The sequence below is a fragment of the Algoriphagus algorifonticola genome, assembly GCF_007655305.1.
Classification (GTDB): Bacteria; Bacteroidota; Bacteroidia; order Cytophagales; family Cyclobacteriaceae; genus Algoriphagus; species Algoriphagus algorifonticola.
Map to the genome: position 1 here is coordinate 1 of NZ_VLOG01000008.1, position 57,671 is coordinate 57,671.

Genomic DNA, 57,671 nt, shown 5'->3' on the forward strand with positions numbered 1-57,671 from the left:
CTTGATTTTATTGCGGTTTGACCTCTCACTACAGATTCTAATGCATAATCCGGGTTTAATTTTAAAATAACATGCCTGCGATTGTGGCAGTCATCAAACAGGCAAGTGAAGCTGCCATTAGAGATTTCAACCCTAACCGGCTTAAATTTCCTTGCTGGTTTGGAGCAATGATAGAAATACCTCCCAATTGAATGGCTATTGAACTAAAGTTGGAAAAGCCACAAAGGGCATAAGTAGCAATGACAATTGATTTAGAGGAAAGAGAACCCATTTCCTTCATTTCTGAGAGAGAAAGATAAGCCACGAATTCATTGATCACTGTTTTTTGTCCAAGCAAACTTCCCACCTGCAAGGTATCAGACCATTCCACACCTATCACCCAAGCAAATACCCGGAAGATCTGGCCAAAGATATATTCCAGAGAAAACCCTTGAAACTGTCCACCAGTTGAACTTGCCACGAAGGAATTCAGACCTGTATACTCTCCAAGTAATCCAGTCAGTAAATAGTTGACTGCTGCAATCACGGCAATAAAAGCCAATAGCATGGCACCTACATTCAGAGCGAGTTTTAATCCCTCTGATGCTCCAATAGACATGGCATCTATCAAATTGACTCCCATACTTTCCTCATTCACTTCCAATTTATCTTGAACCAACTCCTTTTCTGTTTCAGGAATAAAGATCTTGGATAACACTATGGCTGCAGGCGCATTCATGATACTTGCTCCTAAAAGATAAGCAGCAAACTTACTTTGCTCTTCTAAGCTATCTCCTCCTAAGAAGGCTACATAACCTGCCAAAACCCCTCCGGCAATAGTTGCCATACCTCCTGTCATCAAGCACATTAGCTCAGATTTACTCATATGAGGAATAAAAGGTCTGACCAGTAATGGAGCCTCTGTTTGTCCTAGGAAAATATTTCCGGCAGCTGACAGACTCTCGGGACCAGAAAGCCTCATAGTGCGGGCCATCACCCAAGCAATGCCGAATACAATTTTTTGAAGAATTCCTAAATAATAAAGCCCTGCTGATACAGTAGAAAAGAATATGATGGTAGGAAGTACTTTGAATGCAAAAATGAACCCGAAGCTATCTCCTGCCAGATCACCGAAAATGAATCTTGCCCCATCTTCCGAGAAACTAAGAAACTTTACGAAACCTTCCGAAAGCAAGGCAAAGCCACTAGCAACGATTGGTACTTTGGTAATCAAAAAACCAAAAATCAACTGAAGGATGATACCTATACCGACTAACCTCCAGTCTATTTTCTTCTTATTATTTGAAAAAATAAAGGCCACCAATACAATGACCAATAGTCCGAAGACTCCTCTGATGTAATCCATGCGATCTAATTATCAAATCAAGGGCTAAAAATAGGTAAGTCAGAGGCAAGAAAAAAGTCCTGATTTCTCAGGACTTTCAATTTGCTTAATTTCTTTTATTTATTTCATCCCTGATTCTGGCTGCTTTTTCATAATCTTCATTATTAATAGCTTTTTCCAGCATCTGATTCAACTTATCCAAACTAAAATCCTTCAACGAAGGCTCTTTTTTGGAGGTGAATTTTTGGGTTGGTTTTTTTTGCGGAGAACTGCTTTCCTTTTCCTCAACTTCAAAATGCTCCACTGCTCCTTCAGACATGGCCTTTTCACTACAGTAAATAGGGCTTCCAAATCGAATAGCAATAGCAATGGCATCTGATGGTCGGGCATCAATTTCGGCGTCTATCAAGTCACTTTTACACTGAATTTTGGCATAAAATACGCCTTCCTTCATGTCTGTTATGACTATTCTATCAATGTCAAAATTAAAACCATGAGCAAAAGACTTGAAAAGATCATGAGTCATTGGCCTGTTGGGAATGATTTTTTCAATTTCCAAGGCTATGGCCTGAGCTTCAAACATACCAATCACGATAGGAAGCCTTCTTATACCACCTACCTCTCCCAAGACCAGGGTAAAGGAGCCTGATTGGGAATGATTGGACGAAAGGCCCAAAATCTCAAGTTCTATGAGTTTCTCCACAAAAATTTAAAGTTCTGCTTTAAGTGCTTCGTTTAATTTAGGAACGACCTCAAATGCATCTCCAACTATCCCATAATCCGCAGCTTTAAAGAAAGGAGCTTCTGGATCTTTATTGATAACTACAATACACTTGGAGGAATTTACTCCTGCAAGATGTTGAATCGCTCCTGAAATTCCTATTGCAACGTATAAAGAAGGTGCAACTTTTACTCCTGTCTGTCCTACGTGCTCATGGTGAGGTCTCCAACCAATATCAGAAACTGGCTTAGAACATCCTGTAGCAGCACCAAGCGTTTTTGCCAAATCTTCAATCATACCCCAGTTTTCAGGCCCCTTCATTCCTCTTCCACCGGAAACCACGATGTCAGCTTCAGGAAGTAGTACCTCACCCGTAGCTCTTTCAGTAGCTGTAATTTTGGAACCAAAATCAGAATCAGGAACATTCACTTCCAAAGATTCAACAGCCGCATCTGCTCCATCAATTTTAAGGTCAATGGCATTTTTCTTAATAGCTAAAATTTTGTTTGCAGTGGTTAAGCTAGTTTCAGCAAATGCCTTACCTGTATAAATACTTCTTTTAACTATATAACCGGAATCTGTATTTGGCAATTCTACTACATTAGAAACTAATCCTGCATTGACCTTAATGGCCAACCTGGCAGCAACAGCGTCTCCTAATGATGATTTCGCCAAAACCACGGTTTTAGACCCTGTTTTCTCAAATGCCTGGGCTACAGCGGTAGCATGAGCCTGAATCACCCCTGCATCCAATCTGCTATCCGATGCATGAAGTACTTTGGTTGCACCTGCTTTCCCCACTGAAGCCAATTCAACCTGATCGACTGAACCTAATGCCACAGCGATTACTTCCCCTTCTCCTGTTTTAGCAGCTAAGGCACTTGCAAATGAAACAGCCTCAAGACTGGTTTTTTTGATTTTACCTTCTGCCTGCTCTATATATACTAATACTGACATAATTTACTGATTTAATGTAAGTTAAAAATAATTACTTAAAGTACCTTGGCATCGTTTTTCAACAATTTCACCAACTCGGCTACATTATCTTTGTCAACCAATTTTACAGCACCTTTAGCAGGTGGTAATTGATACTTTTGAGTTTCGGCCTGAGTTTCTTCAGTCACTGGATCCACCACATTCAATGGTTTTGTTCTCGCTGACATGATTCCTCTCATATTAGGGATTTTCCATTCTGCAATTGGCTCCTGACATCCTGCAATAAGTGGCAATTGAGCTTCAAGCATTTCTTTTCCACCCTCAATTTCTCTAGCCATTTTTACAGTGGTTCCTTCCACATCTAATTTCATAACAGGAGAGAAAGAAGGCATTCCCAAAAGCTCTCCTACCATACCATGGACCATTCCACCATTAAAATCGATTGATTCTCTACCCATCAAAATCAGGTCATATCCACCTTCTTTTGCATAATGAGCGATTTGTTTGGCTACAAAAAAGGAGTCTTTTGGATTTGAATTGACACGAATGGCATCATCGGCACCAATTGCCAAAGCCTTTCTCAAAGTTGGCTCAGTTTCAGCCTCCCCTACATTCAATACTGTTAACTTACCTCCGGTTTGATCTCTTAATTCAACCGCTCGCGCTAAAGCATAGTCATCATAGGGTCCGATGATGAACTGAACTCCTGTGGTGTCAAACTTGGTATTATCGGCAGTAAACTGAATCTTTGAAGTCGTATCCGGCACATGAGTGATACAAACAAGAATCTTCATTGGTTTAGGATTAGATTATTTTAGATTTATTTGCCGTGAAAATAACAGTCAGACCTTAATTAAAAAAACAATTCATGCCCTATTTAGACAGGAAAAGCCTATTAAAACAATATATTTCCGAAGAACCTAAAAATCCCTTCAATTGGTATGCATTGGCCTTGGAGATTCAGGAAAATGAGCCAGAAGAAGCAAAATTGATTTTTGAAAAATTATTGCAAGAATTTCCAGACTATTTACCTACCTATTACCAGGCAGCTTTTCTTTTCGATTCGCTTGGTATGCTAGATCAGGCTAAAAAAACTTTTGAAGGAGGTATAAATTTGGCAACAAGCCTCCAGGATCAAAAGGCAATCAAAGAGCTGAAAAATGCTTACCAAAATTTCTTGTTCGAAAATGATTTGGATGAAGAGATTTAAAAAATTGAAGAAGGGTAAACTTTTTGAAATTTCAATAAAACAAAACAACACTGACTAAAATCATATTTTCATATTTGTATTAATAACTTATCAATCAGATATTTATACAAAGCAATCTGATGGTGCAATGGCTGTTTCTCATGAAAAAATATACGACTACTTTTTTCCCCTCTTGAAAGAGTCAGGAAAAAAATATCGAAAGACTAGTCTGGTCAAAGCCAAATTAGCAAAACCAGGTCAAGAAGTAATTACAAAGACTTCAGATGGAGTTGAAATAAAATGCAAGGCAACCAAAGGAGATTTATTGATTGAAAATCAAACAAGCACCGGAGAAATTTACTTGATGAAAGGGGATAAATTTGAGAAGCGTTATCAAATGAAACAAGCCCTAGATAAGGGCTGGGCTGTATACCAGTCCAATTTTCCAATACAGGCTATCCAACTTGAAACCAGGCATTTAACTGATTTAGGAATAGATTCTGAATTTGAATTTGAAACTCCATGGCGAGACACTATGAAAGCCCTCCTAGGTGATTTCATAGTTCTCTCCAGTGATGATTCTGGCTTTTATAGAATTGCTCAAAAGGAATTCTTGGAGACCTACAAGGAGGTTTAAGGCTTTAACACAATTTTCCCTATTTGCTTACCGGCCTTCATTCGATCAAAAGCTTCGGCAGCTTTTTCAAAAGAGAAAACTTGATCTACAATTGGCTCGATGGATTTTTCATTTACAAATGCCAACATTTGCTCAAAATCCTGATCTGAACCCATGGTACTCCCCATGATTTTCAGTTGATTCCAAAAAATCCTTCTGGCTTCCAGTTTTCCGGGATTTCCCAAAGTCGCACCATAAAAAACTATTCTCCCGCCAGGATTAGCCACTTTAATCAGATCATTCAAACTATCACCAGCGGCACCATCAATGATTAAATCAAATCCACCAGCCTGTTCTAAGGCCTGCTCAGTCCAGTTTTCATTTTTGTATTTGAAACCTGCCTTTACGCCTAAACCCAAAGCTTTTTGAATCTTATCCTCACTGCTACTACTCACATACACCTCTGCTTGAAGACCTATCGCAAACTGTGCCGCAAACTGTGCTACCCCTCCTCCAAATCCGGTAATCAACACTTTTTCACCGGCTTGGCAGTTTCCTTGATAAGTCAATGCCCTAAAGGCTGTTAATCCTGCCAAAGGCAAGGCCGCAGCTGACTCAAAAGTCAAATGAGAAGGCTTTGGATGTACTCTATCTGCCGGTACGAGTAACTCTTCGGCAAGTGTTCCATTTTCGGGCATTCCCAAGATTTGAAAGTCTTTGGATTGAACTTTTTGATTTTGACCCCAGTTCAAAGCTGGATTAATGATCACCTCCTGCCCCACTTCAAGACCCGAAACTCCAGTTCCCAGTTCCGAAATAACTCCGGCTCCATCAGAGCCTAAGACTACTCCGTTTTTTAAATTAGGATAAAGTCCTTGTCTGCACCATTCATCCCGATGATTCAAAGCAGCTGCCTTAATCTGGATTTTTACTTCCCCTGGTCCAGGACTAAAGGAGTTCAGACTTTTTAATTCAATTTTATCCTCTACTTCTCTATTGAGTACAATTCCTTTCATCTGTTTATCATTTGTTTACTAGAGGTCAGATGGAATGCCCAGGAAAATCATCCCCCTCCCGAAGCAAGTTGTGTGAGATTTTTCCTCATGGGCATTTCATTATTAAAAATCAGTGGGTTTGGAGTCTTTATTCAGCAAATCATCAATATCATCATTTGCTTTGCTTTGAAGTTTGATAGTTCTGCCTGAATCAAATTCTCCAGCTCCTGTGGATTGAGAAGAGAATTTATTTCCATACATCGGTTCTGCCGGCATTTGCCCAGGATCAAAATTTCCAAAATTCTCTAAGTCCGTAAACTTGGTGTATTTACCGATGAATCTGAGTTTCACTGTATCCAAAGAACCATTTCTGTGCTTGGCAATAATTACCTCGCCTACCCCTTGGGTAGACATGCCTTCATCTTCAGTGATGCCATAATATTCCGGTCGGTAAAGGAACATTACCATATCCGCATCCTGCTCGATAGCTCCAGACTCCCTCAAATCTGATAGTTGAGGGCGTTTATCCCCTCCTCGTGTTTCTACGGCTCTGGACAACTGGGAAAGAGCAATTACAGGAATAGCGAGCTCTTTAGCGATCTTCTTCAAGGCTCGGGAAATACTCGCAATCTCCTGTTCACGGTTTCCGCCATTTCCGCCTCCTTTAGAGTCACCTGACATCAATTGCAAGTAATCAATTACAATCATTTGAATGTCATGTTGCGCTTTCAGCTTTCTGCATTTTGCTCTTAATTCCAAGATGGAAAGAGCCGGAGTGTCGTCTACAAATAAAGGAGCTTTCGAGAGCTTGGCCGTTTTATGGACCAACTGAGCCCACTCATGCTCGGCCAATGATCCTTTTTTGATTTTTTCGGAGTCCAATTCAGCTTCTGAAGCTATCAAACGATTCACCAATTGAACAGATGACATTTCCAATGAGAAAATAGCTACAGGACGACTATGGTCTACTGCAGCATTTCTTAGAACAGATAGAACGAAGGCTGTTTTACCCATTGCTGGACGGGCTGCAATAATTACCAAATCCGATTTTTGCCATCCTGAAGTAACTCTGTCTAATGCAGTAAATCCTGAAGGAACCCCAGTCAAACCATCTTTTTGCTGTTTCTTTGACTCCATTTCCGCAATCGCTTCCCGCATAATGGACTTCATATCCGAATAGTTTTTTCGGATATTTTTCTCTGAAATTTCGAAAAGAGATTGCTCCATTTTATCCAGCAATTCAAAGACGTCAGTGGTATCTTCGAAAGCATCTTTTTGAATTTCTGAAGCTATACTGATCAGTTCACGCTTGATAGCCTGCTCAGTAATAATCCTCGCATGGTATTCAATATTGGCTGCTGAGGCTACTTTTGAGGTTAATTCTGTTACATAAAAAGCTCCACCTGCTATTTCCAGGGCACCATTTTTTCTCAGTTGAGACGTGACAGTCAATAAGTCGATTGGCTGAGAATCGGTGAATAAGTCCAAAATCGCCTGAAAAATAACCTTATGAGCATCCTTGTAAAAAGATTCAACTTTCAAGATGTCAATCACATTGGTTAAGGCATCCTTTTCCAACATCAAGGCTCCCAAAACAGCTTCTTCTAAATCCACAGCTTGAGGAGGTACCTTTCCGAGGTTATTTGGATTATCGAAACTTGGCTTTTTTCGGGTGATTCTAGGGTTATTCAGCTTTTCGGTCATATAACAAATGTATTCGCTTTAGTTCAAGAGTTTTGAACAAGTTTTCCAATACTTATCAACAAAAATCAATCCGATTGAATATCAGCGCTCTTTAAAATGAACACCATTTCTATATCCCCGGAACATACTGCAGAGCAAGGCCCAGGAAAAATGCCAAAGCATTTCGGAAAGTGGGATATTAAAGATTCGGAAACCTAAAATAGGTTCATTCAGCATCCCATAAGTATCCCAGAAATGAGGAAATAATAATTTGAAATTGATCAAATAAATCAAAAAAGAAATCCCCAAAGTGGCAAAAGCAGAAATGATGGATATCCTTATCAAATCTGGTCTTTGTGTCCAAATATAGACAGACAGACAAAAGAAGGTCAAAAAGGTCACATAGCCTGAATGAATTCCAAGTCCAATGCTGAAAAAGGTTAAACTGGAGCAACCGAGAATAAAAAGGATAAACAAGTCCCTGTTTTTAGGTGGGCTAAATTTTTCCGTATCTACTTCTCTCTTAGTAAAGGCTGAATGGATATAACCTCCTACTCCAAATAGGGCAAAACCAATGATGAAGTCTTCTATACTTGCCACCCCTTCTCCCATGAGTGTAGGAGGTCTCCAGTAATCCCTGAAATACCAAACTTCAGCGATCACACCCATGATTCCGCCGATAAACCCAACTTGAACCATCCCTCTTTTCCAGGGACTTTTCCAATAAACGAAAGCCCATGCAAGCATATACAGCAATGACATTGACAAATAGGCAAATCGGTCCTCGAGCATTTTCACAATCTTATTGAGGCGCGAAATTAACCAAAAACTTAATAGCTCAAAAAAATCAAGGATGCATTAACTTTATAAAGCTTTTCCTTTCAAAATCCTTTAAGTTTGAATTTTTAACACTAAACCAACAGCATGAAGAACTATCATTTTATAGCCATTGGAGGAGCTGTAATGCACAACTTGGCTTTAGCTCTAGTAAAGAAGGGTTACCAAGTAACAGGCTCGGATGATGAAATTTATGAACCTTCCAAAAGCAGATTGGCGAAGGCTGGGATTTTACCACAAGAATATGGTTGGTTCCCTGAAAAAATTCATTCTGGCCTGGATGGAATCATTCTAGGAATGCATGCCAGAATAGATAACCCTGAATTGGTTAAGGCGAAAGAATTGGGCATTCCAGTTTTTTCTTTCCCTGAGTTTATATACAATCAAAGCAAAGATAAAAAACGGGTAGTGATTGCAGGGTCTCACGGCAAAACCTCTATCACTTCCATCATCCTGCATGTACTCAAAGATCAGGGAGTAGAATTTGATTACTTGGTCGGAGCACAAATTGAGGGTTTCGACCTGATGGTTCAACTCTCTGATGCTCCAATCATCATCATTGAAGGCGATGAATATCTTACCTCACCTTTGGATAGAAGACCAAAGTTTTTCCATTACAGGCATGACATCGCCTTGCTTTCTGGTATTGCTTGGGATCATTTCAATGTCTTCCCAGATTTTGAAGAATATAAAGACCAATTTAAACAGCTCATTAATCTCACTCCGGCAGATGGTGAATTGATCTATTGCATTGCTGATCCATTGGTCAATGAAGCAGTAGAAAGCAGTTCAATTCTGGGAAAGAAAACTCCATACGCTGCGCATCCAGCTAAAATTGAGCAGGGAAAAACCTATTTAGAGACCTTGGGAGGACCTGTTCCTGTTCAGATTTTCGGTGAGCACAATCTTCAAAATCTCCATGGTGCAAAAAAGGTATGCGAGTCATTAGGAATCAGTGAGCTGCAGTTTTATCAATCCATTCCTCTCTTCAAAGGAGCGGCCAAAAGAATGGAATTGGTCAAAGCGAAAGAAGACAGGGCCATGTACAGAGATTTTGCTCATGCTCCATCCAAATTAAAAGCAACTGCAAGCGCAGTAAAGAATCAATTCCCTGATAGAAGATTAATTGCTGTTCAGGAATTACACACCTATTCTTCTTTAAATCAGGACTTTTTACCGAATTATGCTCATACAATGGACACAGCTGATGAGGCAATTATCTATTTAAATCCACATGCGGTGGCGCTCAAAAAGCTGAAGTTGATGGATGAAGAAACCCTGAGAAATGGATTTAAAAGGCAGGATTTACGATTATTTACCAATAGTCAGGAGTTAAAATCGTACCTTTTGGGTCTTGATTATAAGAATACCAACCTGCTTTTGATGAGTTCGGGAAATTATGACGACATGGACTTAGAAGGAATCAAAGCAAAATTTGATTAAAATGAATTTAAACTTAAAAAACTCAATTGCTTTTTTTGATCTGGAAGCTACGGGAACCAATGTAGGAACCGATCGCATCGTTGAAATCTCAATTGTAAAAGTACACCCTAACGGTGGTCAGGATATTTACACTAAAATTGTCAATCCAGGAATTCCAATTCCTTTGGAGTCATCCCTCATTCATGGGATTTATGACAAAGATGTCAAAGGAGAACCTTCTTTTAAGGAATTAGCCAAAGACATACATCAGTTTATAGGGCATTCAGACTTAGCTGGCTTCAATGTTCTGAAGTATGACATTCCCTTGTTAGTGGAAGAGTTTCTGAGAGCAGGTATAGATTTCGATTTGGAGAAAAGAAATCTTTTGGATGCGCAGAAGATTTTTCACCTGATGGAAAAACGTAACCTGACTGCTGCTTATAAATTCTATTGTGGAAGAAAGCTGGAAAACGCGCATAGTGCGGAGGCAGATACACTTGCTACCCTAGACGTATTCCGAGCTCAAGTAGAGAGATATGCCGGTGAAGAAGTAGAAGATTTACAGGGAAATAAACTGGGAGTCTTTGAAAATGACATGAAAAAAATTCACGACCTAGTGAATGAAAAAATGGTAGATCTTGCCGGTAGGTTTATTTTTAATTCCGAAGGAGTTGAAATATTCAATTTCGGAAAGCACAAAGGCAAAACAATTGAGCAAGTGCTGAAAGAAGAGCCTGGCTATTATGATTGGATGATACGGGGAGATTTTCCATTAGATACCAAGCGAAAACTCACCCAGGTGAAATTAAGGGGATTTGGCACAAAATAAGTAGCAAAAAAGGTAGTGAGTTTCCTTAGGGAAGGCTCACTACCAGAATAATCTATTTTTTGTAGTACTCCAAAGCCTTGGGCATTTTAGCGTTTAATCGCTCTATTCTTCTATCTGGCCCAGGGTGAGTAGACAGAAATTCAGGTGGTGCTTCTCCCCCAGCAGCTGCCATTCTTTCCCAGAATACCGGTGCCTCTCTTGGATCATATCCCGCCATTGCCATGAATATCAAGCCTAATTCATCTGCTTCCAATTCATGTTTTCTAGAGAATTTCAACATTCCCAATTGACTTCCTATACCTACAGATTGTAGAAAAATCTGTTGCATCAAAGTAGGATTCTGTCCCATGGCAGCAGAAAACACACTTAATCCCAAATTGGCAACCATTGCATTGGACATACGCTCTCTCGCATGAGAAGCAACAGCATGTGCCACTTCATGACCCATTACCACGGCAATCCCTAATTCGTCTTGAGTGATTGGTAAAATTCCTGTGTAGTAAGCTACTTTTCCTCCAGGCATACACCAAGCATTCACTTGATCGGATTCGATCAGATTGAATTCCCATTCAAAATCATCAACCAAATCTTGATACCCCTCCTGAATTAAAAAGGTTTCTACTGCGTTAGCGACTCTATTTCCAACCTTCACTATCAACTGACCATCCTTGGTATTTGTAAGGAGCTTACTCTCTTTTTTAACTTGATCGTATTGTTCATTGACCAAAGGCATAATTTCTTCATGAGAAACCGCAGCCAATTGCCTTCTGCCTGTGATTGGAACTTTGGCACAGGAGTACACTAATAACCCTGCAAGAAAAATGACTAGTAGTTTTTTCATAAGTTTTTGTTTAAGCTATAGATTAAAATTCAAAAAGGATACCAAGGTTTAATTCAATAGTAAAAATTAGTATTTTAAGTGAAAATTTACATCATGGGAACTGTGAGTACTACTACTAATTTACACAAAGAGGCTTTGGAATACCAAAGAAAAATGACGAACCCTATCATCTTTTGGTTTGCAATGCTGGTTAAACTGCCTTCAGCTGTTTTTTGGAGATTAAAAATCAAGACATTAACAGTCGAAAAATGTGAAGTCAGCATTCCTTTTTTCTGGAGAAGTCAGAATCCTTTTCGGTCCATTTATTTTGCAGCATTGGCTGGAGCAGCAGAGCTAAGCACAGGGGCATTGTGTCAATTAGCTTTGGCAGGAAAAGGTAAATTCAGCATGCTGGTAGTAGATTTTCGCGCAGAGTACAGTAAAAAAGCAGATACAAAGATCACTTTTTCCTGTGATCAGGGATTGGAGTTGTTTGATTTGATTGAAAAAATGGGCGTAGGTGAAACCGATCAATTGACCATGATATCCACTGGTAAAAACCGAAATGGAGATGAAGTTGCCAGATTTTATGTCACTTGGTCTTTCAAGCGGAAAGCCTAATAAGAAAGCATAGACTCCACCTCAAAAAATTCAAAAAGGCTTTTTTGCACCCGATCTTTGGACCAGTCTAAAAATTCATGTGCTTGGTGAAATTGATTGAATTTAATAATCATTTGATCCCATGAAGCCGAATCCAAATCATATTTGATTTTCAATTCCTGCTTGATTGAATCAGATTCAATAATCTCATAATACCCGACCCTTCTTGAATGCCATATTTTTTTTCGCTCATATTCCCTTGCCAAACGCGCCTTTTTGGTAAAATATGAAATTGGTCCACTGATGGTAATTCCACCATTTGGATCATCGCTTTTTGTTCCCACGAGAACCTCACCCTTTCTAGAAGGCAATTCTTTTTCATTTTCATCTCTTAATACCAATCTTCCATCTTTGAAGCGATAAGAATAAGGTTTCTCCTTTACTTCAAAAGTCGGCAAAAAACGAGCTTTATCCTGTAACTCAATCAAGAAATAGCGCTCAGCAGAAAGCACTCTTTTTTGACTGATAAATCCGGGAAAACTTATCAATATGGAATCACCCGGAAATGCCTTTACTGAAAAGTAACCTCTTGAATTTGAAACTGAGTTATGATCTTTACCGATGACCTCTACTTTCACGCCCTCTAAATAGGCCTTATCATTGCTGTCCAGGATATTTCCTGAATAGGTGATTTGAGCGCTTACCGAAAAGGTTAGCAACAGAAAGAAAAGAAAGGATGAAATTCTCACCTCGAAAAGTAAATAGGAGCTATCGATTTCTGAAAAATTGAGGGTTAAAAGACCTTAATCTCTATTTAATTTCCAATAGCATGTCTGTTCCCAAAAATTCCGGGGTTTCCGTTCTGTACCATGATCTGTTTGTTGGGATTTTCAAACCATCGTATTCAGTAAGTCCTTCCAAATAAATGATTTCTCCTTTTTTTGTTGCCTCATTCTGATAGAACTTATAAGCTTCCATGGCATAAGTTTGAGGGTCTAAGTAGAAATACCAAACGTCCTTTTCATAAGGAGCCCTCACGACCAGGTAAGATTTACCATTCAATTCTTCCTGGAAAACCTTATCATCGATTAGTGTTCCAGGGTCCTTCAATTTCATAGGTAATCCCCACAAATAAGTATAGTAGTTTCTCATACGGAAAGCACTTTCAGCTTCAATCACTCCTTCAAATACCTGAATTGAATCATTCCAAACCAAATAATGAAGCCCCTCTATTCGGTAAACCATTTTGGATAAGTTATTCTCGAAGGATACCTCATAAAACCTGGAGTCTCTCCCTTCAGGAAGGCTATCCTGAATCACTAAAGTGCTCTTAAAATTTTTCCATTGATTCTTCGGATCATGAAACTCAATACTTTTCTTAATCAATTCATTTCCAGTTAATTCCATATCACTCTTTGTATTACAAGAAAAAATAGAAATGATAAATATGAAGGAGAATAAAAACCGCATGACCTTTTTTTTACTAATCTACTTATTTTGGTGAGATGAATCAGCTTTTGACCAGAATAGCACCAACTCCAAGTGGGTATTTGCATTTAGGAAATGCCTATTCTTTTTTAGTAACGAAGGCAATCGCTGAGAAATTTGGAGCAAAAATCCTCTTGAGAATTGATGACTTGGATAGAGATCGGTTCAGAGAAGAATACGTTCAGGATATTTTTGATTGCTTGGAGTTTCTGGAAATCAATATTGATCAAGGGCCTAGGAACTTGCAGGATTTTCATCAAGAATGGTCACAAATCCACCGATTTGGGCTTTATGAGCAAGCATTGGATAAATTGAGGGTGGACAAAAAGGTCTTTGCCTGCACTTGTTCCAGAAAGAAAATCAGCCAATTAGATTCCTCCGGTTATTATTTGGGACATTGTCTAGATCGAAAGATACCTTTACAAAGACCTGAAGTAGCCTGGCGACTGGATACCTTAGACGCTGATCTGATCAAATTAAAAGACATTCACGAGCGCATGCATTTCGAGGTGATTCCAGAAGATGTAGCCTTTTTTGTTGTTAGAAAAAAAGACAGACTTCCCTCCTACCAATTAACTTCTTTAATTGATGACATCCATTTTGGAGTTAATCTGATTGTTAGGGGAAAAGACTTGTATTCGTCCAGTATCGCTCAAACTTATCTAGCAGAGCAATTGAATCTAGCTGATTTTCAAGAGAGTCGATTTTTTCATCATGAGTTAATGAAAGGACCCAAAAAGAAAAAGCTTTCTAAAACCGATGGGGCTACATCTATTAAGCAGCTTAAAGAGGATGGAAAGTCACTCAATCAGGTAATTGAATTAATTGGGGACTATCTGGGTAAACCTTTTCAAAATTACGATGACATCAAAAAAACAATCTCCTGAACTTCATCAACATCCAGGAGATTGAATTCTTAGAAGCCAAAATAAAGACTTTAGGATATTCCGATTAGATCAATCATGTAAGTAATATTCCTTTGATGAAGCGAGGGCAATGCACCTGAACTTATGGATGGAAACTTACACTTTTTCGATTTTCACTTATCCTTCAGCCTTTTTTCAATTATTTATATTTGGCAGGCATATTTGGGGCTACCATAGATTTTTGAATGAATTGGCGGATATCTTCATTGGAAGTAGCCAAATCCTCAGCTCTCAAGTACATCATATGTCCAGATCTGTAGCCTTTAAAAGAGAGTCTATCTGACATCTTGCCATTAGGGTCTATATGCCAAAGGCTATATTTTGCGTTGAAGAAATCAGTTCCCCCATCAAAATACCCGGATTGAACCATCACGTGTAAATAAGGATTTTGACGCATTGCCTGGCCTAGATCATATCCTGTATTTTCATTAGATCTGTCCCAAGGATGAACAGGCCCGAAAAGATTATAAGTAAGGTCTGACTTGAAACCCAATACGTTTCTTGCATAAATGTTAAATGCAGGTGCAAAAGCATGATTCCAGCTAGTCAAGGCAGGATCAAAATCGTAGCGATCACCCGCTTCCATTCTGTCAAAACCTTTGTATCTACTATCTAATCTACCAACAGTCATTCCTTCTTCTCTCAATAGTTCTTTCCAAAAGAAGCTGGTTGGAACCATCAGGTTATGGTCAAGAATTACTTCTTTGCTCAAACCTGAATAACGAGACATTTGTGTGGCAATTGCATCTCTTTCTAGTGCAGATAGACTTCCTCCTTTCACCATAGCAGGAAGTACTTTTTCGATGGTATACTTTTCTACTTCCGGCAAAATCTCATCTAAATCTTTGCTCTGAAGATCAGCGGGAAGTTGACCATGATACCAAGCTGTCGCCGCATAATAAGGCAGATAGTTAGCCATTTTCACCGGCCCCCCTCTGTCTATCCCCATATCAGTTGGTGAAACTAAGATGACCCCATTAAAATACATCCAATGAGCATTTTGTAATTGCGAAACCAATCCAGCCACACGCGTGGTACCATAGCTCTCTCCTATTAAATACTTTGGAGAAGCCCATCTATTTTGTCTGGTCACAAATGTATTTACCCAATCAGCTAAATACTTGATGTCAGAGTTGATTCCAAAAAAGGTAGATCTTAGAGTCTCAGAGTTCAAAATTCGGGAATATCCTGTATTAACCGGGTCAACATAGACTATGTCGGCTACATCCAAGATCGAATGAGGATTGGATCTTGTACCATAAGGTTGCACTGGATAACCCTCATCATCAATATTCAATAATACAGGCCCTGTATAAGCCAAATGCATCCAGATAGAAGCTGATCCTGGACCACCGTTGAAAGAGATCACCAAAGGGCGGGTTGCTTTGTTGGTGATATCAGTTCGCTCGTAATAGGTGTAAAATAAGGAAGCTATAGGCTCTCCATTATCGTCCCAAACAGGTTGAGTACCCGCAGTGGATTTATAGGGCACCCTTTTTCCTTTGATGGTGACTTCATGTGTTTTTTCTACAGAGGTTTCAACAGGCAGTTTGCGGGTCTCCTGAGCAATCGTCAATGAATAGCAAAGGATTAATGCCAATGAAAGGTAAATTTTTCTCATGAGTTTAGTGATTTAGAAAGAAAGCTAAGGGGAATGATAAAATAATGCAGGGCCTTTTACACCAGTGGACTCATCTTTTACTTTCACTCACCAATTTCGCGATGACCACTGCTGGATATAAAATCCCTACTGTGCTCAAAAACACAGAAAGCATTTTAGACATGATGTTTACTGGGTAAAGGTCTCCGAAGCCAACCGTAGTGAGAGATACTAAACTGAAATAAATATACTGAGCATAATCATCATCTAATCCTTTCAAGTCCAGCTCTCCCGAAATACTGTTTCCAAGCGTCAAATGGATAATTTCAAAAACAAAAGCCCCTAATAAGGCCACACACAAATACACATTAATTGCACCAATGACTCTATAAACATTAATCTCCCTATCCCTAAATAAGAGCCTGAGGTTCAGAAATATAAATATGGACATATTCAGTATACCTACAATTCTTTCTGTCAGGTAAAATTGAACTGGTAGGTCCGAAAATCTGAGAATCCTGAGTGTTAATTGAGTGAAGAATAATAAGGCTGTAAAAATTATTAAAAAGCGCTGAGTAGAAGACCAAATTCCCGTAAAAAACAAGAAAAGGAAAACCAAGTTCACAAAGATCATCTCCACATGACCATATTCTATTAAAATGGGGAGAATGAAAATGGTAAATAGTAGAATCAGCAAAAGCAGGCCAAAACTACCGTCAGTTAACCAATATTCGGTAAAATTGGTGAATACTCTCTTTAGAGTTCTTTTTTTAAAATCTTTGACGTCCTGAAAACTTTCCTCCATTACACTTCAATAAATCCCTGAAGAACAGCAACTGCTTTTCCCCGTAATATCACTCGATCATCGTGTTTTTCCAAAAATAATTTCCCGCCTCTTTTACTAGCCTGATATGCTTTCAACTGCATCTTTCCAGTTTTTTGATACCAAAAATCCATCAATGCACAGTGAGCAAAGCCAGTTACAGGATCCTCAGGTACTCCTACGTTGGGCCCAAAAAACCTGGAAACAATGTCAAAGTCTCCATTCCCTGCGGCGGTAATGATAAAGCCTTCCTCGCTGTGAGCTGCAATCTCCATAAAATCAGGCTTGAGTCTTTTTACAGCCTCTGCTGACTCCAGTTCAAAAATCCAGTTCTTTCTCAATTGTGCAGCCGATATGATCTTTTCTCCGAATAGTTCACTTTTAAAATGTGGATGCAGATCTTCAAAAGTGGGGATCAAAGGGAAATTCATTTCCAATCCATCCTCATTTCCTATTACTCTCAATTCACCACTTAAGGTGTCAAAATGAATCGTTTCTCCTGCATGAGCCCAACCTTTTTGAAGCATCCAAAATGAAGATGCCAATGTAGCGTGCCCACAAAGATCAATTTCCAAAGTAGGAGTAAACCAGCGTAGGGAAAAATGATTGGGGTTATCTGTTCGCTGCACGAAGGCAGTTTCACTCAAATTCATCTCCATCGCTATGGACTGCATCAACTCTTTTTCTAATGGTTCATCCAGCAAGCATACACCCGCTGGATTGCCTGAAAAAGCCTTTTCAGTAAATGCGTCTACAACAGCTATCTCTAATTTCATCTGTTTATATTTTGATTTTTAGAGGTCAGATGGAATGCCCAAAATAATCATCCCCTTGTTTGAGATTTTTCCTAATTGGCATTTCATCAGTATCTTTCTTTTAGAATATTCAAATGGTGAATGAAATGCCCAGGAATAATCCAAAATAAGGATCTCGGAGTGATGGTGTTTCCATTAGCTTCACCTTTAAAATCCAAAACATCTTCACGAAGTGTTTGGATTAAGGTCATCAAGGCTTTTCTCTGAGCTTCAAAGTCTTTGATTAGTAAGTCAGACTGAACCGAACCAAAGCGGGCATTCAAAACATACGGATCCTGATCAAAGCCAGGTAAAGCCGATTTTTCACCTCTCGCAAAACACAATGCACGGAAAGTCATAATTCTTTCTGTATCTATAACATGACCCAAGACTTCCTTGGGTGACCATTTTCCACTTTGGTAAGGATGGTCAGACCAATTTTCAGGTTTGGATGCAAATAAGCTTTTCAAGTCCTCAATTTGACTTTCCACCAACTCGCAAAAAGGAGTTTCCGGAACCAAGTCCATATAGGTAGAATAATAAGCAGGGTATTCGCCTTTGTTGGGAAGTAAGAAGGTGTTCATGTAAAATTATGCTGTTATTTTAAAGTCTGAGGGTAAATTTAGGCTTAAGCAATTAATCAACCTTACCATGCGTAAAATTTTATACACCCTACTGTTGGGGATTTTTTCCCAGCAGATCATTGCACAAACATTAATCATCCGAAATCCTGAAATAGACCAAATGGTTCAGGAAATTTCTGCGGATACTTTGGAATCCTATGTGAGAAAACTGGCTTCATTTAACTCTAGACATACATTAAATACTGATGAAGTAAGTGGAATGCCTGCTGCTCAGAACTGGGTACTTTCTAAATTTAATCAATTTGCCAAAAACTCATCCGGTAGAATGAGTGCAGAAATCGAGCGTTTTACCATTCCTGCTGATGGAAGAAGAATAGAAAAAGACTCCCCTGCGGCTAATGTAGTAGCTACAATAAAGGGCACGGATCCAAACGACAACAGAATATTTATTATCTCCGCCCATATGGATTCAAGAAATAAAAATGTAATGGATCCCGATAATCAGGCACCTGGAGCCAATGATGATGGAAGCGGTACTGCGGCTGTGATTGAATTGGCAAGAATCATGGCTTCACATTCTTTTCCTACCACCATCAAATTTGTGGCATTTACAGGGGAAGAGCAAGGTCTTAAGGGCGCCACCTACATGTCGGATAAAGCCAATGAAGAAGGTTGGAATATCGCTGCAGTACTCAATAATGATATTGTAGGGAATAGTGAATCATCCGGAACTTTGATCAAAGACAATCTCAAAATGAGAGTTTTTTCAGAAACTATTCCAGTGGCTGAAACTGAAAGAGAAGCTTCTATCAGAAGATATACTGGTTCGGATAATGACTCTGACTCCAGACTTCTAGCAAGATATATCAAGGAGCTTGGTGAAAGATATGTGGACCAATTTGAAGTTAAATTGATTTACAGAGCCGATAGATTCTTAAGAGGTGGAGATCAGACAGCTTTTGCCAGAAACGGTTTTACTGCTGTTAGAATGTCGGAAATGAATGAAAACTTCTACTATCAGCATGAAAATGTCCGTGTTGAAGATGGTATACAATACGGTGACTTACCTGAGTTTATGGATTTTGAATATTTAAGAAAGGTTTCAGGAGTTAATTTGGCTTCATTGGCAACCTTGGCGAATTCAGCCGGTAAACCAGAAAATGTAAGAATTGATGTGAGAGGATTGAGCAATCATTCCATCTTGGTATGGGAAGCTCCGAAAGTTGGAAAAGTTAAGGGTTACTATGTCTTGATGCGTGAAACCTCCTCCCCCGTTTGGGAAAAGAAATTTTTCACCACAGATACCAACCTAACATTACCATACTCCAAGGATAATTATTTCTTCGCTGTTCAGTCTGTTTCCGAAAAAGGTGCTGAAGGGTTACCCGTATTTCCTTCTCCTTTGACCAGATAGAGGGAAAATTTAAATGCGATATAAAACCTATTTAATTAAATCAATTCTAAATTTCTTGTACAAAAAGCAATTTTGGAACCTTGGTACCTAGAAATGGTTAATTTGGTATAAATAACATCGCTATGAAATGCCCATGATAATATCTTCTAGCTCAGGTGGATGATAAAACATGGCATTCCATCTGACCTCTAAAAAACAAATTATAAACAGATGAAACAAAAGGAAATAGTCACACTGCAGCGATCTTTGCTGCATGACACAGAAGCTTTACTGAATAAACAGATTGAGATGGAGGGAAAATCCTCTGCCTATTATCTTTCAATGGCATCTTGGTGCGATATGATGGGTTATGAAAATGCTGCCAAGTATCTCTATACTCATGCTGATGAGGAAAGAATGCACATGATGAAAATCTTTCAATATGTGAATGAGGCAGGAGGACATGCCATCCAACCCGAGATTACCGGAATCAGAAATCATTTTAATTCCTTAAAAGAGATTTTCGAGTTGATCTTAGAGCATGAAATCAAGGTTACTAAGTCTATCAATTCAATTGTAGACCATGCCTTTTCTGCAAAGGATTTTGCCACTTTCAGCTTTATGCAGTGGTATGTCAATGAGCAGCGAGAAGAAGAAACCATGTCAAGGAGAGCGTTGGAGCTATTTGACATTATTGGAGAAGAAGGCATTGGTTTGTGGACTATTGATCAAGAATTGGGAAAACTTCACGCAGCCGCGCATGCGGGTGAATAATCTCAAATTATTACAAGACAAAAGCGGCTTTCGAGCCGCTTTTTTTTCTTTCCAGCATGGCCTACTAAAATCCGCTACTGATTAGTGATAATGTTAAACCCGAAATATGCAGTAGACTTCTTATTACGAGTCCAAACCGCTTCAAAATCAATCACTTTGCTGTATTTAGCTCAATCACCGTAGCAGTGCTATGCTTCATTCGCTAAATACTTGATTTTATTGCGGTTTGACCTCTCACTACAGATTCTAATGCATAATCCGGGTTAAATAGTTATAAGCCATCGTAAATTTCAAAGAAACCCATTTATAAAGCCATAGGAGCAATAAACTCCCTTGTGAAACTTTGATGCTTTGCTTTTTCAGCCGAAATTTTTACTAAAATTCACTTTTTTAAGAGATTCAAAATATAGCTCTAGTAAAAATAACTAATCTCAAATATCAGAAATAGAACCATTTGCATTTTTTGCCAAAATGGCGATTCCTCGTTCTTAATCTCGGTTTCACAAAGGGCAAAATGAGAGATAATTTTCATAAAAAAAATTATGAACACTTATCTCAAAGCTCCCAAATCAATATCCTTAGGCCCATGCCTTATTATTGGATTTTTCATTGTGTCTGCATTTTCAGGTATTGGTTTCTTATTATCAGAAAACCAATTTTTAAGCAATAGCCTCTTGTTTTGTTCAGGTTGGTTTTTCTGGACATTTTTTGAATACGCTGTTCACAGATTCTTTATGCATGAGTTGATTGTTCCACAAGCAAAAAAGGATATCATCAATCACCGCTATCATCATAGAAATCCTCAGGATATCAAAATCAATATAAAGCACCGACTTTTCATACTCCTGATTATTTCAATAGTAGCATTTTATGCTTTTCAAATGGGTGGATTTATGATGAATCTACTGGGATTCCTTGTTGGACTATCTAATTACACTTTTCTGCATTACCTCCTACACAGGCCAATTGGAGGGGTACTTATGCCTAGAGTTCAAAGAAATCACATACTTCATCATTCTATTCGTCCAAACCATGGATTTAGTTTTAGTACTGTTCTATGGGATTGGCTCTTCAATACTTTACCACCCAAATCAGACATAGTCACAAAAAAAATGATGGAATTCTACTTCCAAGATTTACAAACCATAAAACAAAACCCATAATCCTATGAAAACTCTAATTAAAATTTCAAAAAAAATACTGATAGCTGTAAGCTTTCCAGTACTATCTGTAGCTTGTGTTCCTGTATTTTCCGACCTACAAAGTGCCAGGACTTTAGGTAAAGGTCAAGTAGAAGCAACACCTTATTACACTATTACGGGTTTAGACAGTGAAGATAAAGGAGCTTCGCATGTTGGCGGAAATATAGGAGTAGGACTAAGTGATAAAATAGACATTAGGGCCAAATATGAATCTAATTGGTTAAATGAGGAAGACAATACCGCCGTCACAGTTCTTGGGATCGGCCCAAAGTTTTCATTAATACCAGATAGATTAGCATTCTTTCTTCCGGCAGGTGCCATGCTTCAGGAAGGAAAACTGGATTTTTGGCAAATTCATCCAACGGTTTTTTATACCCAACCAATTGTAAAAGATCGTTTAGAATTTACTGTTGCACCCAAATATCTTTTAAATATTTGCGAGGACTGTTCCGGAAATTTTGCCACAAACTTTGGTTTATCAGCTAGTAAAGATTTCAAAAAATATGCTTGGCGGGCAGAATATGGCAGAATCATTAGTAATGGTTCAGTTGGACAGTTTTCTTTAGGATTTTCATTCTTTTTAATCCCAAAAAACCAAACTCCTTGAACTAATGACAGCCCTCCATTTATTGAAAAATGGAGGGTTTTATTCAATCTTCATTGCAAAATATTATTTTATTTTTATCTAAATTCATACAATATAAACAGTCTATCAGGACTGTTTAAAACATTATTTCAATGAGTGATCCCACTAAACCGAATTTTACTCAAGTTTTATTTTTTCAAAACTTGAAGAACTCTATCCCTTCCTATTCCTCTTTGGTGGATGAGGTGGCGGAAGTTCTAAATGTGAGCATTGATAGTGCTTACAGAAGAATTAGAGGTGAAAAACTCCTGGATTTTGAAGAAATATATTTACTGTGTAAAAAATACAATGTTTCTATTGATAAACTGATCAGTTCCCAATCCAATACAATCGTATTTCAAGGTAACCAAAATGATTTTGGAGAAGAAAATTTTCATTCTTGGATGGTAGATGTTTTGGCGCAATTAGAGATGGTAAATTCATTCAAAGAAAAGCATATTTACTTTCTACTTAAAGATATGCCTCCTTGGTACCATTACTATCATGCTGAATTGGCTTCATTTAAATTTTTTTTCTGGCAAAAATCTATCCTTTTCAATGAGAATTTTAAAAATCAACAGTTTTCTCTAGATCGAATTGATAATACGGAATATTCTGATTTGACTCAGAGAATTCTCAAGACGTATAATAAAATCCCTACTACCGAAATATGGAATTTAGAGGGAATTAATACTACTTTAAGACAAATAGATTTGTATCATGATATGGGAGTTATTCCCTCTTCAAAGGACACTTTGAAGCTTTACCAGTGCGTACTTGAAGTAATAGATCATTTATCTAAAATGGCAGAATATGGGAAGAAATTCCTGCCAGGACAGCTACCCAATTCTGAGAATTCTGATTACAACTTTTTAGTCAATGAATTTGTAATAGGTGACAATACATTTTTTGTAAAGCTCGACGATATAAAAATCACCTATCTGAATTACAGCGTTATATTTTTTATTGGAACATCTGATCCGTTATTTAATGAAGGTATGTTCAGAAACCTTGAAAACCTGATAAAAAAATCCACTCAAATAAGCCAGGTTGGAGAAAAGGAAAGGCACCAATTTTTCAATAAACTCCGGAAAAAAGTCGTAAATAGAATAGAACAATTGAATTTTAAGTGAAAATAAAAATCATTTGTTTTACCACCTGTTAAATTCTCTTTATTTTACATTCCAATTAAACACACAAATTTATTCTTTTGAGTCATTTGAATGAATGTACTCCAAATAGCTTTGCTATATCAAAGCGATAAGTTTTGGAGTTGAGATCTACTTGAAATAGGCCTTCTTCCTACTTTCACAATTCTCTGAATATTTACTACTTTAAAAGTGGGTTAAATTCAAGTTTTCGAAAAGGTGACAATAAAAAAGAAATTCAATTCTCTAAAATTATGAAGATTTATAAAGCACTATCAAGTGTTTTCTTAATTAAACTCATTCTTTTAAGTAATTCTTGCTCGACAAGAAATACTGAAATAAGCGGTCCTGATCAAGATATAATCCAAAACCAATTTGTAAAACCCACAAACACACCTGAAGGAATGGTTTGGATACCTGGTGGAAAATTTACTATGGGCACCAATGATGCAGATGCCTATGATGCTGAAAAACCCGCTGTTCAAATCGAAGTTCAAAGTTTTTGGATGGATGAGCATGAAGTCACTAATCAGGAATTTCAGAAGTTTATAAATGAAACTGGCTACCTAACCGTAGCCGAAAGACCTATTGATTGGGAAGAACTGAAAAAGCAACTTCCTCCCGGAACGCCAAAACCCGATGATTCTGTGCTCGTTCCCGGCTCAATGGTTTTCACACCTCCACCTTTTCCTGTACCGCTTCAAGATATTTCCCTTTGGTGGAGCTGGGTCAATGGAGCTAATTGGAGACATCCAGAAGGACCGATCTCCAATCTTGAAGGAAGAGAAAATCATCCCGTAGTTCATATTGCCTTTGAAGATGCAGTAGCCTTTGCAGATTGGTCGGGAAAAAGATTACCTTCTGAAGTTGAGTGGGAATTTGCCGCAAGAGGAGGAATCAATGGGAAGCGATTCGCCTGGGGAGATGAATTAACGCCCAATGGACAATATTTAGCTAATACGTTTCAAGGAAGCTTTCCTAATGAAAACTTGGGAAAGGACGGTTTCACTGGCACTTCACCGGTAAAATCTTTTGCTCCAAATGGCTTTGGCCTTTATGATATGATCGGGAATGTATGGGAATTGACAAGCGACTGGTATGATGCACTCAAGTTTGCCAGAATTGCGGGAAAAGCTCCCAAACTAGATGCAGGGATGAACCCTTGCTACAATCCAGACAACCCCTTTGCACAAGAAAGAGTAATCAAAGGAGGCTCTTTTTTATGTGCAGAGAATTATTGTGTCAACTATAGACCCTCAGCAAGGCAAGGTCAGGCATTTGATTCCGGCACGTCGAATGTCGGCTTTAGATTAGTAAAAGACATGAATACTAATTCTCTTAGTTTAAATTAAACTGATATTCAAAAAGTTAAAAAACTCCTTATTTTTAAAGATGTTATCTTTTTTTATGAAAAAATTATCTACAAGTCTAGTTATAACGGTTTTACTAGCATTCCAAGCTTTTGCTCAATTAAAACCAGGTTTTGAAGCTGATGAATACTTGCAACTTCTCGGTGTTTTCACCCATGGACTGCCAGACAGTATGAAAGTTGGTATACCTATCCCAACGGCTTTTGAAAAATTATATGATTCACCGGTGGTAGGACTTGAAAATAAATGGAGTCTTTGGCTCCAAGAATCTGAGAAAATTGCTGTAATAGCTATCAGAGGAACAGTTCAGAGTCCTACGAGTTGGCTGGCAAACTTCTACGCTGCAATGATCCCTGCATCTGGATCCATGAAAATACGAGAGGATTACACATTTGATTACAAATTTGCAGAAAACCCAAATGCGGCCGTTCATGTGGGGTGGACTTTTGCAACCGCTGCTTTGTCCGAAACTATGACACCCAAAATAGATTCACTGATTGCAAATGGATATCAAGACTTTATAATAGCAGGCCATTCTCAAGGTGGTGCCATTGCATATTTGGTTAGCGCAATGCTCAATGTTAAAAACCAATCAAGGAGTTTGCCCTCAAAAATTAGAGTTAAAACTTACTGCTCTGCCGCGCCTAAACCGGGTAATTTATACTTCGCCTATGATTATGAATACATGAATCAAGGTGGTTGGGCTTTTAATGTTGTCAATGCATCCGATTGGGTTCCTGAGGTTCCTTTTTCAGTCCAGACAGTTGACGATTTTAATAGCACAAATCCTTTCTCTAATGTTTCAGGAATCATCAAGGCCCAGAAATTTCCAAGAAACCTAATTTTCAAGAAGGTTTACAAAAAACTGGATAAGCCAACCAAAAAATCTACAAAAAATTTCCAAAAATTTCTTGGGAAGTATGCAGGAAAGCAGGTATTGAAACTATATCCTGATTATGAATCTCCCACTTTTTTCCCCAGCAATCATTTTGTACGTGTGGGTACATTCATTGTGCTTTTACCTGATGAAGAGTATAGGGAAAGTTTCCCTGATGAAGAAGGAAAACTCTTCAAGCACCATATGTTCAACCCCTATTATTTTCTATTCAAAAAGCAATATTTCGATTAGGGTTGAGGATAACCTCTCAAGATTCTTTGAATGTATTTGCCCACAATGTCAAATTCCAAATTGACCTTATCTCCTACCTGTAATTGATGAAAATTAGTATGCTCGAAGGTATAAGGGATAATCGCAACTGAAAATCTTCCCGGACCTGAATTAAAACATGTCAGACTAGTTCCATTAATGGTAATTGACCCCTTTTCAACAGTCACATTTCCTGTAGCAGGATCGAATTCCAAATCGAAAATCCAGGATCCATCCTGATCTTTGATATTTTTCACTACTCCGGTTTGGTCGACATGTCCCTGAACGATGTGCCCATCAAACCTTCCATTTGCAGGCATACATCTTTCCAGGTTAACTTTCTTTCCCACTTCCCATGCTGAAAGATTGGTTTTTTGAATAGTTTCATCAATGGCCGTTACTCTGTAGGCTTTGGGGTCTGTTCTTACCACAGTTAAACATACCCCATCATGAGCGACCGATTGATCAATTTTTAATTCCGAACAAATTTCTGACTCTAAGTCAAAGTGAACATTTGAACCTTCTTTGGTAATATTTTGAATGACTCCGAATGATTCGATGATTCCTGTAAACATATATTTTCTTTGAACTGGCTTTCAGTGAATAAGCAATTTTTGCCGCTTGAGGTTTCAAATTAAGCCAAAATATCCTTTAACTTCGACTGAAACTCAATATTCAATGCCACTGCTTAAATTAGAAGATACTTACCTCCATAAAGGAAAAAGAAAAGCACTTGTAGCTGAACTCAAAAAGAAAGGAATTCAAAGTCAACGTGTTTTGGATGCAATCAATGCCTTACCCAGACATTTTTTCTTTGATTCCGCTTTAATTTCACATGCCTATGAAGACAAAGCATTTCCGATAGGTGAGGGTCAGACAATCTCGCAACCTTATACAGTAGCCTTTCAGACTGAACTGTTGGATATTCAGCAAGGCGATAAAGTTTTGGAAATTGGAACTGGATCCGGATACCAAGCAAGCATACTACACCTTTTAGGAGCTGAGGTTTATACAATTGAATATCAAAAAAAACTTTTTGAGGGTACCCAGAAATTTTTGAAAAGACTGGGAATAGAAATGAACCTGTTTTATGGAGATGGTACAGGAGGTCTTCCTCAATTCGCCCCTTACGATAAGATTATCGTAACTGCTGGAGCTCCGGTAGTACCTGAAGCTCTAACCCAACAATTGAAGGTTGGAGGAGTTTTAGTCATTCCTGTTGGGGATAGAAGTAAACAAGCTATGGTAAAAATCACCAAGAAGGCAGGAGGAAAATTAGAAAGGGAAGAATTTGATTACTTCGCTTTTGTACCCTTATTGGGAAAAGATGGATGGAAATAGAATTAAGAGATTTTTCAGAATAATATTTTGAAAATATATTTTCATATAATGCTTTAAGAAATTTAATTTTTATTTTTGTTGAAATTAAAGATTATGGCTAAGAAAAAATTTGCAAGGGAATCAGCTACCATCATGACAGAAATGGTGCTACCTAATGACACAAATACACTGAATAATCTCATGGGGGGAAGGTTGATGCATTGGATGGATGTGGTTGCAGCCATCGCTGCTCAGAAGCATTCCAACCGAATTGTAGTCACAGCTTCAGCTGATAGCATTTCATTCAAGCAGCCCATTAAACTTGGCAATGTGGTCACATTGGAATCCAAAGTAACAAGGGCTTTCAATTCCTCAATGGAGGTTTATATTGAAGTAACAGCAGAAGATATTCCTGCCAGTACAAAAATCACTACGCATAGAGCTTTCTTTACATTTGTTGCGGTAGATCAAAACGGGAAGCCCATAGAAGTGCCTGAGGTAGTACCTGAGACAGGTGAAGAAGAGGAGCTTTTCGAAGGGGCATTGAGGAGAAGGCAACTGAGATTGGTTTTAGCAAAAAGAATGAAACCAGAAGATGCAGTGGAGTTGAAATCCATATTCAATCTAGACATCACAAAATAATGATCAGGGAAGGCACAAAGTCTTCCCTTTTTTTGGCTTAAGGGGATTTTTTGAGCAATTTTCAGACATGGAAAATTTATCACTTGGTGAATTAAAATACATACTTCAAGAACCGATTTATCTTTTCGAGGAAGATCAATCTGAATTGAAAAACCAGGAATCTGACACTAAATCAGAGCCTGTCAAGAAAAATGAGGTCCCCCATACAACTCTAGAAGAACCAATCAAACCTGATGAATTAAAGCCTGAAATTGAAGAGGTTGAAATAGAACCTATTAAAGTTCGTGGCAAGTTTGAAAAAGGGATTCTGATTTTACATGAGGAGGCAGCGCTCAGTGATGCTGTGATGGATATGCTTGTGAAAATGATACAGGCAGTAGGGCATAGTATGAGCGAAGTTGGATTAGTAAGTTCGGAAGAACTGCATGGAAAAAGCCTAGAGGAATTTCAGGCAATCAATGCCCATATTGTGCTGAAGTTCGGCAAAATCAAACACCCAATCAATGCGCTTCCCATCCACGACTATCAAATTCACACAGAGGAGGAAACGGAGTATTTGTTCGCAGATTCTCTCACAGCCATTTCAGAGGATAAAAATTTAAAAATTAAAACCTGGAACGCTTTGAAACTTCTCTTTAATATATCCAAATGAAAAAATTAACTCCAGAGCAAAGCCTGTGGGCCAAACGATTTAAATGGATCAGTTTGATTGAAGGAATATCATTTTTGGTGCTCTTATTTATTGCCATGCCATTGAAATACATGATGGATTTGCCTCAGGCTGTAACAGTTATTGGCTGGGTACATGGGCTACTTTTCATTATTTACATCTATACTGTATTCCCTACAGCTTCAAAGCTAAATTGGAATTTCAGTCGAACTCTATTTGCCTTAATCGCTTCTGTCTTACCCTTTGGCCCATTTATATTTGACAGAAATCTGAAGAAAAGCCAACAAGTTGATTTTTGAAATGGCATTGATCAGCAAAAAGAAAAAAGTTTACAAAATCAGCTCAGAACTGAGAAACTATCTACTGGAATATTCCAGAGAAGTAGATATACCCATTCATTATCATGAACTGTTAAGATATACTGATTCGATTGCTTTATATGATTCCAAAGATCAGGACACATTTTGGGAGACAGTATTTTATGATCAATCAGACCGAGAAGAAATCCATTTAAATGTCAAAAAGATCTATGCTATTCTGAAAGCCGGAGGAGATATGTCTGTGATGGATCACCTGTATGTAGATCGAATTGATCTATGTATTTATGGTAACACGCAGCCTTTTCGAGTAAGGATTGTAAACCGGATCAATGATAATTTTGACTATTTCTACATTAAAAATGCAGACGCATCCAGAGTATATGGATTGGAATTGGAACATCTGCTTTCTCCCAACAGAATCAGTTACCTCGTTCATCAAAATACCTTGATTGAGGAACATATCGCAGGTATTCCTGGAGATAAATTTATGCGTCTTCACATGGCAGATCCACATCTGAACCCTATTCGACTCGCCAAAGAGTTCGTTAAATTCAATGAGCGTTGCTTTGTAAGACTTTTGGGAGATATGCACTCCTCTAATTTTGTAATAGACGTAACGCCTGATTTCGAAGAGACGCATTATAGAATCAGGGCGATTGATTTTGATCAGCAAACCTATGAAGGTAAAAAGTCTATTTATTTGCCTCAATATTTCAAGGAAAATAATGTCTTAATTCAATTGGGAATGAAATACATCACTCCTGAATCTATGAGGCAATATCAACGAGAAGAAAGAGCCTTGATCGCCACTAGGTTGAAGTCTTCCTATCATGAAATCGAGGGAATTTTAAACGCTATGGAAAAGGATCATATTGCTCCTTTGCAAAACGTGGATAGCCTGAGAAAAGAATTGGCAAGACATTATAAGAACCAAAAGTTCATGTCTTGCCAAAATATGGGGCAAATTCTGAAAGTAAGTTTGGAGCAACTACTCAAATAATATTACCACTTTTTCAATTGCTCATAAACCAAATGCAAGGGAAATCCCATTACATTGAAGTAAGATCCTTCAATACTTGCAACTCCTATAAATCCAATCCATTCCTGAATTCCATAAGCTCCCGCCTTATCGAAAGGCTTATATTCTCGGATATAATGCCAAATCTCTTCTTCTTCCAAAAATCGAAAGGTTACCTTCGTTTCATCCTCAAGCGTGATCCTCTTGTTTCTATCCTTGATGGTAACAGCCGTCATCACTGTATGCGTAGCACCGGATAAACTTTTGATCATGTCGAAAGCCTGTTGTTCTGAATTAGGTTTGCCCAGAACATGGCCTTTTTCGATGACAACAGTATCAGATGTAATGAGGATTTCATTTTCTTTAAGTTCCTCAGGATAAGATTCTGATTTCAACCTAGAGAGATAAGCCGCCACATATTCCGCAGGAATATCTGGCGGAATCGTCTCATCCACAGGGTTGACTTTGATTTCAAATTCCAGCTCTAACCCTTTTAGAAGCTCTTGTCTTCTCGGAGAATTAGATGCTAAGATGAGCTTTTTGTCCTTCAGTTTTTTCAAAAAAGGCGTCATATTCATAGTCAAATTCGTCTTGATCAATACTCGCAAAAATCAATCCTCCAAGAGCTTTAGGATAAAAATAAGTAGATTTCTGCGGCATCATTTCTCCGGATTTACAAACCTCCAAAACTTGCTCCATCTCTAATTCTCTGGTAATTAAAGCAAAGGTTGCTTTTCCGGATCTTACTTCTCTAATACAACGCGCAAAATTTCTTTCATAGGCAATTTTGGGTGATTTCCTTTGTTCTTCGGATGGGATTCCTAAAATCTGGTTAAACAGAACTTCATGTAAAGCTACTAAATCTAAGTTTTTCAAAGCAGGAGCTAGGTTCAAATTTAAATTTTTAAACTTCTCTTCCTTCAGCTCCAAGAAATAGGACTCCTCTCCTATTACCAAACCATAAGTATGGGATTTATGAAAAGCATAATTGCCTAATTCATCCGGATCTGGGAATTTTTTGACTACAAACCAATCCTCCAACTTATTCATTAATGTGGATTGCTCTATTTCCATATTATAAAATAGCCGATGGGTAGGAAGAATTTTGAGATCATTCGCCAATGCATTGGTTAAATACATCAGATGATAATCATGAGCCTTCCACTTCTTATCCTGATATGCTCCATTCATTGAGTTACGATAAGAAATAGCTCCTTCTAAGCGATGATGGCCATCTGCTAATATGATTTGCTTTTTTTGAATTAGGGTCAAAAACTTTTGAATAACTCTTGCGTCATGAATCACTGCTAAAACTTCCCTTACTCCTTGGTAATCCTCCAATTCATATAATGGGGATTCAATAGCTGCATCCATGTATTTCTCCAATTGGAATTCCTCGTCCTCATACAATCCATGAGTGGGACTTGCCTGGATTTTAGATGCCTTCAAAAGATCAACTCTATCATTTACCGCAGAGACTATCGTATTCTCATGCCTTAAAATCTGTTTTTCTTCCCAATTATAGGCTTTAATCTGAGCTATAAACCCTTTTCGACATCGCTCATCATGCTCTCCAGGAAGCCTGAAATATTGATAATAGACATAAATTCCGGGAAGCATATCCTGAGAAATAATCCCCTCTTTTTTCCATTCTGATATAGTATTCTTCACTCTTTCTATAGGCTTGGGACCTTTAGGTACAGAAAGGTGTATACTATTTAGAGGATTTTGATAGAGTTGCTCTCTCTGCTTTTCAGAAACCACATCAAAAAGTGGGGCAGTAAGTTCTTCCAACTTAGAGCTAAACTTCTCAGCATACCTCCAAGCTCTTAATGGTAGTATTTCAGCCATATTATTTTAATCTATTCCTCCACATACTGGTAGATTGGGAAGGGTTAGACTCGGTAGTTTTGTTTGTTGATTTTGATTTTTGAGCATTGAAAAATTCAACTGCCAAAGCAGCTAACATTTCTTCTTCTTCAGGAGAGAGCTTCTGATCCAAAACTTCAGGAGTAAAGTACCTTTCCACGAATTTGGTATCGAAATTTCCACTGACGAAGGCCTCATGCTCTAAAGCAAAACGACAAAAATCCAATGTGGTTTGAATTCCAGTAATCTCATAATCCTCAATTGCCCTCAACATTCTGTCTATCGCAGCCTCTCTAGATTCTGCATGCGTGATTAGTTTGGCAATCATTGGATCATAATAAATAGGTATATCCATACCTTCCTCAAACCCATCATCCACACGAATTCCAGGTCCTTGAGGTCTTCTATAGGTAATTAATTTCCCAATATCCGGTAAAAAGTTGTTTCTCGGATCTTCTGCATAAACACGAACTTCCAATGAATGTCCGTTGATTTTTAAATCCTCTTGAACAAAGTTCAATTTTTTTCCTTCAGCCACCCAGATTTGCTCTTTTACCAAATCCTTTCCTGTAATCATCTCTGTCACAGGATGCTCTACCTGAAGGCGGGTATTCATCTCAAGGAAATAAAAGTTCAATTTATCGTCCACAATGAATTCCACTGTTCCGGCACCATAATAATTACATGCCTTCGCCACTCCCACAGCTGCCTCTCCCATGGCTTTTCTCATTTCTGGAGTCACTACGGCTGAAGGCGCTTCTTCAATTACTTTTTGGTGTCTTCTCTGAATAGAACACTCTCTTTCAAATAGATAAACAATATTTCCATGCTGATCGCCCAAAATTTGAATTTCTATATGTCGTGGAGAAGTGATGAATTTTTCAATAAATACAGCACCATCTCCAAAAGCAGATTGTGCCTCAGAAACAGCCCTTTGCATCTGCTCCTCAAATTCCGCTTCAGATTCTACAATCCGCATTCCCTTTCCTCCTCCTCCTGCGCTCGCCTTGATCAGGATTGGATATCCGATTTCTTGAGCCTTAGATTTAGCAGCCGCAATATCTGAAATGGCCTCTTCTGTCCCCGGAACCAATGGAATATCATACTTAGAAACCGCCTGCTTAGCTGCCAATTTACTCCCCATAACCTCAATAGATTCTGGGGAAGGCCCTACAAAAATAATCCCTGCATCACTGACTTTTTGGGAAAAACCCGCATTTTCTGATAAAAACCCATATCCGGGATGAATGGCATCTACTCCTAATTCTTTACATGCCTCAATTATTTTATCTGCCAATAAATAGGACTGATTAGAAGGTGGCGGTCCTAAGCAAATAGCCTCATCAGCAAATTTGACATGGGGGGATAATCTATCAGCTTCTGAATAAACTGCAACGGTTTTAATTCCCATTTCCTTTGCTGAGCGCATGATTCTAAGGGCAATCTCTCCTCTATTGGCTACAAGCAATTTTTTAATACTTGGCATGATCTCTAATCTTATTTGGGTATGGTACAAAGTCAAAAGCGAATTAAGGAAATTATTTTGAGGAATGTTAAGAAAGCAGCAGTAAGACAAGGGATTTTTGCTTGGTAGGCATTTAAGTTTTATTTTTGGCGGATTTTGAATGAATAAATCATTGCAAAATCTTTATCACTTAAATTCAATAAGCTTTGGATCTATTTGCAAAACTACACACCAATCTGGGCCCGCTGGGCAAACACTCTCAGTTTTCAGATGGCTATTACATGTTCCCTAAACTAGAGGGCGAGATTGCTCCCCGTATGAAATTTCAGGGAAGAGAGGTATTGACTTGGTCTCTGAATAATTATTTGGGTCTGGCCAATCATCCTGAAGTAAGGAAAACTGACGCTGATGCAGCAGCCAAATGGGGTGCAGCATACCCAATGGGAGCTAGAATGATGTCAGGCCAAACCTCACTCCACGAAAAACTGGAGGATGAATTGGCTGAGTTCGTAGGCAAAGAGAAGGCCTACTTATTAAATTATGGCTATCAAGGCATCATGTCTGTAATTGATGCTCTTTTGGACAGAAAAGATGTAGTAGTATATGACTCAGAATGTCACGCCTGTATTATTGATGCATTGAGAATGCACATGGGAAAAAGGTACGTTTTCCCTCATAATGATATCGAAAACTGTGAAAAGCAGTTGGAAAGAGCAACCAAACTTGCAGCAGAAACAGGAGGAGGCATTCTTGTAATTACTGAAGGTGTTTTCGGTATGACCGGAGATCAGGGCAAACTCAAAGAAATCTGCGAACTGAAAAAGAAATTCGAATTCCGTTTATTGGTTGACGATGCTCATGGTTTCGGAACTATGGGACAAACCGGTGCCGGAACTCATGAAGAGCAGGGAGTAATCGAAGAGGTAGACCTTTATTTCTCCACATTCGCAAAATCTATGGCATCTATTGGTGCTTTCATTGCAGGAGAAGAAAAAGTAATTCACTATTTGAGGTTCAATATGAGATCTCAAATCTTTGCAAAGTCTTTGCCTATGCTTTTGGTAGAAGGTGCTTTGAAGCGTTTGGAGCTTCTAAAAACCCAACCAGAATTAAAGGCAAATCTCTGGAAAATAGTCAATGCATTGAGAAGTGGGCTTCATGAAAACGGTTTTAGCACCGGAAAATCAAATTCTCCAGTTACTCCAGTGGTCTTGAACGGAACAGTAGGCGAGGCTGCAGCTCTTTCTTATGACTTAAGAGAAAATTATAACATCTTCTGTTCAGTCGTGATTTACCCGGTAGTACCTAAAGGCATGATTATCTTGCGTTTAATCCCTACTGCTGTTCACACTTTGGAAGATGTGAAAGAGACTATTCAGGCCTTTGCAGCTGTGAAAGACAAGCTAACTAGCGGTCAATACAGAAATTCTGAGATAGCAGTTTCCTTCGGGGAATAAAAAAAAATTCAAAAAAAATGCCCTCAGGATTGAAATAGCAAGTATTTGGGCTATATTGGATTCAAATAAACTTATCATCAACCTAAAAAACACACTTTTACTATGAGCAGATTTAGTGAAGTTAAAGATCTTGTAATGGGCCTTGAAGGCGATTTCGAAAAATTCTACGAGAAAGGTAATCAAGCAGCCGGAACCCGAGTAAGAAAGGGGATGCAAGATTTGAAAAATTTGGCACAGGACATCCGTAAGGAAGTTCAAGACAAGAAAAACGCCGGTTGATCCGTCAAAAAATAAAAGGTGGCCCAAAAGCCACCTTTTTTTAACTGGATTATAATAAAGTGGAGCCTTAAAACTCCACTTTATTGTTTTCAAGCATTACGTCAGCCAATCTTTTACTTGGATCTATTTCGATAGATTGAATATCCTCTAATTTTCTATCCAATACGATAGTCTTTTCTAAATTGACCCAAGGCCAATCCTCTGTATACACTCTGTTTGGCATTCCTTCTTCATTTGCTTTTTCACCTCTCATGATCACCAAAGGCATATAAATTTGCTCCTGCGCACCATCCTTATATGTAACCACAATATCAAGAGGCATTGGCATTAAACCAATTCTTTGGAAAGTTACTGCTGTTTGATCTCCTCTAGCTTCTACTGGACCTATAGCATAGTCAATGGTCTTTGTTGTGTAAACAAAATATTCCTTATACCAATCCAATTCGATTCCGCTTTCCTTCTCCATAATTCTGATCAAATCATTGGCATTGGGATGCTTGAATTTCCAAGTATTGAAATATCTCAATAAGCCTCGATCCCTTACCTCTTTACCAATTACATAACCTAATTGCTCCATAAATACCGCACCTTTCGAATAAGCTGCGGAACCATATGCTCTATTGGTGTGATAATGGTCAGAATGGGTAGACATAGGCTCTTCTAAGCCTGATTTCGCTAAACTGATGTAGCCACGATAACTTCCTGCATGAACATTCCCTACTCCTTCTCTAAAAATTTCACCCATAGTCAGATTGGTGGCATAACTCGTGAACCCTTCGTCCATCCAAGGATACAAAGATTCATTGCTTGCCAGAACACCATGATACCAGCTATGCGCCAATTCGTGAACCATCACTCCTACCAAGCTACCTAAGCTTCTTTCTCCTGTGATTAAAGTAGACATGGCATACTCCATTCCTCCATCTCCTCCCTGAACAACTGAAAATTGCTTATATGGATATTGCCCAAAATTCTTGGACATATATTCAATAGCCTTAGGAGTATATTCTTTCAATTTTTCCCAGTTCTCAGAGGTATTCTCTCCTGGAATAAAAAAATGGTGAACTGTTATCCCATTGTCCATTTGAACCTTATCGTGCTGGTACTTCGGATCAGCTCCCCACATAAAATCGTGAACCATCGGAGCTTTAAAATGCCAAGTCAAAGTATTCCCTTTTGGCTGAGGCACTTTCACTCCTGCATCTTCATAGCCATGACCAATTTCATTTGGATTCTGCAGGTAACCTGTTCCCCCAATGGTGTAGGTTTTATCAATAGTGATTTTAACATCAAAATCACCCCAGATTCCATAAAACTCACGACCTATGTAAGGATTTGCATGCCAACCCTGTTCATCATAATTGGCCATCTTAGGATACCATTGGGACATGGAATAGCGTACGCCCTCTTCTGAGTCCCTTCCTGATCTCCTGATTTGTACAGGTACTTGACCTTCAAAAGACATTTCAAAGGTTGCCTTGGAGTTTGGCAAAATAGGCTGATCCAAATCCACAACCAAAATTGTCTCTTCTTCATTGAATTTCACAGCCTTTCCATCTTTGGTCAAGGACTTGACATGTAGATAGCCAATTTCCTCTGGAGACAACAAAGAGATTCTATCTCCTACTCTTCTATCCGGATCAGCAATGGTACGGGACCTTACATCCATCATGCTTCCTGGTTGGAATGCATTATAATACAAATGATAAAAAACCCTATTTAGGGTATCCGGTGAATTGTTGGTGTATGTGAGAACTTGAGTACCAGTATATCGATTGGTTTTCACATCCATGGATACTTCCATTTGGTAGTCTACCGCTTGCTGGAATCTACCTGTTTGTGCAAAAACACCCGTACCCGATATCAAGCAAAGAAAAAGCCCTGCAAAAGGCTTCATGTACTTAGTGAGCATAGATTTAATTTTTTTTCTAAAGAAAATCAAAATGAATAGGCTGGGCAAACCAACTATCAAATTTTACTTAGAAGAGTAAGTTTGATGCTCAAATAGCTATCTACTCCATTGAAATAATTTTCGGTAAAGGTTTGAATCATTTCCTTTAGTTTCAGAAAAAATTACCAATCCAACACCCTTGCGAAATCGAGCTGAAGGACTTAAGTACTTTTGGGTATTTATCTCTGAAGGCACGATTCCATGTGAATAGTGAGAAAACAAATTTAAAACACATGAAAAAACTCTACATTTTGATTTTAGTGGCCATGATGGGGTTCAACCTTCAGGCCCAACAGGTCAATATGGATTTATTTAAATCCATGAAAACAAGAAATGTGGGACCGGCAGGTATGAGTGGTCGAATCACTGCGATAGATGCAGTTGATGATGATCCCACCATTATTTATGCTGGTTCTGCATCTGGCGGACTTTGGAAATCCACTTCAGGAGGCATCCATTGGGAGCCTATTTTTGATGAGCAAAAAGTTCATTCTATCGGAGCTATTTCCATTTACCAAAAAAATCCTTCCGTAATCTGGGTAGGTACAGGGGAAGGAAATCCAAGAAACTCTCTAAACCTAGGTTATGGAGTTTACCGCTCACTTGATGCAGGTAAGACCTGGGAAATGATGGGCTTGGAAAAAACGAGAGCTATCCACAGAATCATCGTTCACCCTGAAGACCCTAATACAGTTTACGTAGGAGCGATAGGCTCTCCATGGGGAGAACAAGAAGAAAGAGGTGTCTACAGAACTACCGATGGAGGAAAAACCTGGAAAAAAATCTTGTATGTAGATACAAAAACTGGTGTGGGTGAAATGATCATGGATCCAAATAATCCAAACAAGATCTTTGTCAACATGTGGCAACACAGAAGATATCCATGGTTTTTTGAATCTGGAGGAGCATCTAGTGGCTTGTATGTGACTTATGATGGAGGAGACAATTGGACAAAGCTGGGTGATAAAAACGGTTTACCAAAAGGAGACTTAGGACGTATGGGACTAGCTATTTCTGCTGCAAATAGTAATAAGGTTTATGCTTTGGTTGAGTCTAAGAAAAATGCATTGTATGTATCTGAAGATGGAGGCTCCAATTTTAGTATGATCAACAGTGGTGATGATATTGGAGATAGACCCTTTTATTATTTTGAAATCCATGCAGATCCTAAGAATGAAAACAGGATTTACACCTTGTATTCAAGGGTGGGAATGAGTGAAGATGGTGGTAAATCTTTTAAGCAAATCTTACAATATGCGGGAGTTCACCCAGACCATCACGCATGGTATATCAACCCAAATGATCCTAAACTTCTTATTGATGGAAATGACGGTGGATTGAATATTTCTCGTGACGGAGGTAAAACTTGGTATTTCGCAGAAAAGTTACCTGTAGGTCAATTCTATCATGTCAATGTGGACAATGAGCTTCCTTATAATATCTATGGAGGCATGCAAGACAATGGCTCTTGGGTAGGCCCAGCCTATATCTGGAGAAGAGATGGAATTAGAAATACGTATTGGCAAGAAGTATCATTTGGTGATGGTTTTGACGTTGTTCCTCATCCTGCAAATTCAAGATATGGTTATACCATGTCTCAGGGTGGGAATGTGACTCGCTTTGATAAATTGACAGGTCACAACCGATTCATCAAGCCTACACATTCAGATAAAGACGTGTTCTTGAGATTTAACTGGAATGCTGCAATTGCACAAGATCCGCATGATGATAATACCGTGTATTACGGTTCGCAGTTTTTGCATAAGTCAACTGATAGCGGGGAAACTTGGGAAATTATTTCTCCGGATTTGACAACCAATGATTCAACCAAGCAAAGACAGCAACAAACAGGCGGTTTGACCTTTGATATCACAGGAGCAGAAAATCACACTACTATTATTGCTATTGCACCAAGTCCAGTTGATCCTAATGTTATTTGGGTGGGTACGGATGACGGCAACTTGCAAGTAACCCAAGATGGTGGAAAAACCTGGAACAATGTGGCTTCTAAGTTAACAGGTCTTCCAAAAGCAAGCTGGATTCCTCAAGTTCAAGCTTCTAACTACGAGGCAGGAGAAGTGTGGGTCATTGCAAATAATTATAGAAACAATGACTTTTCAGCTTATGCATACCATAGCAAAGACTTTGGAAAAACATTTACCAGAATCGCAGATGATTCAAAAGTTTGGGGATATGCCTTATCCATTAAGCAAGATGTAGAGCAGCCTAATCTAGTTTTCCTAGGAACTGAGTATGGATTGTACGTTTCGTTCGATAAGGCAAAAACCTGGAACAAATGGGAACATGGCTATCCGAAAGCTGTCTCCACATACGATATGACCATTCAGGAAAGAGAGGCTGACTTGGTAATAGGCACCTTCGGAAGATCCATGTGGGTTCTGGATGATATCAGACCTTTAAGAATTTTTGCAGCTAATGGAGGAAAAGCTCCGGCAGCAAAAATAACGGCTGTTCCAGCTCCTGATGCTTATCAAGTAGAAATTCAACAGCCACATGGTGAGCGATTCCCGGCTGATGGAAAATATGCTGGAGAAAATAGAGAAACAGGAGGAAGACTAAGCTTTATCATCAATGATGACAAAGAAAAGTTGGATACAGTCACTGTGAATATTTATAATCAAGCAGGAGAACAAATCAGAACCTTGAAAACTGCACCTCAAAAAGGGGTAAATAGAGTTAACTGGGGTCTAGACAGAAAATCTACAGCAGAAAATGCCGGAGGAAACCGTGGACGAAGAAATGGATTCTATGAGCCAAGTGGTGGAGATGCACTTCCTGGAACTTACAAAGTAGAGTTTGTATATGGTGAGGAAAAAGCTGAAACTTCTATTAATGTGCATGCAGATCCAAGAATCGAGATTCAACTAGCAAACCTTAAAGCCAGAGAAGACTTCACTAAAAAATTGGAAGCTTTGCAAACAGAAATGAGTACAGCAACCAATCAAATGAGTGAAGCGGAAAAAGCTATCAAGAAGGTTGAAGATATGACCAAGGACCTGGATTCAGAAGAGGCGAAAGAATTGGCAAAAGCAGCAAAGGAAATCAAGAAAAAACTGGAAACAGTTAAAGAAGCTTTTAATGGACCAACCCGAGAAGGTCAGGGAATCGTGAGAAACCTCTACCCTACTACTATGACCATGCAGTTTGCACCTAGAAGGTATGTAGGCTCATCCTACGGAGCGCCGGGAGAAACTGAAGAAAGACTCTACCAACATGCAAAAGAGTCCGCAGAAGAAGCCTTTAAAGTACTGGAAGAGTTTATGAGTGGAGAGTGGAAAGCTTTCGAAGAGAAAGTAAAAAACACTCCTGTAAACCTTTTTGAAGGTGTGAAAGAAAAATAAATTCAAACCTAGAAAAAATGAAAGGCTGGCTATTTTTAGTCAGCCTTTCTTTATTCTAAGAAGCACAAATTTCAGGACAATATTTATATTCAGGTCATTAAACTTATTAGCCAACAGTCATTCATGTTCTCTTCGAATTTTAGCCAAAAAGCCATTCAAGAATTCCAAAATAGATACCAAAAGAAGCCAAGAGTTTTTCGTTCTCCCGGAAGAATCAATGTGATTGGAGAACATATCGATTACAATAACGGCTGGGTAATGCCAGCGGGGATTGACAAAGAAGTCACCTTTTGTATTTCAAATAATGAAACAGAAACTTTTCGGATTTTTTCACTAAATCAACAAGAGGAGGTTTCTTTTACCCTGTCTTCTTACAATTCCATCACATCAGGCTGGGCGAAATATGTGATTGGAGTTATAGATGAATTGATAAAAATCGGAAAAAAAATTCCTGCCTTTGACGCTACTATAGACGGAAACGTTCCCTTCGGATCGGGACTATCCTCATCTGCTGCTTTGGAATGTGCCACTGCATTTGCGATAAATGAGTATTTCGAACTGAACCTTTCCAGAAAAGAGATTGCGCTAATTTCTCAAGCAGCAGAAAATAATTTTGTGGGGGTGAACTGCGGTATTATGGATCAATTTGCCTCAGTTTTTTCCAAAGAAAACCAGGTGATCAAACTGGATTGTGATACTTTGGAATATGAATATTTTCCCTGTGACTTAGGGAAATACACGTTGATTCTGGCCAACTCTTTGGTCAAACACAGCTTGGGTGATTCAGAATATAATACCCGTAGAAGGGAATGTGAAACAGCCCTTGAGGTTATTTCCGATGCTAAAGGAGTTGAAAAAAGCTTTAGAAATTTGACAATTGAAGATCTCGATACCTACTCTTCATTGATCAATGAGACACAAGCTAAAAGAGTCAGCTTTGTACTTGGAGAAATAAGCAGAGTTCAGCTTACGAGTAAGGCACTTAAAAATAAAGATTTTCATGAGCTGGGTAAATTGCTTTACGAATCACACCAAGGATTGCAATATTTATATGAAGTGAGCTGTGAGGAATTAGATTTTATGGTAAGTTTTTCAAAAGGCTTTGAAGGTCTTTTAGGATCTAGGATGATGGGAGGTGGATTTGGAGGATGCACCATCAATCTTATTGAGCGGAAATCTGCCCAATCTTTTCAAAAGGAGCTTACAGAAGCATATTTCAAACAATTTGGCATCGAACCTGAATTCTATCAGGTCAATATTGGAGAAGGAAGCTCAGAAGTGATCCTATAATTAAAATGAAAAATGCCAGTACAGCTAAAATTTCCTGGAAAACCGCCGCGGGCCTTGTGATGGCCAATATGATCGGAACTGGGGTATTTACAAGTCTTGGCTTTCAACTCCTTCAGGTTCAAAATACCTGGTCAATCATTCTTTTGTGGGTAATTGGAGGTATCATGGCCTTAATCGGTGCTTTGATATATGCTGAGTTGGGAACTCATTTTAAGAAAAGTGGAGGTGACTATATTTTTTTATCGGAAACCCTGCATCCTTCCATCGGCTATTTATATGCTTGGGTTTCTTTAACTGTAGGATTTTCTGCTCCTATCGCTATAGCTGCCATGGCAATGAATAACTATTTAAACCCTATCATTCGAGCAGGAATCTATCCAGGATTGGCATTTTTACTTTTAATTCCGCTTACTCATATTTTCTCTATCAAGCGCTCTTCACAGTTTCAAAATCTCTTCACCCTAATCAAGATATTATTTATTCTGGGATTAATTGGAATAGGTTTAAGTCTTTCAAATCAAATTTCCACATCTGCTTTGGATTTCTCAGGAACCTGGAAAAATGAAGTGGTTCTGCCTGGATTTGCAGTTTCTTTGGTTTATGTATTTTATGCCTACACAGGCTGGAATTCAGCTGCATATATTGTAGAAGAAATAGAAAATCCCGAGAAAAACCTTCCAAAAGCTCTTTTGGCTGCAACAAGCTTGGTATTAGTTCTATATGTTTTAATGCAATTGGTTTTTCTCAAACATGCAAACCAAGAGCAATTGCTGGGTCAAGTTGAAGTGGCTGAGATTTCTTTTAAAAATATCTTTGGTGAATCTGGAACCATGTGGGTAAGCATCTTAATAGGGATTCAATTAATTGCCACCATATCTGGATATGCTTGGGTTGGACCAAGGGTTACTTATGCCATGGCTAAGGATTTTAAAATCTGGAAGCCTTTATCCAAAACAAACTCAAAAGGAATTCCCGTTAGAGCTATTTTAATCAATACACTTTTCAGTCTAATCCTTTTCTTAAGCGGTTCTTTTGAGCAGGTAATGATCTACGCTGGATTTATTCTACAAATAATGGGAACCATCACAGTTTACTCTTCTTTGAAGGTTTCTAAATCCAAGGGTTTTCGCTCTCCTTTCAAACCTCTTCTTCAGTATTGCTATATCGCCTTTAGTTTGTTTGTTTCAGGATATATTTTCTGGGAGAAACCAAAAGAAAGTCTTGCCGGGTTGATCCTAATTCTAGCAGGTTTAATTCTGTATAAAGTCGATAAAAAAACCGGCACTAGGCCGGTTGTAGATCAATGATAATGTTGTTGATAGTAATCTTGGTAAGCTCCCGAGGTCACATGGTCTAGCCATTCCTCATTGGCCAAGTACCAATCAATGGTGATATCTATTCCCTCATCAAACTGCAAACTTGGCTCCCAACCTAGCTCGTTTTTGATTTTGGATGAGTCAATGGCATACCTCAAATCATGACCAGCTCTATCTTTCACAAATGTGATCAGCTTCTCAGAAGTACCTTCTTCCCTACCTAGCTTTTCATCCATTTTCTTGCAAAGCAGACGAACGATATCAATATTTTTCCACTCGTTGAATCCACCGATATTGTAGGTTTCCCCTGATTTTCCTTGGTGAAATACTGTGTCAATTGCTCGAGCATGATCCTTCACAAACAGCCAATCTCTGACATTTTCCCCTTTTCCATAGACTGGAAGCGGTTTCATATTCTTGATATTGTTGATGCAAAGTGGGATCAACTTCTCAGGAAAATGATTTGGTCCATAATTGTTAGAACAATTTGAAACAACCGTTTTCATTTTGTAGGTATTTGCATAGGCCCTAACAAAATGGTCTGATGCAGCTTTTGAAGCCGAATAAGGAGATTGAGGATCGTAAGGTGTGGTTTCTACAAAATACCCTCCATCATGCAGTGATCCATAAACTTCATCTGTAGAAACATGGTAAAATAAGTGCTGATCCAATTCGCCTTCCCAGGCTTTTTTAGCAGCATTCAAAAGATTAACTGTTCCAAAAACATTGGTTTTTACAAATGCCAAAGGATCAGATATTGACCTATCTACATGAGATTCTGCTGCAAGATGGATTACATCGGTAATGGCGTGTTTTTCAAATACTTTTTCCAATTCCAAAGCATCTTGAATATCAACCTTCTCAAAGTAATAATTGGAAGCATTTTCTACAGCCTTAAGATTTTCAAGATTCCCGGCATAGGTAAGGGCATCCAAATTCACAATCTTATAAGAAGGATATTTCTCTACAAAAAGTTGTACTACATGGGAACCAATAAATCCAGCTCCGCCTGTAATTAAAATTGATTTACTCATTTATAGTTTTTTTATAATAATCTAAGTACCAATCAGTAAATGCCTGAACTCCATCTTCGATTTTTGTGTCAGGTTTATATCCGGTATCTCTGATCAAGTCAGAAACTTCTGCGTGTGAAGCAGGAACATCTCCTGGTTGCAAGGGCAAAAGCTCCATTTTTGCCTTTTTACCCAAACCTTTCTCTATTGCTTTGATATAATCCATCAACAAGACCGGGGATGAATTACCAATATTATAAACTTTATAAGGGGCTCTCCCACTTCCCGGATCTGGGTTTTGAGGGTCAAAATCAGGGTTGGGTCTTGCAGGCCTATCAGCTACTTTAAGAATGCCCTCCACTATATCATCAATATAGGTGAAGTCCCTTTTCATCTCTCCGTGATTAAAGACTTTAATGGGTTCCCCTTTCAAAATAGCCTCAGTAAAAAGAAATAAAGCCATATCTGGTCTACCCCATGGACCGTAAACAGTGAAGAAGCGTAAGCCAGTAGTAGGTATTCCAAATAAGTGACTGTATGTATGAGCCATCAATTCGTTGGATTTCTTTGAGGCTGCATACAAAGAGATAGGATGATCTACTGAATCAGAGGTTGAAAAAGGTAATTTTTCATTTGCACCATACACTGAACTGGAAGATGCATAAACCAAGTGTTTGACTGGATTATAGCGGCTGCACTCCAAAATATTCAGGAAAGCAATGATATTACTTTGAATATATACTTCTGGATTAGTAAGGGAATATCTTACACCTGCCTGTGCCGCAAGATGGATTACAACATCAAATTTTTCAGCTTTAAAAAGTTCAGATAACTCCTCTTTCCCCGTTAAATCAAGCTGTATAAATGAATATTCTGGATACTTATTGGACTGAAATACTTTTCCATAGTTAAGCTTTTCCTTTTCAATGCCCATATGCTCCAAACGAGCGTATTTTAGATTGATATCATAGTAGTCATTGATCGAATCCAAGCCTACTACCTGTTCTCCCCTTTCAATCAGTTTTTTTGCAACATGGAATCCAATAAAACCGGCTGTACCGGTGACCAAATACTTCATAGGGAAAAATAACTATTCATTATTAATTCAAATATATACTATTCACTTTTCTCTACCTCTTCAATCAAGCGTTGATAATTGGAAAATATTTCTTGATGAAGCTTCGTTCTCTCATATTTTTCACTGATTTCTTTAAAAAGGTTTGCGGCCAGTAATTGCATTTTATCTCTTTTTACGAATGCAAATTCCAATGCTTCTCTTAAAACCTCTTCATTTTTTACAGGAAAAATTAGCCCAGTTTTTTGCTGGCTAATGATATCTGAATTACCAATTATATCAGAGCAAATCACTGGAAGCTGCATTGCTCCTGCTTCCAACAAAACATTGGGAAAGCCTTCTCTATGGGAGGCATGAACCAAGACATCTGCCAAAGCCATGTAATGAGCTACATGATCAGACCAGTCTATTTGAACTATCCTTGGATGATCTTGGATGGTCTGAATTATTTCCGGGGAGAGTGGATTTAAATCTTGTTCAAAGCTGCCTAACAAAACCAATTTTGAACTGGACACTATCTTTGAAGCCAAAAAAGCCCGAACTAGCTCCTCAATACCTTTGTCTTTGACAAGCCTTCCTACAGCTAAGATTAAGAAATCATCTTCTCCTGGTAAGATTCTCATCGTTGCTGCCACCAAGTGATTTTCCTTCAGCGCAGAGCGATTGTATTTAGCTAAATCCACTCCATTGGAAGAGCCACTTCCGATTACTTTTAATTTACGCTCAGAGCAGAGCTCCTTTTCAATAACGAAATTTTTTAGGCCATAAGAATTCGGCCATACCTCAGTAGCGTTGGAATAGGTCCATTTTTCAGCACTCTCTAAAAGTCCCTTTTTTTGACCCTCGGCAGCCATGGCAGGAATGCCCGCTAAAGTATGAATCCGAGTTTTGACACCCGCTAAATTTGCTGCTATCATTCCAAGCAAACCTGCCTTGGGTGTATGCGTGTGAACTATATCAGGTTTTTCATTTCGGAAAAGTTGGTATAATTTCCAAACGCATTTTAAATCCTGAAATGGGGTGATTTTTCTTGTAAAAGGAATTGTAATGTGCTTAACCCCTTCTCTTTTTTCGACTTGTGGAATTTCTTTACCATCAGAACTGACCGCAATTACCTCCCAACCCTTGTCTTTCATATATTTCATTTGCCCTGAAAGCAAAAGATTTAAAGAAAGAGGAACAGTTGTAATACGAATTAATTTCGGCATCAGTAGCTATTATAAAAACGCAAAGGCAGGTTTTGAAACAAACCTACCCGCTTTTGTGCAATTGCAAGGCCAAAAATAGTCATGTTAATGGAATATTCTACCATTAAAGCAGTGGATTCAATTTTAAAGCTTAATTAACTTTTACCAAACTTGTAAAAAAAGTAATTGATATCATTTTCAGCTTTTTCTTAAGTATCTATTAATAAATAGCGCATTTAATTACCTTTAATGAAGATTATTTGCTAAAAATTGAAAAATTCATGATTACAGATAAAAAAATAGCAATCATAGGCTGTGGGAATTTAGGGACTTCCATCGCCAATGGCTTATTGGAAACCCAAGGCTTCATTACAAAGAATCTGACTTTGACTAAAAGGTCAATCAGTAGTCTCTCTTCCTATTCCCAACTGGGAGTCAATATCAGCTCTGACAATATTACTGCTGCTCAGGAGGCTGATTTGGTGATTTTAGGGGTGAAACCCTACAATGTCACTCCTATATTAAATGAAATCAAAGAGGTTCTGAACCCTAGGAAACAAATCATTATTTCCTTGGCAACTGGAATAAGCCTCGAGGAAATGTATAAAACCCTAGATCCTCGGACAGTCTGTTTCCGTGCTATGCCCAATATTGCAGCAGATATTCAAGAATCGATAACCTGCATTTGTCAACAAAATGCAAATGCAGAACAAATTGCATTGATTGAAAAACTATTTAATTCGATTGGATTTACTCAAACCATCGATGAAAATTTAATGGAAGCAGCAACAGTCTTAGGTGCCTGTGGTATTGCTTATGTTTTACGCTTTATGAGAGCAATGATTCAAGGAGGTATTCAAATTGGATTTGATTCTGTAACTGCCAGTAAAATTGTCAATCAAACTGTGAAGGGTGCTGCCGAACTGATGATACAGAAGAACATGCATCCTGAAGCAGCAATAGATAAAGTGACCACTCCCAAAGGCTGTACTATCGTAGGACTGAATGAAATGGAACATCAAGGCTTCAGTTCAGCAATGGTCAGGGGGGTAATTGCCAGCTACGAAAAGATTGAAAAACACTAAAAAATCACGCTACAAAAAAAACCGAAGAAAATCTTCGGTTTTTTTTATGTCAATTTTTGTCAAACTGAAATTAATCAAAAATTACCAAAAAAATAAAAATGCCGTTTGGAGCACACCAGCCATACTTCTTGTATTAAAAAACAATCATTTCTATGAATATTTATATTTATTGAAAAAGAAAGAATTTTTGATGTGTTTTTCTTTTGAATATTTTTATTAGATTTGTCTCGGGTGATAAACAACTTTTGCTATTCCTTTTTAAAAGAACCAATTTTTAAAGGAAGGACTGTTTGGTACTTTTTCCTCCTTCCTTTTATGAAATGCCCACAAGAAAAAATCTCACACAACTTGTCCCGAATTTGTTTCGGGAGGGGGATGATTATACGGGGCATTCCATCTGACCTTTGAAAAACAAATTATAAACAGATAAAATAGAATTTCTGCTCTGAAAACCTTCGCTAAAACGAAGGTTTTTTTCATAAAAAAAACCCTGTCATTTTTGGTGACAGGGTTCTTCATTTTTGGTTAGAAATATTAATCAAAAATCTCTGCAAGCTTATTTTCAAGACTAGGTCCGCGTAAATCTTTAGCGATGATTTTCCCATCAGGATCCAGCATATAAGTAGCTGGAATGGCATTGATTTGATAAGTCACAGCTGCTTTAGAATTGAAATACTGAAGATCTGAAACATGAGTCCAGGTCAGACCATCGTCTTCAATAGCTTTCAACCAGTCTTCTTTGGTTCTGTCTAAAGAGACTCCAAATACTTCAAACCCTTTATCTTTATAAAGATTATACATTCTTACAAGATTAGGATTTTCCTGACGACAAGGCTTACACCAAGCAGCCCAAAAATCAATCAGTACGTACTTCCCTTTCATATCAGAAAGCTTTACCATTTCCCCTTGAGGATTAGGTAATTCAATTTCAGGGGCAGGCTGCCCTACAGATAACTTTCTCATTTCATCCAGTTGTTGTTTTAACTGAAGGATTGATTTCGTGTTAGGGTAGTTTTCATTCAGATCAGAAACCAATTGATCCAAAAATGGAAAATCATTTTTTGGATTTAATAAGCCTACCGCAGCAAGAGAGGCAAAGCTATCTCCCATACTTTCTATAGTCGCTTTTACTTTTTCAGATTGCTGAGCTTCCAATTCCATTGCCTGCTCTTGGATACTTCGGATAGCATCTGAGTTATTACTACTCATGGCTTCATAATAAGCTTCGTTTAGCTTATTCACTTCAGTTTGATAATCATTCATCAGCTTTTCCAGCTTGAGCATCTCCTGAGAGTCTTGAGAACCCTCGATTTTAATTTCCTCTGGCTTGGAGAAATCATAGTAAACCTGCACGTTTTCATCCAAAAGAGCTAGCCTTACTGAGCGTTGACCAAAAAGATTCAATTCATAAAAGGTAGGAGAATCAACAGCCACCTCATATTCAAATTCCCCTTTGGAGTTAACCTCCAAGGTATCTAAAACCTTTGGTCTTGATTCCGTAAACTGAGAAAGAACAACCACTCCTGCCGGAGCATTTTCTACTTTCCCCGAAACAAGGACTTTTCCATCTGTATTAGACTGCCTGCTTCCACAAGAAACCAATACCGTGAAAACAGCCAGAAAACTTAAGCTGAGTATTTTTTTCATATTAATTGTCTAGAATTTTTGTCAATAATTTAGTGGCAACTATTGGGTCTGCTTTTCCTTGAGACTTTTTCATTACCTGTCCCATAAACATCCCCATCAATCCCTTTTTACCTGATTTATACTCCTTTACCTTAGAAGCATTTTCACTGATCACACTTTCGACAATAGGCAACAAAGAATCTTCATCGCTTTCCTGGATCAAATTTAACCGCTGAGCAATTTGAAGAGGACTTTCTTCAGATTGATTTAGCATTTCAGGATAAATCTTTTGCTGAGCAGCTGTGAAGCTAACATGCCCCTCATCAATCAGCGCAATCAATTCTCCCAACTTGGAAGCCGGAATCGGAAAATCTGAAATTGAGGCTCCACTTTCATTCAAATAGGACTTAATCGGTCCCATCATCCAGTTGGATGCCGCTTTATAATTGGAAGTGATTTTACAAAGACTATCAAACCATAAGGCAATGGGTCTTGATTCTGTCAAGAAACTTGCATCATAATCCGGAAGCCCGTAGTCATCGACAAACCTAGCTTGCAGTTCACGAGGAAGCTCTGGCATCTGTTCCTGAATGGAGCTCAACCATTCTTCAGAAATCACTACCGGACTTAAGTCAGGCTCAGGAAAATACCTGTAATCATTTAAATCTTCCTTGGTACGCATGCTTGCAGTAGTACCCGAATTGGCATCAAAAGTTCTTGTTTCAGAAACAATTTCCTTGCCTTCTTCCAACAGCCCGATTATTCTTTCATGCTCGTGCTCAATAGCCCGAAAAACATTTCTGAAAGAATTCATGTTCTTCACTTCGACTTTTTTCCCAAGTTCTTTGGCGCCCTTGAGCATAACAGATACGTTGGCATCGCATCGAAGAGATCCCTCCTCCATGTTTCCATCACATATTTCTAAATATTCAACGAGCTTTTTAATCTCAGTCAAAAAAGCATAAGCCTCTTCCGGGCTATGCATATCCGGTTCAGAAACGATTTCAATTAATGGGGTACCTGCTCTGTTAAAATCCACCAAAGTATCTGTTTCGCCGGCCAAGTGAATTGATTTACCAGCATCCTCTTCCATATGTACTCGATTGAGTCGGATATATCTTTTGGTTCCGTCTGAAAGCTGAATAGGTACTGTTCCACCCACGCAAATAGGCCCTTTATCTTGGGTAATTTGATAGCCCTTAGGCAAGTCTGGATAGAAATAATTTTTTCGGGAGAAAATATTAAATCGCGTGATTTCAGAATTACAGGCTAACCCCATTTTCACTGCATACTCCACCACCTTTTTATTGATCTTCGGTAATGTGCCTGGATGCCCTAGGGTAATCACAGATATTTGGGTATTAGGAAGATTACCGTATTCAGTAGAATCGGCTGAAAATATTTTACTCACAGTCTGCAATTGGGCATGAACCTCCAGCCCAATTACCAACTGATATTTATTTCTTAAATCTTCGCTAATCATATTTACTTATTCAGCGCTTATAAAAACATTTGCTTTGCCTTGCTAATCACGTCTGGAAGTCCTTCCAGTTTCTTACCACCAGCTGTAGCAAAGAAAGGTTGACCTCCTCCTCCTCCCTGAATCTCCTTGGCTAATTCACGGACAATTTGACCCGCATTCAAGTTTTTAGATGAGATCAAATTTTCGTCCAAAATAACAGCTATTTGCGGTTTTCCTTCGATTTCTGCTGCAAGAATTACAAAGGCATCAGCTACTTCATTTTTCAATTCATAAGCCAATTTCTTCAAGGAGTCTGCATTCGGAAGGCTAATTTGAGCCAAAAGAATTTTGGCTCCATCCTTTTCTACAAATTGCTTTAAAAGATCTGCTTTAACTCCAGAGGCTTTCTCTTGATATAATTTATCCAGCTCGCTCTTCAATTCAGCTTTTTCGTGCAACAAAGATTCCACCGCTTTCTTCAAGTCTTTAGGATTCTTTAACAGTTCCTGAAGTTCTTTCACGAGATTTTCCTGAGCTTTCAGATATTTCTCTGCTTCCAAAGAAGTAATAGCTTCTATCCTTCGAACCCCTGAAGCTACAGATCCCTCTGAAAGAATCTTGAATAGCCCAATTTGTGCTGTGGAAGGAACATGGGTACCACCACAAAGTTCGACCGAGAAGTTTGGATCAAAGGTGATTACTCTCACATAATCCCCATATTTTTCGCCAAACAAAGCAGTTGCGCCCATTTGCTTAGCTTCTTCAATAGGGACATTTCTTTTTTCCAAAAGCGGGATATTTTCCCGGATCTTGGAATTGACTATGTCTTCAACCTGAGAGATTTCTTCTTCAGTCATCTTAGCAAAGTGGGAGAAATCAAATCTCAGGATTTGATCATTCACCAAGGAACCTCTTTGTTGTACATGATCTCCTAACACCTGCTTTAGAGCAGACTGTAACAAATGAGTAGCAGTATGATTATTCATAGTTAAGGATCGCTTGAGCTTATCCACTTCAGCTGAAAACCTCAAACTTGGATCCGTTGGCAGTTTTTCAACGAAATGAACAATCAGATCATTTTCCTTTTTGGTGTCTACTACTCTTATTTTTTCCGATTCAGATATCAAGTAGCCGGTATCTCCTACCTGACCGCCACTTTCTGCATAAAATGGAGTTTTGTCCAGCACTAACTGATACTTATCTCCTTTTTTATCCTTTACTACCCTGTATTTGATGATGTGGGAATAAGCCTCGGTAAAATCATAACCTATAAAGTCCACACCTTCATCATCATGCACTGAAACCCAATCTCCGGTTTCGGATTCTGAAGCTGCTCTAGATCGATTTTTTTGTTTTTCCATCTCAGAGGCAAAGCCTTTTTCATCCAGTGAAAAGCCCCCTTCTCTTGCAATTAAAGAAGTTAAGTCCAGTGGAAAACCATAGGTATCATATAATTCAAAGGCAGTTTTTCCTGAAATCACCTTTTCATTTTGAGCTCTCAAGTCTGCCTTGATTTGATCCAGCATCTTTAAGCCTTTATCCAAGGTTCTCAGGAAAGATGTTTCCTCTTCCTGGATCACTTTTGCAATAAACTCCTGCTGTTGCTTCACTTCTGGAAAAATCTCCCCAAAGTTGGCTGAGATCAGTGGGCTCAATTCATATAAAAATGGCTCCTGAAAATCCAAGAAAGTATATCCATACCTCACAGCTCTTCTGAGAATTCTTCTGATCACATAACCAGCCTTATTATTGGATGGCAATTGCCCATCTGCTATGGTAAAAGAAATTGCTCTGATATGGTCGACAATAACCCTAAATGCAATGTCAGTTTGCTCATCTTGCCCATACTTTTTCCCAGATTTACCTTCCAAAAAAGAAATGAAAGGCATAAACAAATCAGTGTCATAATTGGACGACTTATGCTGTATTGCTCTTACAAGTCGCTCGAATCCCATCCCTGTATCTACATGCTTGGCAGGCAATTCTTTTAGACTTCCATCAGAAAGTCTGTTGTACTGCATAAACACCAAATTCCATATTTCAATGACTTGAGGGTGATCATTATTTACCAGATCCTTCCCGGCAACTTGCTTGCTTTCTTCCTCAGAGCGCAAATCTATGTGGATTTCTGAACAAGGACCACAAGGACCTGTATCTCCCATTTCCCAAAAATTATCCTTTTTAGAGCCCATGATGATTCTATCTTCTGGAACAATTTTTTTCCAGAAATCATAGGCTTCTTGATCCATTTGTAAATTGTCATCCTGGTCACCCTCAAAAACAGAAACATATAATCTGTCTTTTGGTAATTGATACACCTCAGTCAGTAATTCCCAAGCCCATTCAATAGCTTCTTTTTTGAAATAATCTCCAAAGGACCAATTTCCTAGCATTTCAAACATGGTGTGGTGGTAAGTGTCCACTCCAACTTCCTCCAAATCGTTGTGCTTTCCACTTACACGAAGACATTTTTGTGAATTGGCTACTCGGGCGTATTTAGCCTGCTCATTCCCTAAAAAAGCATCTTTAAATTGATTCATCCCTGCGTTTGTAAACATCAGGGTAGGGTCATTTTTAACAACTATTGGAGAAGAAGGAACAAACTGATGCTGTTTAGATTGGAAAAACTCAATGAATGTACTTCGGATTTTTTTTGCTTCCATGAAGTTTAGACTGCGCTTAAGGTGTTGAATATTGGATACAAGTCCGCTAAAGTCGGCCTTTTATTTTGGGACACAAAATTAGTACAATTGGCGGGCTATCGCTAAGGGTGCGGGTAAATTCTACAATTGTTTCAAAATCGGAGGCTAAAATTCCAAAATCCAACTCAGAAAAATGAAATAATACAGAATACTAGTCTTATTCAAAATCCTTCTCCAGTATAAACTCGAAATAGGAATAGTCAATTTCAGTATTTCAATCAATCTCTAATTTTAATCTTCAATGCTTATTCGTTAGCAGTAATTCATGAATTATTCATTTCCAAGCTCAAAAATCTTTTTTACTTTCAGGTAAATTTTAATGCTATCAAACCACAATGACCTACCTATCAAAAATCACTTCCCCTACTCTGTTGATCGATGAGAAAAAATGCCGGGCAAATATCAAACGAATGGCAGATAAAGCTGCTCGGCATGAAATGAAACTTGCTCCACATTGGAAGACTGCTCAATCTAGAATTATTGGAACATGGGCGAAGGATTTTGGAATCAAGGAATTAACAGCTTCATCAATCAAGATGGCTGCATATCTATGCGGACAAGGCTGGGATAATATCCATATAGCTTTTCCTTTCAATCCATTGGAAATAAATAAGCTGAATGAATTAGCCAAAAATCAAAGCCTTTCAGTTCAATTGATCAACCCAATCACCACTCAAAAATTGGTAGACCAATTGACTGAAAAAGTAGGTTTCTTCATAGAAATAGATGCCGGATATGGCAGAACGGGCGTCAAGGTTTCGGATTTTGGCCTGATTGAAGAAATCTTGAGAACAGCTAAGAAGTCTGATAAGCTATATTTTAAAGGTTTTTACATACACGCAGGTCATTCTTATTATAAGCCAGACATTCCAGAGCTCTATGAGCAAACCAGAAATGCATTAGGGATGCTGAAGGCCAAGTATAGATCTGAATATCCGCACCTAATTACTCGAACAGGAGATACTCCCGGTTGTGCGGTGATGGAGGATTTTGGAGATATCGATGAAATGGGGCCTGGAAATTTTGTCTTTTTTGACTTAATGCAAGCCAAACTTGGTGGTTGTTCAAAAAAAGAGATAGCTGTTGCTCTTGCAGTTCCAGTGGTTGATATTAATAAAGAAAGAAAAGAAGTGCTTGTTCATGGTGGTGGGGTTCATTTAGCCAAAGATGTGATGAAAGAGCCTGATGGCACAAATAATTTCGGCGAAGTAGTCCAACTAGAAGAATCTGGCTGGAAAATTTCTGAACCTAGTGAAAGGTCCTATTTAAAAAGTATTTCTCAGGAGCATGGCATTATAAAGGCTTCCGAGAGCTTTCTACAAAAGGTGAAAATTGGAGATGTGATAGGAATACTACCTGTTCATTCCTGTATGACAGCAGATGCTATGGCTTCTTATTTGACCTTGGATGGTCAGACAATAGACCATGCAGAGGGAGTCTGCTAATGTAGTCATTTGATGATCAAATGACCTAAAAAACAAATCAAAACCAATTTTACGATTATGAGTTATCAATTTGATTGAATTATGAATGAAGACTGTATAGCTGATTTCCTTCCTTATAATTTCTTGATTGCCTACTTGATAACCTGTAATAAAGGTTTGAAATAATAATGTATTAATGAGCAGCATTTCACCTCTTTTTGAAGAATTTTCGTCTTCGAAAAACATCCTCAACCTGATTGAAACTGAATTATGCAATGGGATTTTACAACTCACACATAATTCGGATTGGGAAGAAAAAAGCAACATATCTCTTAAAAATCTATTAGGCTTTCCTATTGGAAAGAACTATCCCGGTTTTTTTAATCTTGTTCAGCCTTCAGATCTCACGGCGTTTTTGGATGAAATTGAAAAAATTTCAGCTGAAAGAGGAGGAAAAATAAATTTTGTACTCCGAGCAAAACATGCAAATGGAAAGCGCCTTCATCTCCAACTCATCGGACAGAGATTAAAAGCAGACTCGCCTGATTTATTATTTTTTATCAAAGACCAAACTGCAAAAATCGAGCATGAGGACTTTGCTTTTCAATGCAACTTAGCTTCAAAAATTGGATACTGGAACATTGATCTAGAGACTCAAAAGCCCTATTGGAGCCGAGTGACGAGATTGATACATGAAGTACCTGATGATTTTCAACCTGACTTTAAAACAGCAATAGATTTTTACAAGGATGGGCAAAGTAAAGAATTGATCCAGCGAGTTGTAAAAAATGCATTAGAAAAAGGAGAACCTTATGATGTGGAACTAATCCTTATAACCTACAAAAATGAAGAAAAGTGGGTTCGGGCCATTGGACTTCCGGAATTTGCAGATGGAAAATGCATCAGATTATACGGGACTTTTCAGGACATCCACCAACGCAAAATCAATAGACTCAAACTCCAAGCTGAGCAGGCAAAACTTAAAAATGCAATTGAAGGTACCAATCTCGGAACTTGGGAATGGAATGTTCAAACTGGTGAGACGGTATTTAATGAAAGGTGGGCTGAAATCACAGGATATACGCTAGCCGAATTAGCCCCAATTTCTATAGAAACTTGGACCAAATTGGCTCATCCTGAAGACCTTGAAACTTCCTCCAAAAAGCTACAAGACTGTTTTGAGAAAAAAACAGATTTTTACGAATGCGAGGCCAGAATGAAGCATAAAGACGGGCATTGGGTTTGGGTTTATGATAGAGGGAAGGTGTTTTCATGGACTGAGGATGGCAAGCCTTTGATGATGTTTGGAACCCATCAGGACATCACTGAAACCAAAAATGAAATTGAACAACAAGCCATTTTTATTCAGCAGGCACCATCATCCATTGCGATGTTTGACAAAGAGTTGAATTACCTCTCCGCTTCTTCTAAATGGATTAGAGACTATGGACTAAACGGAAAAAAAATCATCGGAAATTCCTTTTTTAAAACTTTCCCAAAATCAAATCAAAACTGGCAGGAAATTTTTGAGGATAGCTTAAAAGGCAGTTCCCGAAAAAAAGATGAGGAAAAGTTAGTTTATGAAAACGGAGAAATTCAATGGATCAAGTGGGAGTGCAAACCATGGTATAATAAACAGGGGAATATTGGTGGTGCATTGATGTATACCCAGGATATCACGAAAGTCAAAGAAACAGCTGAGCAACTGAAAATTTCCATGTCTGCTTTTCAAAGAAATTTTGAGAATGCGGGGATTGGGATGGCTATAGTGTCTACCGAAGGACAATGGAAAAATGTCAACGACAGACTTTGCGAAATGATAGGATACAATCGTGAAGAACTTTTGAAGCTTACTTTTCAGGACATCACCCATCCCGAAGATCTCAATGCTGATTTAGAATTGTTGTATGAAACCATAAGAGGAGAGCGACAAACGTATCAGATTGAAAAGAGATATTTTCATAAAACCGGAGAAGAAATCCATGCACTACTTTCCGTATCAGCAGTAAGAGATACCGAGGATAAGTTACTTTATTTCATTTCCCAGATCATCGACATTACAGATTTGAAGCGGGCCCAAACTCAAATTAGAAAATTATTACAGACCAGTGAAGATCAAAACGAGCGGTTAAAGAATTTTGCCCACATCGTATCTCATAATCTTCGTTCCCACAGTGGTGGAATGGTACAACTTCTGGAGTTTTTAGAAATAGAAAGTCCGGAATATTTTCAAAATGAATTGGTCAAATTGCTCAAACAAGCATCCGACAATCTTAAAGAGACTATTGAGCATTTAACCCAAATAGTCAATGTAAACCTACAATCCTCCTATCCGAAAAAAGCAATTAGATTGTATGATGTGGTAGAGAAAACCCTTCAAAGTCTTCAAATAACAAGTCAAAACTCAGGCGTAAAGTTGTTCAATGAAGTAGATCCTACTTTGATAGTAATGGCAATTCCTGCATATTTGGATAGTATAGTGCTGAATTTTCTTACCAATGGCATAAAATACAAAGATCCTGAAAAGAGTAGTTTCGTAAAAGTCAAAACAATTAACCATTCTGATACGATCGAAATCCATTTTGAAGACAACGGACTGGGAATAGATTTGGAGAGATATTCGAATTCTTTATTTGGAATGTACAAGACTTTTCACAAACATGATGATTCGAGGGGCGTAGGACTTTATATCACTAAAAACCAGATCGAAGCTATGGATGGAAAAATCGAAGTAGAGAGTAAAGTTACAGTAGGAACAATTTTTAAAGTTTTTTTAAATAAGAATTAAATCATGATTGACCTAGCTTGCTTAATTGAGGATGATCCTATTCATGTCTTCCTAACAGAAAAATTTTTGGGTGCCAGTGGAAAAGTGAAGGAACTCATCCGCTATGCTAATGGAGAGGAAGCTTATTTTGCACTCAGAGAAAAGTTCGAGAAAAAAATACCTTTACCTGAATTAATCCTATTGGATCTAAATATGCCTATTTGGGATGGATGGCAATTTTTGGAGGAGTTCACGAAGTTAGCTATTGAAAAAAAGATTTACATTTTCATTCTTACAAGCTCTATTGACAGTCAGGATGAGCTCAAAGCTCAAAAGTATGGGATGCAGGATTATTTTAGAATTAAACCAATCACTGCGAATATGGTGACAGAAATATTTGACATGATGGATTAAGAAATCTGTCAATTGATAAAATAAACTATCCCAAGCTTTACTGTCCAAGTACTCCTCTGTCCAAACTGCCTTTGAATCTCAGGATTCAAACCCAATTGATCAAGTAATTTC

53 protein-coding genes (1 of these 53 running past the window's edge) are annotated in these 57,671 nt (G+C 38.3%); 27 read left to right on the forward strand and 26 right to left on the reverse strand.

What is annotated here, in order from left to right; translation table 11 throughout:
* Positions 1 to 61: 61 nt before the first annotated feature.
* From FL972_RS00645 to FL972_RS00660, 4 genes are all read right to left on the reverse strand, one after another.
* The gene (locus tag FL972_RS00645) at positions 62 to 1,345 is read right to left on the reverse strand and encodes a NupC/NupG family nucleoside CNT transporter (protein ID WP_091650557.1); all 1,284 of its coding nucleotides are present in this window, start codon (positions 1,343 to 1,345) and stop codon (positions 62 to 64) included.
* A gap of 85 nt (positions 1,346 to 1,430) precedes the next feature.
* On the reverse strand, positions 1,431 to 2,027 hold the full coding sequence (locus FL972_RS00650) for a bifunctional nuclease family protein (protein ID WP_091650554.1): 597 nt from the start codon (positions 2,025 to 2,027) through the stop codon (positions 1,431 to 1,433).
* Between the two features lie 6 nt (positions 2,028 to 2,033).
* Positions 2,034 to 3,002 (reverse strand): electron transfer flavoprotein subunit alpha/FixB family protein, encoded by a 969-nt coding sequence (locus tag FL972_RS00655; RefSeq protein ID WP_144602322.1) that lies wholly within the window; start codon positions 3,000 to 3,002, stop codon positions 2,034 to 2,036.
* 35 nt (positions 3,003 to 3,037) lie between these two features.
* Entirely contained in the window at positions 3,038 to 3,775 is a 738-nt protein-coding gene (locus FL972_RS00660; RefSeq protein ID WP_144602324.1) for an electron transfer flavoprotein subunit beta/FixA family protein, read from the reverse strand.
* Positions 3,776 to 3,849: 74 nt separating this feature from the next.
* Between FL972_RS00660 and FL972_RS00665 the strand changes: the two genes are divergently transcribed.
* Positions 3,850 to 4,191: a tetratricopeptide repeat protein gene (locus tag FL972_RS00665; RefSeq protein WP_144602326.1), complete on the forward strand. Its 342-nt coding sequence runs from the start codon at positions 3,850 to 3,852 to the stop codon at positions 4,189 to 4,191.
* A 127-nt stretch (positions 4,192 to 4,318) separates the two neighbouring features.
* Positions 4,319 to 4,807 (forward strand): hypothetical protein, encoded by a 489-nt coding sequence (locus FL972_RS00670; protein ID WP_144602328.1) that lies wholly within the window; start codon positions 4,319 to 4,321, stop codon positions 4,805 to 4,807.
* Here FL972_RS00670 and FL972_RS00675 read toward each other — a convergent pair.
* From FL972_RS00675 to FL972_RS00685, 3 genes are all read right to left on the reverse strand, one after another.
* The gene (locus tag FL972_RS00675) at positions 4,804 to 5,802 is read right to left on the reverse strand and encodes a zinc-binding dehydrogenase (RefSeq protein WP_144602330.1); all 999 of its coding nucleotides are present in this window, start codon (positions 5,800 to 5,802) and stop codon (positions 4,804 to 4,806) included. The two genes, FL972_RS00670 and FL972_RS00675, sit on opposite strands and share 4 nt — an antisense overlap.
* 102 nt (positions 5,803 to 5,904) lie before the next feature.
* Positions 5,905 to 7,485, reverse strand: coding sequence for a replicative DNA helicase (gene dnaB / locus FL972_RS00680; RefSeq protein ID WP_144602332.1), 1,581 nt, complete (start codon positions 7,483 to 7,485; stop codon positions 5,905 to 5,907).
* Positions 7,486 to 7,566: 81 nt separating this feature from the next.
* Positions 7,567 to 8,256, reverse strand: a complete 690-nt coding sequence (locus FL972_RS00685; RefSeq protein ID WP_144602334.1) for a lycopene cyclase domain-containing protein — start codon at positions 8,254 to 8,256, stop codon at positions 7,567 to 7,569.
* A gap of 132 nt (positions 8,257 to 8,388) precedes the next feature.
* Here FL972_RS00685 and FL972_RS00690 point away from each other — a divergent pair, with 132 nt between their 5' ends.
* Entirely contained in the window at positions 8,389 to 9,744 is a 1,356-nt protein-coding gene (locus FL972_RS00690) for a UDP-N-acetylmuramate--L-alanine ligase (protein ID WP_144602336.1), read from the forward strand.
* A 1-nt stretch (position 9,745) separates the two neighbouring features.
* Positions 9,746 to 10,552, forward strand: a complete 807-nt coding sequence (locus FL972_RS00695; protein WP_144602338.1) for a 3'-5' exonuclease — start codon at positions 9,746 to 9,748, stop codon at positions 10,550 to 10,552.
* Between the two features lie 52 nt (positions 10,553 to 10,604).
* Here FL972_RS00695 and FL972_RS00700 read toward each other — a convergent pair whose 3' ends face one another.
* The gene (locus FL972_RS00700; RefSeq protein WP_144602340.1) at positions 10,605 to 11,393 is read right to left on the reverse strand and encodes a M48 family metallopeptidase; all 789 of its coding nucleotides are present in this window, start codon (positions 11,391 to 11,393) and stop codon (positions 10,605 to 10,607) included.
* A gap of 78 nt (positions 11,394 to 11,471) precedes the next feature.
* On the opposite strand from FL972_RS00700, the gene FL972_RS00705 reads away from it, so the two are divergent.
* Entirely contained in the window at positions 11,472 to 11,993 is a 522-nt protein-coding gene (locus tag FL972_RS00705) for a DUF4442 domain-containing protein (protein WP_394344567.1), read from the forward strand.
* On the opposite strand, the gene FL972_RS00710 is transcribed toward FL972_RS00705, so the two are convergent.
* Together FL972_RS00710 and FL972_RS00715 are read right to left on the reverse strand one after the other, a co-directional pair.
* Positions 11,990 to 12,721: a hypothetical protein gene (locus FL972_RS00710; RefSeq protein ID WP_144602342.1), complete on the reverse strand. Its 732-nt coding sequence runs from the start codon at positions 12,719 to 12,721 to the stop codon at positions 11,990 to 11,992. The genes FL972_RS00705 and FL972_RS00710 overlap by 4 nt on opposite strands.
* Positions 12,722 to 12,782: 61 nt before the next feature.
* Positions 12,783 to 13,379 carry a DUF6503 family protein gene (locus FL972_RS00715; RefSeq protein ID WP_144602344.1) on the reverse strand — a complete coding sequence of 199 codons (597 nt, stop codon included), beginning with the start codon at positions 13,377 to 13,379 and terminating at the stop codon, positions 12,783 to 12,785.
* Positions 13,380 to 13,477: 98 nt separating this feature from the next.
* On the opposite strand from FL972_RS00715, the gene FL972_RS00720 reads away from it, so the two are divergent.
* Positions 13,478 to 14,347, forward strand: a complete 870-nt coding sequence (locus tag FL972_RS00720) for a glutamate--tRNA ligase family protein (protein ID WP_144602346.1) — start codon at positions 13,478 to 13,480, stop codon at positions 14,345 to 14,347.
* Positions 14,348 to 14,525: 178 nt separating this feature from the next.
* Here FL972_RS00720 and FL972_RS00725 read toward each other — a convergent pair whose 3' ends face one another.
* From FL972_RS00725 to FL972_RS00740, 4 genes are all read right to left on the reverse strand, one after another.
* The gene (locus FL972_RS00725; protein WP_144602348.1) at positions 14,526 to 16,007 is read right to left on the reverse strand and encodes a S10 family peptidase; all 1,482 of its coding nucleotides are present in this window, start codon (positions 16,005 to 16,007) and stop codon (positions 14,526 to 14,528) included.
* A gap of 70 nt (positions 16,008 to 16,077) precedes the next feature.
* Positions 16,078 to 16,791, reverse strand: a complete 714-nt coding sequence (locus tag FL972_RS00730; protein ID WP_144602350.1) for a potassium channel family protein — start codon at positions 16,789 to 16,791, stop codon at positions 16,078 to 16,080.
* Positions 16,791 to 17,585, reverse strand: a complete 795-nt coding sequence (locus FL972_RS00735) for a PhzF family phenazine biosynthesis protein (RefSeq protein WP_144602352.1) — start codon at positions 17,583 to 17,585, stop codon at positions 16,791 to 16,793. The genes FL972_RS00730 and FL972_RS00735 overlap by 1 nt, the downstream gene beginning before the upstream one ends.
* A gap of 86 nt (positions 17,586 to 17,671) precedes the next feature.
* Positions 17,672 to 18,187, reverse strand: a complete 516-nt coding sequence (locus FL972_RS00740; RefSeq protein WP_144602354.1) for a DinB family protein — start codon at positions 18,185 to 18,187, stop codon at positions 17,672 to 17,674.
* Positions 18,188 to 18,254: 67 nt separating this feature from the next.
* Here FL972_RS00740 and FL972_RS00745 point away from each other — a divergent pair, with 67 nt between their 5' ends.
* From FL972_RS00745 to FL972_RS00775, 7 genes are all read left to right on the forward strand, one after another.
* The gene (locus tag FL972_RS00745) at positions 18,255 to 19,601 is read left to right on the forward strand and encodes a M28 family metallopeptidase (protein ID WP_144602356.1); all 1,347 of its coding nucleotides are present in this window, start codon (positions 18,255 to 18,257) and stop codon (positions 19,599 to 19,601) included.
* A 210-nt stretch (positions 19,602 to 19,811) separates the two neighbouring features.
* Positions 19,812 to 20,354 (forward strand): ferritin, encoded by a 543-nt coding sequence (locus FL972_RS00750; protein ID WP_144602358.1) that lies wholly within the window; start codon positions 19,812 to 19,814, stop codon positions 20,352 to 20,354.
* A gap of 542 nt (positions 20,355 to 20,896) precedes the next feature.
* Positions 20,897 to 21,517: a sterol desaturase family protein gene (locus FL972_RS00755; protein WP_144602360.1), complete on the forward strand. Its 621-nt coding sequence runs from the start codon at positions 20,897 to 20,899 to the stop codon at positions 21,515 to 21,517.
* A gap of 4 nt (positions 21,518 to 21,521) precedes the next feature.
* On the forward strand, positions 21,522 to 22,163 hold the full coding sequence (locus FL972_RS00760; RefSeq protein WP_144602362.1) for a hypothetical protein: 642 nt from the start codon (positions 21,522 to 21,524) through the stop codon (positions 22,161 to 22,163).
* 131 nt (positions 22,164 to 22,294) lie between these two features.
* Positions 22,295 to 23,314, forward strand: coding sequence for a helix-turn-helix domain-containing protein (locus FL972_RS00765; RefSeq protein WP_144602364.1), 1,020 nt, complete (start codon positions 22,295 to 22,297; stop codon positions 23,312 to 23,314).
* A gap of 269 nt (positions 23,315 to 23,583) precedes the next feature.
* A complete protein-coding gene (locus tag FL972_RS00770) occupies positions 23,584 to 24,681 on the forward strand; it encodes a formylglycine-generating enzyme family protein (RefSeq protein ID WP_144602366.1) in 1,098 nt (365 codons plus the stop codon).
* A 55-nt stretch (positions 24,682 to 24,736) separates the two neighbouring features.
* Positions 24,737 to 25,828, forward strand: a complete 1,092-nt coding sequence (locus FL972_RS00775; RefSeq protein WP_186299964.1) for a lipase family protein — start codon at positions 24,737 to 24,739, stop codon at positions 25,826 to 25,828.
* Here FL972_RS00775 and FL972_RS00780 read toward each other — a convergent pair.
* A complete protein-coding gene (locus FL972_RS00780; protein WP_144602370.1) occupies positions 25,825 to 26,421 on the reverse strand; it encodes a riboflavin synthase in 597 nt (198 codons plus the stop codon). The two genes, FL972_RS00775 and FL972_RS00780, sit on opposite strands and share 4 nt — an antisense overlap.
* A gap of 109 nt (positions 26,422 to 26,530) precedes the next feature.
* Here FL972_RS00780 and FL972_RS00785 point away from each other — a divergent pair, with 109 nt between their 5' ends.
* The 5 genes from FL972_RS00785 to FL972_RS00805 all read left to right on the forward strand — a co-directional run bounded on the left by FL972_RS00785 (position 26,531) and on the right by FL972_RS00805 (position 29,798).
* On the forward strand, positions 26,531 to 27,187 hold the full coding sequence (locus FL972_RS00785; protein ID WP_144602738.1) for a protein-L-isoaspartate(D-aspartate) O-methyltransferase: 657 nt from the start codon (positions 26,531 to 26,533) through the stop codon (positions 27,185 to 27,187).
* A gap of 93 nt (positions 27,188 to 27,280) precedes the next feature.
* Entirely contained in the window at positions 27,281 to 27,808 is a 528-nt protein-coding gene (locus FL972_RS00790) for an acyl-CoA thioesterase (RefSeq protein WP_144602371.1), read from the forward strand.
* 67 nt (positions 27,809 to 27,875) lie between these two features.
* Positions 27,876 to 28,460 carry a hypothetical protein gene (locus tag FL972_RS00795; protein WP_144602373.1) on the forward strand — a complete coding sequence of 195 codons (585 nt, stop codon included), beginning with the start codon at positions 27,876 to 27,878 and terminating at the stop codon, positions 28,458 to 28,460.
* Positions 28,457 to 28,777, forward strand: a complete 321-nt coding sequence (locus FL972_RS00800; protein ID WP_144602375.1) for a DUF3817 domain-containing protein — start codon at positions 28,457 to 28,459, stop codon at positions 28,775 to 28,777. The genes FL972_RS00795 and FL972_RS00800 overlap by 4 nt, the downstream gene beginning before the upstream one ends.
* Before the next feature lies 1 nt (position 28,778).
* The gene (locus FL972_RS00805; protein WP_144602377.1) at positions 28,779 to 29,798 is read left to right on the forward strand and encodes a hypothetical protein; all 1,020 of its coding nucleotides are present in this window, start codon (positions 28,779 to 28,781) and stop codon (positions 29,796 to 29,798) included.
* A 2-nt stretch (positions 29,799 to 29,800) separates the two neighbouring features.
* On the opposite strand, the gene FL972_RS00810 is transcribed toward FL972_RS00805, so the two are convergent.
* Genes FL972_RS00810 through accC form a run of 3 tightly spaced genes read right to left on the reverse strand, consistent with a single transcriptional unit; the run spans position 29,801 to position 33,171 of the window.
* A complete protein-coding gene (locus tag FL972_RS00810) occupies positions 29,801 to 30,376 on the reverse strand; it encodes a Maf family nucleotide pyrophosphatase (protein WP_250161252.1) in 576 nt (191 codons plus the stop codon).
* On the reverse strand, positions 30,336 to 31,667 hold the full coding sequence (locus FL972_RS00815) for a DUF1015 domain-containing protein (RefSeq protein WP_144602381.1): 1,332 nt from the start codon (positions 31,665 to 31,667) through the stop codon (positions 30,336 to 30,338). The genes FL972_RS00810 and FL972_RS00815 overlap by 41 nt, the downstream gene beginning before the upstream one ends.
* Before the next feature lies 1 nt (position 31,668).
* The gene (gene accC, locus FL972_RS00820; protein WP_144602383.1) at positions 31,669 to 33,171 is read right to left on the reverse strand and encodes an acetyl-CoA carboxylase biotin carboxylase subunit; all 1,503 of its coding nucleotides are present in this window, start codon (positions 33,169 to 33,171) and stop codon (positions 31,669 to 31,671) included.
* A gap of 185 nt (positions 33,172 to 33,356) precedes the next feature.
* Between accC and FL972_RS00825 the strand changes: the two genes are divergently transcribed.
* Both FL972_RS00825 and FL972_RS00830 read left to right on the forward strand, forming a co-directional pair.
* Entirely contained in the window at positions 33,357 to 34,607 is a 1,251-nt protein-coding gene (locus tag FL972_RS00825; RefSeq protein ID WP_144602385.1) for an aminotransferase class I/II-fold pyridoxal phosphate-dependent enzyme, read from the forward strand.
* Positions 34,608 to 34,709: 102 nt separating this feature from the next.
* On the forward strand, positions 34,710 to 34,886 hold the full coding sequence (locus FL972_RS00830) for a histone H1 (RefSeq protein WP_091650478.1): 177 nt from the start codon (positions 34,710 to 34,712) through the stop codon (positions 34,884 to 34,886).
* A 67-nt stretch (positions 34,887 to 34,953) separates the two neighbouring features.
* On the opposite strand, the gene FL972_RS00835 is transcribed toward FL972_RS00830, so the two are convergent.
* Positions 34,954 to 36,798, reverse strand: a complete 1,845-nt coding sequence (locus FL972_RS00835; RefSeq protein WP_144602387.1) for a M1 family metallopeptidase — start codon at positions 36,796 to 36,798, stop codon at positions 34,954 to 34,956.
* A gap of 272 nt (positions 36,799 to 37,070) precedes the next feature.
* Here FL972_RS00835 and FL972_RS00840 point away from each other — a divergent pair, with 272 nt between their 5' ends.
* The 3 genes from FL972_RS00840 (at position 37,071) to FL972_RS00850 (ending at position 42,796) form a co-directional block, all read left to right on the forward strand.
* Positions 37,071 to 40,199, forward strand: a complete 3,129-nt coding sequence (locus FL972_RS00840) for a VPS10 domain-containing protein (RefSeq protein WP_144602389.1) — start codon at positions 37,071 to 37,073, stop codon at positions 40,197 to 40,199.
* A 123-nt stretch (positions 40,200 to 40,322) separates the two neighbouring features.
* On the forward strand, positions 40,323 to 41,489 hold the full coding sequence (galK, locus tag FL972_RS00845) for a galactokinase (RefSeq protein WP_144602391.1): 1,167 nt from the start codon (positions 40,323 to 40,325) through the stop codon (positions 41,487 to 41,489).
* Between the two features lie 5 nt (positions 41,490 to 41,494).
* A complete protein-coding gene (locus FL972_RS00850) occupies positions 41,495 to 42,796 on the forward strand; it encodes an APC family permease (RefSeq protein WP_144602393.1) in 1,302 nt (433 codons plus the stop codon).
* Here FL972_RS00850 and rfbB read toward each other — a convergent pair.
* The 3 genes from rfbB to FL972_RS00865 are packed head-to-tail and all read right to left on the reverse strand — an operon-like array spanning position 42,790 to position 46,101.
* A complete protein-coding gene (gene rfbB / locus FL972_RS00855) occupies positions 42,790 to 43,839 on the reverse strand; it encodes a dTDP-glucose 4,6-dehydratase (RefSeq protein ID WP_144602395.1) in 1,050 nt (349 codons plus the stop codon). The genes FL972_RS00850 and rfbB overlap by 7 nt on opposite strands.
* Positions 43,832 to 44,896, reverse strand: a complete 1,065-nt coding sequence (locus FL972_RS00860; protein ID WP_144602397.1) for an NAD-dependent epimerase — start codon at positions 44,894 to 44,896, stop codon at positions 43,832 to 43,834. The genes rfbB and FL972_RS00860 overlap by 8 nt, the downstream gene beginning before the upstream one ends.
* A 38-nt stretch (positions 44,897 to 44,934) precedes the next feature.
* Entirely contained in the window at positions 44,935 to 46,101 is a 1,167-nt protein-coding gene (locus FL972_RS00865; protein ID WP_144602399.1) for a glycosyltransferase family 4 protein, read from the reverse strand.
* A 260-nt stretch (positions 46,102 to 46,361) separates the two neighbouring features.
* On the opposite strand from FL972_RS00865, the gene proC reads away from it, so the two are divergent.
* Positions 46,362 to 47,165 carry a pyrroline-5-carboxylate reductase gene (gene proC, locus FL972_RS00870; protein ID WP_144602401.1) on the forward strand — a complete coding sequence of 268 codons (804 nt, stop codon included), beginning with the start codon at positions 46,362 to 46,364 and terminating at the stop codon, positions 47,163 to 47,165.
* A gap of 534 nt (positions 47,166 to 47,699) precedes the next feature.
* On the opposite strand, the gene FL972_RS00875 is transcribed toward proC, so the two are convergent.
* Genes FL972_RS00875 through alaS form a run of 3 tightly spaced genes read right to left on the reverse strand, consistent with a single transcriptional unit; the run spans position 47,700 to position 52,916 of the window.
* Positions 47,700 to 48,812 (reverse strand): TlpA disulfide reductase family protein, encoded by a 1,113-nt coding sequence (locus FL972_RS00875; protein WP_144602403.1) that lies wholly within the window; start codon positions 48,810 to 48,812, stop codon positions 47,700 to 47,702.
* A 1-nt stretch (position 48,813) separates the two neighbouring features.
* Positions 48,814 to 50,274: an Asp-tRNA(Asn)/Glu-tRNA(Gln) amidotransferase subunit GatB gene (gene gatB, locus FL972_RS00880; protein ID WP_144602405.1), complete on the reverse strand. Its 1,461-nt coding sequence runs from the start codon at positions 50,272 to 50,274 to the stop codon at positions 48,814 to 48,816.
* Positions 50,275 to 50,291: 17 nt separating this feature from the next.
* Entirely contained in the window at positions 50,292 to 52,916 is a 2,625-nt protein-coding gene (gene alaS, locus FL972_RS00885) for an alanine--tRNA ligase (RefSeq protein WP_144602408.1), read from the reverse strand.
* 374 nt (positions 52,917 to 53,290) lie between these two features.
* On the opposite strand from alaS, the gene FL972_RS00890 reads away from it, so the two are divergent.
* From FL972_RS00890 to FL972_RS00900, 3 genes are all read left to right on the forward strand, one after another.
* Positions 53,291 to 54,400 (forward strand): alanine racemase, encoded by a 1,110-nt coding sequence (locus tag FL972_RS00890; protein ID WP_144602409.1) that lies wholly within the window; start codon positions 53,291 to 53,293, stop codon positions 54,398 to 54,400.
* A 175-nt stretch (positions 54,401 to 54,575) separates the two neighbouring features.
* Complete coding sequence (locus tag FL972_RS00895) at positions 54,576 to 57,167, forward strand: PAS domain S-box protein (protein WP_144602412.1); 2,592 nt, start codon at positions 54,576 to 54,578, stop codon at positions 57,165 to 57,167.
* Positions 57,168 to 57,170: 3 nt separating this feature from the next.
* Positions 57,171 to 57,560 carry a response regulator gene (locus FL972_RS00900; RefSeq protein WP_144602414.1) on the forward strand — a complete coding sequence of 130 codons (390 nt, stop codon included), beginning with the start codon at positions 57,171 to 57,173 and terminating at the stop codon, positions 57,558 to 57,560.
* An 8-nt stretch (positions 57,561 to 57,568) separates the two neighbouring features.
* On the opposite strand, the gene FL972_RS00905 is transcribed toward FL972_RS00900, so the two are convergent.
* Positions 57,569 to 57,671, reverse strand: the final stretch of a protein-coding gene (locus FL972_RS00905; RefSeq protein ID WP_144602416.1) for a hypothetical protein. The gene runs 365 nt beyond the window's last position; 103 of the gene's 468 nt are visible here — the last part of the coding sequence; its start codon lies off the right edge, out of view; its stop codon occupies positions 57,569 to 57,571.

Bases quoted from the DNA above. Each gene is read 5' to 3' on its own strand.
- FL972_RS00745 (WP_144602356.1), top strand. From the start codon at position 18,255: ATGCGTAAAATTTTATACACCCTACTGTTGGGGATTTTTTCCCAGCAG.
- FL972_RS00655 (WP_144602322.1), bottom strand. From the start codon at position 3,002: ATGTCAGTATTAGTATATATAGAGCAGGCAGAAGGTAAAATCAAAAAA.
- FL972_RS00740 (WP_144602354.1), bottom strand. From the start codon at position 18,187: ATGAACACCTTCTTACTTCCCAACAAAGGCGAATACCCTGCTTATTAT.
- FL972_RS00770 (WP_144602366.1), top strand. From the start codon at position 23,584: ATGAAGATTTATAAAGCACTATCAAGTGTTTTCTTAATTAAACTCATT.
- FL972_RS00725 (WP_144602348.1), bottom strand. From the start codon at position 16,007: ATGAGAAAAATTTACCTTTCATTGGCATTAATCCTTTGCTATTCATTG.
- accC (WP_144602383.1), bottom strand. From the start codon at position 33,171: ATGCCAAGTATTAAAAAATTGCTTGTAGCCAATAGAGGAGAGATTGCC.
- rfbB (WP_144602395.1), bottom strand. From the start codon at position 43,839: ATGAGTAAATCAATTTTAATTACAGGCGGAGCTGGATTTATTGGTTCC.
- FL972_RS00795 (WP_144602373.1), top strand. From the start codon at position 27,876: ATGGAAAATTTATCACTTGGTGAATTAAAATACATACTTCAAGAACCG.
- FL972_RS00830 (WP_091650478.1), top strand. From the start codon at position 34,710: ATGAGCAGATTTAGTGAAGTTAAAGATCTTGTAATGGGCCTTGAAGGC.
- FL972_RS00850 (WP_144602393.1), top strand. From the start codon at position 41,495: ATGAAAAATGCCAGTACAGCTAAAATTTCCTGGAAAACCGCCGCGGGC.
- FL972_RS00865 (WP_144602399.1), bottom strand. From the start codon at position 46,101: ATGCCGAAATTAATTCGTATTACAACTGTTCCTCTTTCTTTAAATCTT.
- FL972_RS00675 (WP_144602330.1), bottom strand. From the start codon at position 5,802: ATGAAAGGAATTGTACTCAATAGAGAAGTAGAGGATAAAATTGAATTA.
- FL972_RS00800 (WP_144602375.1), top strand. From the start codon at position 28,457: ATGAAAAAATTAACTCCAGAGCAAAGCCTGTGGGCCAAACGATTTAAA.
- FL972_RS00660 (WP_144602324.1), bottom strand. From the start codon at position 3,775: ATGAAGATTCTTGTTTGTATCACTCATGTGCCGGATACGACTTCAAAG.
- FL972_RS00730 (WP_144602350.1), bottom strand. From the start codon at position 16,791: ATGGAGGAAAGTTTTCAGGACGTCAAAGATTTTAAAAAAAGAACTCTA.
- FL972_RS00860 (WP_144602397.1), bottom strand. From the start codon at position 44,896: ATGAAGTATTTGGTCACCGGTACAGCCGGTTTTATTGGATTCCATGTT.
- FL972_RS00720 (WP_144602346.1), top strand. From the start codon at position 13,478: ATGAATCAGCTTTTGACCAGAATAGCACCAACTCCAAGTGGGTATTTG.
- FL972_RS00665 (WP_144602326.1), top strand. From the start codon at position 3,850: ATGCCCTATTTAGACAGGAAAAGCCTATTAAAACAATATATTTCCGAA.
- FL972_RS00715 (WP_144602344.1), bottom strand. From the start codon at position 13,379: ATGGAATTAACTGGAAATGAATTGATTAAGAAAAGTATTGAGTTTCAT.
- FL972_RS00840 (WP_144602389.1), top strand. From the start codon at position 37,071: ATGAAAAAACTCTACATTTTGATTTTAGTGGCCATGATGGGGTTCAAC.
- FL972_RS00835 (WP_144602387.1), bottom strand. From the start codon at position 36,798: ATGCTCACTAAGTACATGAAGCCTTTTGCAGGGCTTTTTCTTTGCTTG.
- FL972_RS00690 (WP_144602336.1), top strand. From the start codon at position 8,389: ATGAAGAACTATCATTTTATAGCCATTGGAGGAGCTGTAATGCACAAC.
- FL972_RS00750 (WP_144602358.1), top strand. From the start codon at position 19,812: ATGAAACAAAAGGAAATAGTCACACTGCAGCGATCTTTGCTGCATGAC.
- FL972_RS00780 (WP_144602370.1), bottom strand. From the start codon at position 26,421: ATGTTTACAGGAATCATCGAATCATTCGGAGTCATTCAAAATATTACC.
- FL972_RS00755 (WP_144602360.1), top strand. From the start codon at position 20,897: ATGAACACTTATCTCAAAGCTCCCAAATCAATATCCTTAGGCCCATGC.
- FL972_RS00645 (WP_091650557.1), bottom strand. From the start codon at position 1,345: ATGGATTACATCAGAGGAGTCTTCGGACTATTGGTCATTGTATTGGTG.
- FL972_RS00875 (WP_144602403.1), bottom strand. From the start codon at position 48,812: ATGAAAAAAATACTCAGCTTAAGTTTTCTGGCTGTTTTCACGGTATTG.
- dnaB (WP_144602332.1), bottom strand. From the start codon at position 7,485: ATGACCGAAAAGCTGAATAACCCTAGAATCACCCGAAAAAAGCCAAGT.
- FL972_RS00890 (WP_144602409.1), top strand. From the start codon at position 53,291: ATGACCTACCTATCAAAAATCACTTCCCCTACTCTGTTGATCGATGAG.
- FL972_RS00805 (WP_144602377.1), top strand. From the start codon at position 28,779: ATGGCATTGATCAGCAAAAAGAAAAAAGTTTACAAAATCAGCTCAGAA.
- FL972_RS00685 (WP_144602334.1), bottom strand. From the start codon at position 8,256: ATGCTCGAGGACCGATTTGCCTATTTGTCAATGTCATTGCTGTATATG.
- FL972_RS00695 (WP_144602338.1), top strand. From the start codon at position 9,746: ATGAATTTAAACTTAAAAAACTCAATTGCTTTTTTTGATCTGGAAGCT.
- FL972_RS00735 (WP_144602352.1), bottom strand. From the start codon at position 17,585: ATGAAATTAGAGATAGCTGTTGTAGACGCATTTACTGAAAAGGCTTTT.
- FL972_RS00900 (WP_144602414.1), top strand. From the start codon at position 57,171: ATGATTGACCTAGCTTGCTTAATTGAGGATGATCCTATTCATGTCTTC.
- FL972_RS00765 (WP_144602364.1), top strand. From the start codon at position 22,295: ATGAGTGATCCCACTAAACCGAATTTTACTCAAGTTTTATTTTTTCAA.
- FL972_RS00895 (WP_144602412.1), top strand. From the start codon at position 54,576: ATGAGCAGCATTTCACCTCTTTTTGAAGAATTTTCGTCTTCGAAAAAC.
- FL972_RS00700 (WP_144602340.1), bottom strand. From the start codon at position 11,393: ATGAAAAAACTACTAGTCATTTTTCTTGCAGGGTTATTAGTGTACTCC.
- gatB (WP_144602405.1), bottom strand. From the start codon at position 50,274: ATGATTAGCGAAGATTTAAGAAATAAATATCAGTTGGTAATTGGGCTG.
- FL972_RS00670 (WP_144602328.1), top strand. From the start codon at position 4,319: ATGGCTGTTTCTCATGAAAAAATATACGACTACTTTTTTCCCCTCTTG.
- FL972_RS00775 (WP_186299964.1), top strand. From the start codon at position 24,737: ATGAAAAAATTATCTACAAGTCTAGTTATAACGGTTTTACTAGCATTC.
- proC (WP_144602401.1), top strand. From the start codon at position 46,362: ATGATTACAGATAAAAAAATAGCAATCATAGGCTGTGGGAATTTAGGG.
- FL972_RS00760 (WP_144602362.1), top strand. From the start codon at position 21,522: ATGAAAACTCTAATTAAAATTTCAAAAAAAATACTGATAGCTGTAAGC.
- FL972_RS00790 (WP_144602371.1), top strand. From the start codon at position 27,281: ATGGCTAAGAAAAAATTTGCAAGGGAATCAGCTACCATCATGACAGAA.
- galK (WP_144602391.1), top strand. From the start codon at position 40,323: ATGTTCTCTTCGAATTTTAGCCAAAAAGCCATTCAAGAATTCCAAAAT.
- FL972_RS00815 (WP_144602381.1), bottom strand. From the start codon at position 31,667: ATGGCTGAAATACTACCATTAAGAGCTTGGAGGTATGCTGAGAAGTTT.
- alaS (WP_144602408.1), bottom strand. From the start codon at position 52,916: ATGGAAGCAAAAAAAATCCGAAGTACATTCATTGAGTTTTTCCAATCT.